The 57,671-nt window shown below is 69.2% G+C and carries 46 protein-coding genes and 3 pseudogenes (2 of these 49 only partly in view); 30 read left to right on the plus strand and 19 right to left on the minus strand.

Going from position 1 to position 57,671, the window contains the following annotated elements:
• The 11 genes and pseudogenes from ACFWDI_RS03800 to ACFWDI_RS03850 form a co-directional block, all read left to right on the plus strand.
• Positions 1–1,146 carry the 3' portion of an MFS transporter gene (locus tag ACFWDI_RS03800; RefSeq protein ID WP_385301119.1) on the plus strand. Its footprint begins 453 nt before the window's first position, so the window shows 1,146 of its 1,599 coding nt (coding positions 454–1,599); its start codon lies beyond the left edge, outside the window; its stop codon occupies positions 1,144–1,146.
• The gene (locus ACFWDI_RS03805) at positions 1,147–1,845 is read left to right on the plus strand and encodes a TetR/AcrR family transcriptional regulator (protein ID WP_385301120.1); all 699 of its coding nucleotides are present in this window, start codon (positions 1,147–1,149) and stop codon (positions 1,843–1,845) included.
• Between the two features lie 112 nt (positions 1,846–1,957).
• A complete protein-coding gene (locus tag ACFWDI_RS03810) occupies positions 1,958–3,175 on the plus strand; it encodes an alpha/beta hydrolase family protein (protein ID WP_385301121.1) in 1,218 nt (405 codons plus the stop codon).
• 264 nt (positions 3,176–3,439) lie between these two features.
• Positions 3,440–4,267 (plus strand): BTAD domain-containing putative transcriptional regulator, encoded by an 828-nt coding sequence (locus ACFWDI_RS03815; RefSeq protein WP_385301123.1) that lies wholly within the window; start codon positions 3,440–3,442, stop codon positions 4,265–4,267.
• 210 nt (positions 4,268–4,477) lie between these two features.
• Positions 4,478–4,912, plus strand: a complete 435-nt coding sequence (locus ACFWDI_RS03820) for a helix-turn-helix transcriptional regulator (RefSeq protein WP_385301124.1) — start codon at positions 4,478–4,480, stop codon at positions 4,910–4,912.
• A 20-nt stretch (positions 4,913–4,932) separates the two neighbouring features.
• The gene (locus tag ACFWDI_RS03825; protein ID WP_385301125.1) at positions 4,933–5,343 is read left to right on the plus strand and encodes a VOC family protein; all 411 of its coding nucleotides are present in this window, start codon (positions 4,933–4,935) and stop codon (positions 5,341–5,343) included.
• A 31-nt stretch (positions 5,344–5,374) separates the two neighbouring features.
• Positions 5,375–5,479, plus strand: a pseudogene (locus ACFWDI_RS03830) (VOC family protein); the annotation flags it as partial.
• Positions 5,480–5,782 (plus strand): hypothetical protein, encoded by a 303-nt coding sequence (locus ACFWDI_RS03835; RefSeq protein ID WP_385301126.1) that lies wholly within the window; start codon positions 5,480–5,482, stop codon positions 5,780–5,782.
• Complete coding sequence (locus ACFWDI_RS03840; protein ID WP_385301127.1) at positions 5,782–8,175, plus strand: ATP-binding cassette domain-containing protein; 2,394 nt, start codon at positions 5,782–5,784, stop codon at positions 8,173–8,175. Before ACFWDI_RS03835 ends, ACFWDI_RS03840 begins: the two co-directional genes overlap by 1 nt.
• Before the next feature lie 389 nt (positions 8,176–8,564).
• Positions 8,565–9,500: an NADP-dependent oxidoreductase gene (locus ACFWDI_RS03845; RefSeq protein ID WP_385301128.1), complete on the plus strand. Its 936-nt coding sequence runs from the start codon at positions 8,565–8,567 to the stop codon at positions 9,498–9,500.
• A 71-nt stretch (positions 9,501–9,571) separates the two neighbouring features.
• Entirely contained in the window at positions 9,572–10,603 is a 1,032-nt protein-coding gene (locus tag ACFWDI_RS03850; RefSeq protein ID WP_385301129.1) for an aldo/keto reductase, read from the plus strand.
• A gap of 116 nt (positions 10,604–10,719) precedes the next feature.
• Here the strand turns inward: ACFWDI_RS03850 and ACFWDI_RS03855 are convergent, their stop codons facing one another.
• Positions 10,720–11,589, minus strand: coding sequence for a UbiA family prenyltransferase (locus ACFWDI_RS03855; RefSeq protein WP_385301130.1), 870 nt, complete (start codon positions 11,587–11,589; stop codon positions 10,720–10,722).
• Positions 11,590–11,709: 120 nt separating this feature from the next.
• Between ACFWDI_RS03855 and ACFWDI_RS03860 the strand changes: the two genes are divergently transcribed.
• The 5 genes from ACFWDI_RS03860 to ACFWDI_RS03880 all read left to right on the plus strand — a co-directional run bounded on the left by ACFWDI_RS03860 (position 11,710) and on the right by ACFWDI_RS03880 (position 17,304).
• Positions 11,710–12,765, plus strand: a complete 1,056-nt coding sequence (locus tag ACFWDI_RS03860; RefSeq protein WP_385301131.1) for a type III polyketide synthase — start codon at positions 11,710–11,712, stop codon at positions 12,763–12,765.
• 12 nt (positions 12,766–12,777) lie between these two features.
• Positions 12,778–13,305 (plus strand): isoprenylcysteine carboxyl methyltransferase family protein, encoded by a 528-nt coding sequence (locus ACFWDI_RS03865; RefSeq protein WP_385301132.1) that lies wholly within the window; start codon positions 12,778–12,780, stop codon positions 13,303–13,305.
• The gene (locus tag ACFWDI_RS03870) at positions 13,302–14,318 is read left to right on the plus strand and encodes an NAD(P)/FAD-dependent oxidoreductase (RefSeq protein ID WP_385301133.1); all 1,017 of its coding nucleotides are present in this window, start codon (positions 13,302–13,304) and stop codon (positions 14,316–14,318) included. Before ACFWDI_RS03865 ends, ACFWDI_RS03870 begins: the two co-directional genes overlap by 4 nt.
• Before the next feature lie 133 nt (positions 14,319–14,451).
• Complete coding sequence (locus tag ACFWDI_RS03875) at positions 14,452–15,216, plus strand: YqjF family protein (protein WP_385301135.1); 765 nt, start codon at positions 14,452–14,454, stop codon at positions 15,214–15,216.
• A gap of 1,098 nt (positions 15,217–16,314) precedes the next feature.
• Entirely contained in the window at positions 16,315–17,304 is a 990-nt protein-coding gene (locus ACFWDI_RS03880; RefSeq protein ID WP_385301137.1) for a copper resistance protein CopC, read from the plus strand.
• A gap of 133 nt (positions 17,305–17,437) precedes the next feature.
• Here ACFWDI_RS03880 and ACFWDI_RS03885 read toward each other — a convergent pair whose 3' ends face one another.
• The 3 genes from ACFWDI_RS03885 to ACFWDI_RS03895 are packed head-to-tail and all read right to left on the minus strand — an operon-like array spanning position 17,438 to position 20,524.
• On the minus strand, positions 17,438–17,857 hold the full coding sequence (locus ACFWDI_RS03885) for a hypothetical protein (protein ID WP_385301139.1): 420 nt from the start codon (positions 17,855–17,857) through the stop codon (positions 17,438–17,440).
• Positions 17,854–19,035: an alpha/beta hydrolase family protein gene (locus tag ACFWDI_RS03890; protein ID WP_385301140.1), complete on the minus strand. Its 1,182-nt coding sequence runs from the start codon at positions 19,033–19,035 to the stop codon at positions 17,854–17,856. The genes ACFWDI_RS03885 and ACFWDI_RS03890 overlap by 4 nt, the downstream gene beginning before the upstream one ends.
• Positions 19,036–19,087: 52 nt before the next feature.
• On the minus strand, positions 19,088–20,524 hold the full coding sequence (locus ACFWDI_RS03895; RefSeq protein ID WP_385301141.1) for an APC family permease: 1,437 nt from the start codon (positions 20,522–20,524) through the stop codon (positions 19,088–19,090).
• Positions 20,525–20,611: 87 nt separating this feature from the next.
• On the opposite strand from ACFWDI_RS03895, the gene ACFWDI_RS03900 reads away from it, so the two are divergent.
• Positions 20,612–21,664, plus strand: coding sequence for a LacI family DNA-binding transcriptional regulator (locus ACFWDI_RS03900; protein ID WP_385301142.1), 1,053 nt, complete (start codon positions 20,612–20,614; stop codon positions 21,662–21,664).
• 279 nt (positions 21,665–21,943) lie between these two features.
• On the opposite strand, the gene ACFWDI_RS03905 is transcribed toward ACFWDI_RS03900, so the two are convergent.
• From ACFWDI_RS03905 to ACFWDI_RS03915, 3 genes are all read right to left on the minus strand, one after another.
• The gene (locus tag ACFWDI_RS03905; RefSeq protein ID WP_385301143.1) at positions 21,944–23,674 is read right to left on the minus strand and encodes a GAF domain-containing protein; all 1,731 of its coding nucleotides are present in this window, start codon (positions 23,672–23,674) and stop codon (positions 21,944–21,946) included.
• Between the two features lie 118 nt (positions 23,675–23,792).
• Entirely contained in the window at positions 23,793–24,521 is a 729-nt protein-coding gene (locus ACFWDI_RS03910) for a response regulator (RefSeq protein WP_385301144.1), read from the minus strand.
• A 94-nt stretch (positions 24,522–24,615) separates the two neighbouring features.
• Positions 24,616–25,083: a cyclic nucleotide-binding domain-containing protein gene (locus ACFWDI_RS03915; RefSeq protein ID WP_385301145.1), complete on the minus strand. Its 468-nt coding sequence runs from the start codon at positions 25,081–25,083 to the stop codon at positions 24,616–24,618.
• Between the two features lie 294 nt (positions 25,084–25,377).
• On the opposite strand from ACFWDI_RS03915, the gene ACFWDI_RS03920 reads away from it, so the two are divergent.
• Positions 25,378–26,445: a zinc-dependent alcohol dehydrogenase family protein gene (locus tag ACFWDI_RS03920; RefSeq protein WP_385301146.1), complete on the plus strand. Its 1,068-nt coding sequence runs from the start codon at positions 25,378–25,380 to the stop codon at positions 26,443–26,445.
• Between the two features lie 54 nt (positions 26,446–26,499).
• Here the strand turns inward: ACFWDI_RS03920 and ACFWDI_RS03925 are convergent, their stop codons facing one another.
• Complete coding sequence (locus ACFWDI_RS03925; RefSeq protein ID WP_385301147.1) at positions 26,500–27,198, minus strand: CBS domain-containing protein; 699 nt, start codon at positions 27,196–27,198, stop codon at positions 26,500–26,502.
• Positions 27,199–27,407: 209 nt separating this feature from the next.
• Here ACFWDI_RS03925 and ACFWDI_RS03930 point away from each other — a divergent pair, with 209 nt between their 5' ends.
• Positions 27,408–29,135 carry a SulP family inorganic anion transporter gene (locus tag ACFWDI_RS03930; protein ID WP_385301149.1) on the plus strand — a complete coding sequence of 576 codons (1,728 nt, stop codon included), beginning with the start codon at positions 27,408–27,410 and terminating at the stop codon, positions 29,133–29,135.
• Between the two features lie 174 nt (positions 29,136–29,309).
• Here ACFWDI_RS03930 and ACFWDI_RS03935 read toward each other — a convergent pair whose 3' ends face one another.
• A complete protein-coding gene (locus tag ACFWDI_RS03935) occupies positions 29,310–29,765 on the minus strand; it encodes a universal stress protein (protein ID WP_385301150.1) in 456 nt (151 codons plus the stop codon).
• Between the two features lie 477 nt (positions 29,766–30,242).
• Here ACFWDI_RS03935 and ACFWDI_RS03940 point away from each other — a divergent pair, with 477 nt between their 5' ends.
• The gene (locus ACFWDI_RS03940) at positions 30,243–31,154 is read left to right on the plus strand and encodes a universal stress protein (RefSeq protein ID WP_385301151.1); all 912 of its coding nucleotides are present in this window, start codon (positions 30,243–30,245) and stop codon (positions 31,152–31,154) included.
• Between the two features lie 39 nt (positions 31,155–31,193).
• On the opposite strand, the gene ACFWDI_RS03945 is transcribed toward ACFWDI_RS03940, so the two are convergent.
• The 4 genes and pseudogenes from ACFWDI_RS03945 to ACFWDI_RS03960 form a co-directional block, all read right to left on the minus strand.
• Entirely contained in the window at positions 31,194–31,388 is a 195-nt protein-coding gene (locus ACFWDI_RS03945; RefSeq protein ID WP_385301235.1) for a glycosyl hydrolase family 65 protein, read from the minus strand.
• Between the two features lie 9 nt (positions 31,389–31,397).
• A pseudogene (locus tag ACFWDI_RS03950) lies at positions 31,398–32,222 on the minus strand (glycoside hydrolase family 65 protein); the annotation flags it as partial.
• A 76-nt stretch (positions 32,223–32,298) separates the two neighbouring features.
• Positions 32,299–32,718: pseudogene (locus tag ACFWDI_RS03955) on the minus strand (HAD family hydrolase); the annotation flags it as partial.
• A gap of 8 nt (positions 32,719–32,726) precedes the next feature.
• Positions 32,727–33,602, minus strand: a complete 876-nt coding sequence (locus ACFWDI_RS03960; protein WP_385301152.1) for a universal stress protein — start codon at positions 33,600–33,602, stop codon at positions 32,727–32,729.
• A gap of 572 nt (positions 33,603–34,174) precedes the next feature.
• Between ACFWDI_RS03960 and ACFWDI_RS03965 the strand changes: the two genes are divergently transcribed.
• The 3 genes from ACFWDI_RS03965 (at position 34,175) to ACFWDI_RS03975 (ending at position 36,725) form a co-directional block, all read left to right on the plus strand.
• Positions 34,175–34,834, plus strand: coding sequence for a helix-turn-helix domain-containing protein (locus tag ACFWDI_RS03965; protein WP_385301236.1), 660 nt, complete (start codon positions 34,175–34,177; stop codon positions 34,832–34,834).
• 151 nt (positions 34,835–34,985) lie between these two features.
• Positions 34,986–35,270, plus strand: a complete 285-nt coding sequence (locus ACFWDI_RS03970) for a hypothetical protein (RefSeq protein WP_385301153.1) — start codon at positions 34,986–34,988, stop codon at positions 35,268–35,270.
• Between the two features lie 267 nt (positions 35,271–35,537).
• Positions 35,538–36,725, plus strand: coding sequence for an aminotransferase class I/II-fold pyridoxal phosphate-dependent enzyme (locus ACFWDI_RS03975; protein ID WP_385301154.1), 1,188 nt, complete (start codon positions 35,538–35,540; stop codon positions 36,723–36,725).
• A gap of 48 nt (positions 36,726–36,773) precedes the next feature.
• Here ACFWDI_RS03975 and ACFWDI_RS03980 read toward each other — a convergent pair whose 3' ends face one another.
• Both ACFWDI_RS03980 and ACFWDI_RS03985 read right to left on the minus strand, forming a co-directional pair.
• Complete coding sequence (locus ACFWDI_RS03980; protein ID WP_385301155.1) at positions 36,774–38,750, minus strand: diguanylate cyclase domain-containing protein; 1,977 nt, start codon at positions 38,748–38,750, stop codon at positions 36,774–36,776.
• A gap of 266 nt (positions 38,751–39,016) precedes the next feature.
• Positions 39,017–40,372, minus strand: a complete 1,356-nt coding sequence (locus tag ACFWDI_RS03985) for a S1 family peptidase (protein ID WP_385301156.1) — start codon at positions 40,370–40,372, stop codon at positions 39,017–39,019.
• 538 nt (positions 40,373–40,910) lie between these two features.
• Here ACFWDI_RS03985 and ACFWDI_RS03990 point away from each other — a divergent pair.
• Positions 40,911–44,288 (plus strand): pyruvate carboxylase, encoded by a 3,378-nt coding sequence (locus tag ACFWDI_RS03990; RefSeq protein WP_385301157.1) that lies wholly within the window; start codon positions 40,911–40,913, stop codon positions 44,286–44,288.
• A 321-nt stretch (positions 44,289–44,609) separates the two neighbouring features.
• Here ACFWDI_RS03990 and ACFWDI_RS03995 read toward each other — a convergent pair whose 3' ends face one another.
• From ACFWDI_RS03995 to ACFWDI_RS04010, 4 genes are all read right to left on the minus strand, one after another.
• Positions 44,610–45,632 (minus strand): NADP-dependent oxidoreductase, encoded by a 1,023-nt coding sequence (locus ACFWDI_RS03995; protein ID WP_385301158.1) that lies wholly within the window; start codon positions 45,630–45,632, stop codon positions 44,610–44,612.
• A 133-nt stretch (positions 45,633–45,765) separates the two neighbouring features.
• Complete coding sequence (locus tag ACFWDI_RS04000) at positions 45,766–48,480, minus strand: SpoIIE family protein phosphatase (protein WP_385301159.1); 2,715 nt, start codon at positions 48,478–48,480, stop codon at positions 45,766–45,768.
• Positions 48,481–49,293: 813 nt separating this feature from the next.
• Complete coding sequence (locus ACFWDI_RS04005; RefSeq protein ID WP_385301237.1) at positions 49,294–50,199, minus strand: DUF3048 domain-containing protein; 906 nt, start codon at positions 50,197–50,199, stop codon at positions 49,294–49,296.
• Between the two features lie 263 nt (positions 50,200–50,462).
• Entirely contained in the window at positions 50,463–52,184 is a 1,722-nt protein-coding gene (locus tag ACFWDI_RS04010) for an IclR family transcriptional regulator C-terminal domain-containing protein (protein ID WP_385301160.1), read from the minus strand.
• Positions 52,185–52,365: 181 nt separating this feature from the next.
• Here ACFWDI_RS04010 and ACFWDI_RS04015 point away from each other — a divergent pair, with 181 nt between their 5' ends.
• The 6 genes in view from ACFWDI_RS04015 to pcaB are tightly spaced (at most 44 nt apart) and all read left to right on the plus strand, a layout consistent with a single transcriptional unit that may run on beyond the window.
• Positions 52,366–53,148 carry a CoA transferase subunit A gene (locus tag ACFWDI_RS04015; RefSeq protein WP_385301162.1) on the plus strand — a complete coding sequence of 261 codons (783 nt, stop codon included), beginning with the start codon at positions 52,366–52,368 and terminating at the stop codon, positions 53,146–53,148.
• Positions 53,148–53,792, plus strand: a complete 645-nt coding sequence (locus ACFWDI_RS04020) for a CoA transferase subunit B (RefSeq protein ID WP_385301164.1) — start codon at positions 53,148–53,150, stop codon at positions 53,790–53,792. Before ACFWDI_RS04015 ends, ACFWDI_RS04020 begins: the two co-directional genes overlap by 1 nt.
• Before the next feature lie 44 nt (positions 53,793–53,836).
• Positions 53,837–55,027 carry a thiolase family protein gene (locus ACFWDI_RS04025; RefSeq protein ID WP_385301165.1) on the plus strand — a complete coding sequence of 397 codons (1,191 nt, stop codon included), beginning with the start codon at positions 53,837–53,839 and terminating at the stop codon, positions 55,025–55,027.
• 3 nt (positions 55,028–55,030) lie between these two features.
• Positions 55,031–55,828 (plus strand): protocatechuate 3,4-dioxygenase subunit beta, encoded by a 798-nt coding sequence (pcaH, locus tag ACFWDI_RS04030; RefSeq protein WP_385301166.1) that lies wholly within the window; start codon positions 55,031–55,033, stop codon positions 55,826–55,828.
• Positions 55,828–56,376, plus strand: coding sequence for a protocatechuate 3,4-dioxygenase subunit alpha (pcaG, locus tag ACFWDI_RS04035; protein ID WP_385301167.1), 549 nt, complete (start codon positions 55,828–55,830; stop codon positions 56,374–56,376). Before pcaH ends, pcaG begins: the two co-directional genes overlap by 1 nt.
• Positions 56,360–57,671 carry the 5' portion of a 3-carboxy-cis,cis-muconate cycloisomerase gene (gene pcaB / locus ACFWDI_RS04040; protein ID WP_385301168.1) on the plus strand. 86 nt of this gene lie beyond the right edge of the window, so only the first 1,312 of its 1,398 coding nucleotides appear in the window; the start codon lies at positions 56,360–56,362; its stop codon lies beyond the right edge, outside the window. Before pcaG ends, pcaB begins: the two co-directional genes overlap by 17 nt.

A 57,671-nucleotide genomic window follows, 5' to 3' on the forward strand; every position in this document is an offset into this window, starting at 1 on the left:
GTCGGCATCTGGGCGGGCGCGGCCGGCCTCGCCGTCGCCATCGGGCCCATCGCCGGCGGTGCACTCCTCGAACACTTCTGGTGGGGCTCGGTCTTCCTGATCAACATCCCGATCGTCGCGGTAGGAACCGTCGCCGCCCTCGTCGTCGTACCCGAGTCCAGGGACCCGGGACGCGGCGGCTTCGACCCGGCCGGCGTCGCCCTGTCCGTCGTCGGCCTGACCCTGCTGGTGTACGGCGTCATCAAAGGCGGTGAATCGGACGACTGGGCGCAGGCCCAGGTGTGGGGGCCCATGGTCGGCGGGCTCGCCGCGCTGGCTGTTTTCGTCGCCTGGGAGCGGCGAACCCGGCGTCCCGCACTGGACATCGCCCTCTTCCGCATCCCGCGTTTCTCGGCTGCCGTATCCGTCATCGGCCTTGTGTTCTTCGCACTGCTCGGTGCGACCTTCTTCCTCGTCTTCTATCTGCAGAGTGTGCGCGGATGGACACCGCTTGAGGCCGGGTACTGCCTGCTGCCCCTGGCCGTGGCCCAGTTGGCGTTCTCCCCGCCGGCCAGTCTCGCGGCCGAGCGGATCGGGATCCGCCCGGTGTGCGTCACCGGCATGCTGCTGACCACACTCGCGTTTCTCACCGTCGCCACCATCGACGAGCACACCGAGCTGTGGCTGCTCGAATCCGTCTTCTTCGTCCTGGGCGTCGGTATCGCGTGCGTGATGCCACCCGCCACGACCGCCGTCATGTCCGCCCTGCCGCGGGAGAGAGCGGGTACCGGCTCGGCCGTCAACACCACGTTCCGCCAGGTCGGCGGCGCTCTCGGGGTCGCCGTGCTGGGCTCGGTGCTGTCCACTGTCTACCGCTCCGAAATGGCTGACCGGCTGGCGGACCTGCCCGCCGCAGTCCGCGACAAGGCCGAGGAGTCCGTCGAAAGCACGTTGACCGTCGCCGATTCGCTCGGCCGGCGCGGGTCCGGGCTTGCGGCCGGGGCCGTCGACTCGTTCGTGTCCGCCATGCATGTCACCGCTCTGGTCGCTGCTGGAGCCACCCTTCTCGGCGCCCTTGTCAGCCTGCTGTTCCTGCCTCCCCGCAGGAGTGCGGACCGCCCGACCGTCCAGGAAGCGGTAAGAACCGACCACACCACGGAGGTCTGAATGGAGGCACACGTTCAGCCGGAGGCCGAGGGCGACATGCCCGACGGCCTCCGGCCCGCATCCGCGTCGGGGGACCGGCGCGGGCCGAATGCCGTTCCGGTGCGCACCGCCCGGGGCGGCCGCCAGCGCGATCCCGCCGCGGACCGGGCGATCCTGAAGAGCACTCTCGGCCTGCTCGGCGAAGGGTGCAGCTTCAGCGCACTGTCCATGGACCTGGTGGCGCAGCGGGCCTCGGTCGCCCGCGCCACCATCTACCGTCGCTGGCGCAACAAGGAGGAATTGGTACTCGCCGCCCTGAGCAGCCTCGACCTTCCCATCCCCCCGCTGGACGGACTCTCGGTGCGGGACCAGCTGGTGAGCCTGGTCGACCAGATCCGGAACCGGGGTCAGGACACCAACCTGCACCGTCTGCTCGCCGGACTGCTCGGCGAGGCGGTGCGCCGCCCGCAGCTGGTGGAGCGGTTCGAGAACTCGGTCGTCGCCGCGCGGCGGGACGCCATGCGCCGGGCGTTGCGCGAAGGCATGGACAGCGGAGAGCTGCGTCCCGGCCTGGACGTGGACCAGGCCATCGAGCTGCTCACCGGACCGATGCTCTCCCGGCTGATCCTCCGGCAGCGGCCGGTGGAGTCCGCCGCGTTCGCCGAGTCGATCGTCGACACCTTCCTCAACGGGACGAGGACTCACCCGGAACCCCGGTAGGCACCCCGCCGCCGACACGAAGGACCAGCGCCACCCCGTACGCACAGATCGGTCACCCCACGCGCCCGATCCAGGGCTTTGGAGCACCACATTCGACCCAGGAGCCGCAGCCATGAAATTCCTCTTCGACGACCCGGCCTTCGATTACGAGGCATTGCGCGCCGCCGGTTACGCCGACCTCGGCGGCGCACAGCTCGGCGAGGTCATCGCCGTCGCCTCGCGCATCCAGGACGGCGACACCGACGCCTGGCGGCGTGAGTGGACCGCCATGGCCGAGCGCGTACACCGGCTGGGCACGGCGGCACTCGGCGAGAAGCGGACCGTCGACGCCCGTGCCGCACTGCTGCGCGCGCACAACTACTACCGGACGGCCGAGTTCTTCCTGCGCGACGACCCCGCCCACGACCCCGAGGCCGGCCGGCTGATGCGGCTCTCCAAGGACACGTTCGCTCAGGCCGCCGAACTGATGGAACGCCCACCACAGTTCGTCCGTATCCCCTACGAGAACGGATCGCTGCCGGGCCACTTCTACCGGGCCGACGACTCCGCCGGGCCACGGCCCACCATCATTCACCACGGCGGGATCGACTCCACACTCGAGGAGGGCTACTTCTTCGTCGCGGCGGCCGCCGTGGCACGCGGCTACCACTGTCTCTGCTTCGAAGGGCCGGGACAGGGGTCGGTGCTGCGCGAACAAGGCCTCACCTTCAGGCCCGACTGGGAGAACGTGGTCGCCCCGGCAGTGGACTTCGCGCTGGCTCAGCCGGGGGTGGATGCCGAACGTCTGGCGCTGATCGGCACCAGCCTCGGTGGACTGCTGGCCGTACGCGCTGCGGCGTTCGAGCACCGGCTGGCAGGCTGCGTGGCCCACGACGCGGTCTGGCAGCTCGGTGATGTCGTGGCGCTGCCCCCGTTCGTACTGGAGTGGGTCGAGCAGGGCTGCGACGACTTCGCCAATCCCGTGATGTACGGGATCGCCATCCAGCAGACGTTCACCCGCTGGCTGCTGCGCCAGGCACTGTGGACGTTCGGCGCCGAAACGCCCGCCGAACTGCTGCGCCGTATGCCCGCTTTCAACCTCTCGGAGGTCGTGGGACAGGTGCGCTGTCCCGTGCTGGTGCTCGACGCCGAGGAGGACATGTTCTTCTCCGGTCTTGAACACGCGAAGAAGGTGCACACGGGGCTGAACAGCGCCAAGACACTGCATGTCTTCACCGCGGACGAGGGCGGTGGCGCCCACTGCCACTCCGGAGCCATGAGTCTCTACCACGACCGGCTGTTCTCCTGGCTGGCCGGGACGCTGGCACCCGACCGGGTACCAGCCGCCTGATCCGACACACATGCAAGGACGAGGGACGAGAGGCGGCCGGCGCAGGGGATTCCCCGAGCCGGCCGCCTCTGCCGCTCCATCAGTGCCGCTTCAACAATTGAATTCCAGCTGTTCAATGGCTGGAAATAGACATTCGGGCCTCATCTCAGCTGTTATCTTCCTTTTAATGACCACGTAACGACGGTCGCGCTAGGGTGTTTATCGGCAAGCGTGTACTCCATGCGACATCAGGGAGTAGACGGGGGATTCCGAACTATCGAATGCGTGGCACGCATTCAGGGGGTTTACGTGTCCCTGCACTCTGCGCAAAACGGCCGGCCGCTGCGCTATGAGGTGCTCGGTCGGCTGAGGGTGACCCGTGGCGATGTCGACCTGACGCCGGCGCCACCGAAGATCGCCAAACTGCTGGCCCTCCTGACCGTCCGGGCGGGGGAGACCGTACCGGGGGACAAGCTGGTCGCGGAGTTGTGGGAGCAGCAGCCGCCGCGCTCTGCGACCGCAAGCCTGCGCGTCTATGTGTCGCAATTACGGAAACTCCTCAGCGAACCCGGAAGGATCTCACCGATTATTACGGTGTCGCCCGGTTACATTCTCAATGTCAGTACGGCGGAGCTCGACGTCCGGCTGTTCGACGAACTCTACGAAATCGGCAGATCCCATTACTTCGCGGCTGATCATCTGGCCGCATCGGAGCATCTCGGACAGGCCCTCGCCATGTGGCGGGGGCCTGTCCTGGACGGTATTGCAGGATCTCTGGAGATCAACTCGTTTGCCGCCGTCGAGGAGGAAAAACGGCTCAATTGCATCGAGTTGAATATCGAATCCGCCCTGGCTCTCGGCCGCCACTACGCCGTGATCGAGGAACTCAAGGGCCTGGTGGTCCAGCATCCGCTGCGGGAGCCCTTCTACCGGCAGCTGATGGTGGCTCTCTACCGAGTGGGCCGGCAGGGCGATGCGCTGGGCGTGTACCGCAGGGTCCGGCAGATCATCAGGGAAGAACTGGGGATCGAGCCGGGCCCGCCGCTGCGCCTGGCACAGGAGGCCATCCTCCGGGCCGACCCCGCTGCGGGTATGACGCCTTCCCTTCGCTGACGGTGCGGTGTTGTGCATGGCGATCCCCGGTGAGCGGATCGTGACCTGCTCACCGGGGACCACTGGGTTGACGCGCCGAAGGCCGAATACCTCAGGGCCTGAAGCAGGTCGAGGGCGTGAGCGGAGCAGACCGGGCCAGAGCGGACGGGGAGTCGGGTGGGACGCCCGTGGCGCTGGGCAACTCCGGTGCGACGTGGCACGATCGAGCAGGTGACCAGCAGACCCGCCGCGGCGCAGCACCTGCGCGACCTCGCGCGGCTGCGCCGCGTCCGTGACCGGATCGACCGGGAGTACGCGCAGCCGCTGAACGTCGAGGCGCTCGCCCGCGGCGTGAACATGTCCGCCGGGCACCTCAGCCGCCAGTTCCGGCTGGCCTACGGCGAGGCGCCGTACGCGTACCTGATGACGCGGCGCATCGAGCGCGCGACGGCGCTGCTGCGTCGTGGCGACCTCAGCGTCACCGAGGTCTGCTTCGCGGTCGGCTGCTCATCGCTGGGCACCTTCAGCACCCGCTTCACCGAGCTGGTCGGCATGCCGCCCAGCGCCTATCAGCGCCGCGCAACGGGCGCTGCGGCGGGGATGCCGCCGTGTGTGGCAAAACAGGTGACAAGACCGATCAGGAATCGAGAAGCGCGGGTCACCTAGTCGCAGCTAGCGTGACGGCCATGGACATCACCATTCATACGAGCTTCCTCCCGCATGACGACCCGGACGCGTCCCTGGCTTTCTATCGAGACACTCTCGGCTTCGAGGTCCGCAGCGATGTCGGACAGGGCAAGATGCGCTGGATCACGGTCGGCCCCGTCGGCCAGCCCGGCACGTCCATCCTCCTGGCGCCGCCGGCCGCCGACCCTGGGGTCACCGAGGACGAGCGCCGCACCATCGCCGAGATGATGGCCAAGGGCACCTACGGCTGGATCCTGCTGGCCACCCGGGACCTCGACGGTACTTTCGAGAAGGTGCAGGCCGGCGACGCCGAGGTCGTCCAGGAGCCGACCGAGCAGCCGTACGGCGTCCGCGACTGCGCCTTCCGCGATCCCGCGGGCAATCTGATCCGCATCCAGGAGCTTCGCTGAGCCGTCCGGCTGTCGCAGCCATGACCTGCACGGACGGCCCGTGACGGAGCCCGCGCACGACGTCGGTGGCGGCCGCCTGGTGGCCACCGTCACCGACCCCGGTGGCAACGTCCTCGGGCTGCTTCAGGACCGATGAGTGCCGACCCCCCGCTCCCGCGCTCAGCGTCGTCGCGACACCGAGCGCAGCCCCACCGGCACGAACCTGGCCACCACCCGAAACGTTCGGCTGGGGCTGGGCCCCACCCGCGACGTGTCCATGATCGAGGGGGAAGTCGAGGTCCTCGAGAGCGACGCGCTGCCGCAGCAGCGGGTGACCGGTTCGCCGCGCGCACCGGCTTCGACCCGCGTGCGCCGGCCACCCCGTACCGCTGGTTGGATCGAGCCAGGCGACGCCGACGGAGACCGCGAAGGCGGCCCCGCCCAACAGATGGAGACATGATGAGCATGGCCGCGAGGACGGACACGCAGTCGCCTGCGCTGCACGCTGCCGACAGCCACGACCTGATCCGCGTGCACGGCGCGCGCGTGAACAACCTCAAGGACGTCAGCATCGAGATCCCGAAGCGCCGGCTGACGGTGTTCACCGGTGTCTCCGGCTCGGGCAAGAGCTCTCTGGTGTTCGGCACCATCGCCGCGGAGTCACAGCGGCTGATCAACGAGACCTACAGCGCCTTCGTGCAGGGCTTCATGCCCACCCTGGCGCGGCCCGAGGTCGACGTACTCGACGGGCTGACGACCGCGATCATCGTCGACCAGCAGCGGATGGGTGCCGACCCCCGCTCCACGGTCGGCACCGCCACCGACGCCAACGCGATGCTGCGCATCCTGTTCAGCCGACTCGGGCGGCCGCACATCGGCTCGCCCCAGGCCTTCTCCTTCAACGTCGCCTCGATCAGTGGAGCGGGTGCGGTCACCCTGGAGCGCGCCGGACGGACCGTGAAGGAGCGTCGCGAGTTCAGCATCACCGGCGGCATGTGTCCGCGCTGCGAAGGCCGGGGCACGGTCTCCGACATCGACCTCACCCAGCTCTTCGACGACTCCAAGTCGATCGCCGAGGGCGCGTTCACCATCCCCGGCTGGAAGTCGGACAGCTTTTGGACCGTGCGGACCTATGCCGAGTCGGGCTTCCTCGACCCCGACAAGCCGATCCGCAAGTACACCAAGAGAGAGATGCAGGACTTCCTCTACCGGGAGCCGACCAAGGTGAAGGTCGAGGGCGTCAACCTCACCTACGAGGGGCTGATCCCCAAGATCCAGAAGTCGTTCCTCTCCAAGGACCGGGAGGCGATGCAGCCGCACATCCGGGCGTTCGTGGACCGGGCGGTCACTTTCACCGCCTGCCCCGAGTGCGGCGGCACCCGGCTCAGCGAGGCCGCCCGGTCGTCGAAGATCAAGAAGATCAGCATCGCCGACGCCTGCGCGATGCAGATCAGCGACCTTGCCGAATGGGTCCGCGGCCTCGACGAGCCCTCGGTGGCGCCGCTGCTCACCGCGCTGCAGCAGACCCTCGACTCGTTCGTGGAGATCGGCCTCGGCTACCTCTCCCTCGACCGGCCCTCGGGCACGCTGTCGGGCGGCGAGGCACAGCGCGTCAAGATGATCCGCCACCTCGGTTCCTCGCTCACCGACGTCACCTACGTCTTCGACGAGCCCACCATCGGCCTGCACCCCCACGACATCCAGCGGATGAACGACCTGCTGCTGCGGCTGCGCGACAAGGGCAACACGGTGCTCGTCGTGGAGCACAAGCCGGAGACGATCGCGATCGCCGACCACATCGTCGACCTCGGCCCCGGCGCCGGCACCGCGGGCGGCACTGTCTGCTTCGAGGGCACCGTCGAGGGACTGCGGGCCGGCGGCACCATCACCGGCCGCCACTTCGACGACCGGGCCACCCTCAAAGAGACGGTGCGCAAGCCCACCGGGGCGCTGGAGATCCGCGGCGCGTCGGCGCACAACCTGCGCGACGTCGATGTGGACATCCCGCTCGGGGTGCTCGCCGTCGTCACCGGCGTCGCCGGGTCCGGCAAGAGCTCGCTCGTGCACGGGTCGATCCCCGCAGGCGAGGGCGTGGTGTCCATCGACCAGGGCGCGATCCGCGGCTCCAGGCGGAGCAACCCGGCGACGTACACCGGACTGCTCGACCCGATCCGTAAGGCGTTCGCGAAGGCCAACGGCGTGAAACCGGCGCTGTTCAGCGCCAACTCCGAGGGTGCCTGCCCCAGCTGCAACGGCGCCGGCGTCATCTACACCGACCTGGCGATGATGGCCGGCGTCGCCACCATCTGCGAGGAGTGCGAGGGGAAGCGGTTCCAGGCATCGGTCCTGGACCACCACCTCGGCGGTCGCGACATCAGCGAGGTGCTCGCGATGTCGGTGACCGAGGCCGAGGAGTTCTTCGGCGCCGGCGAGGCGCACACGCCGGCCGCACACAAGATCCTCGACCGGCTCGCCGACGTCGGGCTCGGCTACCTCAGCCTCGGCCAGCCGCTCACCACGCTGTCCGGTGGCGAGCGCCAGCGGCTCAAGCTGGCCACCCATATGTCCGAGAAGGGCGGCGTCTACGTCCTCGACGAGCCGACCGCCGGCCTGCACCTCGCCGACGTCGAGCAGTTGCTCGGCCTGCTCGACCGGCTCGTCGACTCCGGCAAGTCGGTCATCGTCGTCGAACACCACCAGGCGGTCATGGCGCACGCCGACTGGATCATCGACCTCGGCCCCGGCGCCGGCCACGACGGCGGCCGGATCGTCTTCGAGGGCACACCCGCCGACCTCGTCGCCGCCCGCTCCACCCTCACCGGCGAGCACCTCGCGGCCTACGTCGGCAACTGACCGAGGCCCTCGCGGACACCGTGAGACGAACAGCCCAACACGTCTTCCGCCTCTGGGCCTCGGCCTTGCTGATGAGGCTGGTGTCAGCGGCGGGACAGGGGGACGACGTACTTGGCGTCGTCCCCTGCTCCTGGTCCGGGACCGGAGCGGGGAACGTACGGCTGAACGCGCTCAGCTCACGGCGGAGCCGCTGGAGTTCGTCGTCCTTGGCTGCCAGGGCTGACAGGGCCGGCTGCTGACGCTCGGCGACGCCTCGTCCGGCGGCGCGTACGGTCGGGCTCCTCGCTTGGGCGGGTCCGACCGAGTAGAAGAGAGAAGGGTGCTCACGTCCGGTGCCCCAGCCGCCGGCCGCCGTGGGGCGGTGGCTTGCTCACCTCAGGGAGTCGCCCGTGAAAGCCCTCGTCGCCACCGACTACATGCCGCTGGACCAGATCACGATCACCGAGCTCCCCACACCCACCCCGGGACCCGGCCAGGTGCTGATCAAGGTCGAGGCCGCGGCACTCAACCCGCTCGATCTGAAGCTGATCACCGGCGGGGCGAAGGACCTCTTCCCGGTCGAGCACCCGCTGGTGATCGGAATGGACGCGGCGGGCACCGTTGCCGAAGTGGGGGCGGGCGTTTCCGGATACGCGCCGGGTGATCCGGTGCTCGCCTTCACCGGGCAAGCGGGCGCCGTTGCCGAGTACACGGTGGCGTCGCCCGGTCCCCTGCTCGCCCGGCGGCCTGCGGGCCTGGACAGCCCGCACGGCGCCGCCATCCCCGAATCGGGGCTCACCGCGGTCTGCCTGGTGCGCGCCGTCCGGCTCACGGAGGGCGAGAGCGTGCTGGTGGTCGGGGCGACCGGCGGCATCGGAATGTACGCCGTGCAGCTGGCCCACGCACTTGGGGCCCGTGTGATCGCCACGGCCATCACGGACGACGAGGAGTATGTGCGCGGCCTCGGCGCCACCGACACCGTCGACTACAAGAACGCTGATGTGGTGGAGCAGACCCTGCGCCTGGTGCCCGGCGGCGTCGATGCCGTCGTCGACCTGGTCAACTCGGGTGAAGGACTCACGGACACCGCGCGCGCGGTCCGACCGGGCGGCCGGCTGGTGTCGCCGCTCTTCGGGCCCGACGACCTGGGCCGCGACGTTTCGCCGGTCTACATCGGCTCCTTCCAGGCGGAGCCGGGCGATCTCGACGATCTGGCGGCCCGGGCGGCTGACGGGCGGCTGAAGGTGGAAATCGGCGCACGCTACGGGTTCGCGGACGCTGCACAGGCCGTTGCCGACTTCGCCGGTAAGCACATCCGGGGCAAGGTTGTCATCACCACCTCATGAAATGACGGTCTCTGAGCGGAACCGGCGTCGGGGCAGCTCACCGCAGCCGACCTACGAAAGGCGTGGCTCTCATGAAGCGCAGGATCCTCGGTGGTACGGGTATCTCGGTGAGCGAATACGCGCTGGGCACCATGATGTTCGGCGCCTGGGGCAGTGGCGACCAGAACGAGGCCGTCCGTATGATCCACCGGGCGCTGGACGCGGACATCAACTTTGTGGACACCGCAGACGTCTACAGCCTGGGCGAATCGGAGGAGATCGTCGGCAAGGCGCTCAAGGGACGCCGGGACGATGTCGTACTCGCCACCAAAGGCAGCAGTTCGATGGGCGACGATCCCAACCACGGCGGAAACTCACGGCGCTGGCTCACCCGGGCCGTGGAGAACAGCCTCCGCCGCCTGGGCACCGACTACATCGACCTGTACCAGGTGCACCGACCCGACGCGGACACCGACATCGACGAGACGCTTTCCGTCCTGTCCGATCTCGTACGCGCGGGCAAGGTACGCGCGATCGGCCACTCCACATTCCCCGCGGAACAGATCGTCGAGGCCCAGTGGACGGCCGAGCGGCGCGGCCACATCCGTTTCCGCACCGAGCAGCCGCCGTACTCGATCCTGGCCCGGGGCGTTGAGGCCGCAGTGCTGCCCACCGCCCAGCGCTATGGTATGGGTGTGCTGACCTGGGGCCCGCTCAGCGCGGGCTGGCTCTCCGGGAAGTACGCCAGGCCGACGGACATCAACCTCACGGCGGGCAGCGGCCGGGCGGCCCTTGAGCGGCACAAGTTCGACCCGTCGGTGCCGGGCAACGCCCGCAAGCTGGAAGCCCTCGGCGAGCTGACGACGCTGGCCGACGAGGCGGGCCTGAAGCTCGCGCACCTGGCGATCGCCTTCGTACGCGCCCACCCGGCCGTCACCTCGGTGATCATCGGCCCGCGCACGAGCGAGCACCTGGAGGACCTACTGGCGGGTGTGGACGTCGGGTTGAGCGCGGACATCCTGGACCGGATCGACGACATCGTGCCTCCGGGCACGGACCTGAACCGGGACGATTTCTACTACACACCGCCGGCATTGTCCGACGCGTCCCTGCGGCGCCGCTGACGCCGGGGACGGCCCGTGCTGCCGGGGCACGTCGGAGGTCTCCTGGAGGGGGTCGGGGGCGGCCCCGCTGCCGTGACTCGGGGCATCGCCCTGTCCGATGCAGTGTGACACCGGAGTCAGGCAAGGGCGGTGCCCCGCACCAGGAGCAGCGCCACATCTGCCGCCGCCACGGCGACCGTTCCGGCGAACGCCGCCTTGCGCCAGTACCGGCCAAGTGCGAGCCCCGCGACCGCTGTCGGCGGCGCCGCCAACAGTGCCGCCGCTCCCCACACGCCCGGGGGTCCCGCGGGTCCCAGCACCAGTACCGCCGTTGCCGCCACCAGGGGGACCGGCAACAGCAGCCGGGTGCGGCCGACGCCCAGCCGCTGCGGCAGCCCGCGCATCCCGGTCCCCAGATCATCGCCGATGTCCGGGAGCACGTCGCCCAGATGGGCCGCGATGCCGAGCAGCGCTCCGGCCGTCACGGCCCACCACTGGGGCCAGGGGTGGCCGGGTCTGCTCAGGGTGACGACAGCCGGCAGGGTACCGAATCCGATCACATACGGCAGCCAGGACAGCACCGTCGCCTTGAGCTTGAGGTTGTACATCCATGCCGCCGCCACCGCGGTCAGGTGCACCGTACCGGCGAAGAGACCACAGGCCAGCGACAGAGGCACACACAGCAGGAGGGCGGCGAACGCCGCCGCCCACACCGCGCTCAGGCCCACCGCGCCATCGGCCACCGGTTTGCCGCGGCGGCCGACCGCGGCGTCGCGCCGGGCGTCGAAGGCGTCGTTGCACCAGCCCACCGAGAGCTGGCCGGCCAGCACCGCCGCGCCGATCAGCGCGCAACGCGCCGCGCTCAGGTCGGCGCTGACGGCCAGTGCGGTAGCCAGGACGGTCACAGCGACCACAGGCCCCGGATGACAGGACAGGGCCAGCCCCACCGCACGGCGGAGCGGCCACGCGGTCGTGCCGCATACCTGTGACTGATCCGTAGTGCCCATCGGGCGATGGTAGGCATTCCGGGACGGACGGGTGTGACAGCCGCACGGGCTACTTGAGGTGTCTTCCGCCTTTCTGCGGGCAAGGAATGGGGCCATGATGCCTCCGAAGCGGGAAGCGGGATGACCCGGATCGCGGCTGTTCACGGCTCCCTGGCACCGCACCGCCACACCCAGAGCGAGATCACCGACATGGTGGCCCGCACCTGCCTGCCACCGGGCGCCGATCGCCGTGCCCTCGATCGCCTTCACGAGAACGCGCAGGTGCGCACACGGCACATGGTGCTGCCGTTGGAGCGCTATTGCGAGCTGGATGGCCTCGGCGCGGCAAACGACGTCTTCATCGGCGCGGCTGCCGATCTGGGTGCCGAGGCCGTCCGCGGTGCGCTGCGCACGGCGGGGCTGCGGCCCACTGATGTGGACCTGCTGATGTTCACATCCGTCACCGGAGTGGCCGCGCCCTCCATCGATGCCCGGCTCGTCGGGCGTCTCGGCCTGCGACCCGATGTGAAACGGCTGCCCATCTTCGGCCTGGGCTGCGTCGCCGGGGCCGCCGGTGTGGCTCGGCTGCACGACTACCTGCTCGGCTGGCCCGACCATGTGGCTGTGCTGCTCTCGGTCGAACTCTGCTCCCTCACCTTCCAGCGCAATGACGCGAGGCCCGCCAACCTGGTGGCGACCGGGCTGTTCGGCGACGGGGCGGCCGCTGTGGTCGCCGTCGGCGACCGCCGGTCGTCGACGGCCGGCCCCGAGGTGGTGGCCACCCGCAGCCGTATGTACCCGGACACCGAACGGGTGATGGGCTGGGACATCCGAAGCTCCGGCTTCAGGGTGGTGCTGGACGTGGCCGTCCCGGACGTCGTCCGCCGGTATCTCGCCGACGACGTCCACGGATTCCTGGAGGAGCACGGGCTCAAGCCGAAGGACGTGGCCCACTGGGTGTGCCACCCCGGCGGCCCCAAGGTCCTGGAAGCCGTCTCCGAGGTTCTCTCCTTGCCCGAGGGCGCCCTCGACGTCACCTGGCGCTCGCTGGCCGAGGTGGGGAACCTGTCGTCGTCCTCGGTCCTGTATGTCCTTCGGGACACGCTGGAGCAGAGGCGGCCCGAACCGGGAACGCCCGGTCTGCTGATGGCCATGGGCCCCGGATTCTGTTGCGAACTGGTACTGCTGCGCTGGTAGGTCGGAGGACGCATGATCTGGTACACCGCTCTGGTGCTGGCCGTCGCGGTCGAGCGCTGCGTCGAACTCGCCGTGGCGCTGCGCAACACCCGTTGGAGCCGGGCCCGCGGCGGCATCGAAGCCGGCAGCGGGCACTACCCGGCCATGGTCGCCCTGCACACCGCCCTGCTGGGGGGCTGTCTCGCCGAAGTCTGGCTGGCCGGCCGCCCGTTCCTCCCGCTGTTCGGCTGGACCATGGTGGTCGTGGTCTTCGCCGCTCAGACGTTGCGCTGGTGGTGCATCCGTACGCTCGGACATCAGTGGAACACCCGCGTCATCGTCGTCCCGGGCCTGCCCCTGGTGACCGACGGACCCTACCGATGGCTGCGCCACCCCAACTACGTCGCGGTCGCCGCCGAGGGGCTGGCGCTGCCGCTGGTCCACAGTGCGTGGGTGACTGCCGTCGGCTTCACCGTGCTCAACGCGGTGCTCATGGCCGTCCGCATCCGGTGCGAGGACGGGGCGCTGGCCTCCGCGGCGGCAGCGGACGTACGGTCGTGATCGACCTCCTGGTGGCGGGCGGAGGCCCGGCCGGCCTGGCGGCGGCGATCCACGCCGCTCGGGTGGGTATGCAAGCCGTCGTGGTCGAGCCCCGCGCCGCTCCCGTCGACAAGGCCTGCGGCGAGGGAATCATGCCCAGCGGTGTGGCGGCGCTGCGTTCGCTGGGTGTCGAGGTGTCCGGCCACGACCTGCGCGGGATCCGCTACCTTGCGGGCGCCCGTCGCGCCGAGGCAACGTTCCACGGCAGCCCCGGACTCGGCGTACGGCGGACCGAACTGCACGCCGCCCTGTATCAGCGGGCCGTGGAACTCGGGGTGCGGATCGTTCCGGGCAAGGTGGGGGAGATCCGCCAGGCCCACGACCGTGTCAGCGCGGCGGGGCTGACGGCGCGGTGGCTGATCGCCGCCGACGGCCTGCATTCTCCGCTGCGCCGGGAGCTCGGCCTGGACCGTCCCGGGGGTGCATATCCGCGGCGATACGGCATGCGCCGCCACTACCGCATCGCCCCGTGGACCGACTTCGTGGAGGTCCACTGGTCCCGCCACGGCGAGGCGTATGTGACGCCGGTCGGGGACAACCTGGTGGGCGTCGCCGTGCTCAGCCGCGACCGTTGTTCCTACGACGAGCACCTGATGGCGTTTCCCGCTCTCGCCGCTGTGCTCGGGGGCCGCGGGGCGAATTCGGTGCGCGGCGCCGGGCCGTTGCGGCAGCGGGCGCGCAGTCAGCGGGCCGGACGTGCCCTGTTGGTCGGTGACGCGGCGGGCTATGTCGACGCCCTGACCGGCGAAGGCATCGCACTGGCCATGGCGACGGCCGCGGCGGCGGTCAGCTGCCTGGCCGCCGCTCGGCCTCAGGCGTATCCCGCGCAGTGGGCGCGGCTGACGAGACGTCACCGGCTGTTGACCGAGGGCCTGCTGAGAGCAGCTCGGTACCCCGCCACAGCACGTCTGATCGTCCCTGCCGCTCACCGCGCGCCGGCGGCCTTCAGAGCGGCGGTACACGCATTGCAGTAAGTACGGCAGAGGAATCCTGCCGTGCCATCCTGCCGTGCCATCTTGCCGTCCTCGGCGTACTCGCCCCGCGTCCCGTACTCGGTGCGAGGTCCCCTCCGCATGGCCGCAGAGCGGACTCTGCGATGCTGAAAGGGTGCCGCCCACGCCCCGTGCTCCCCAATCCATAACGGCCGACTCACCCCACCCCGGGGTAAGCCCCCTGCTGACCCAGTCCTGGCTGGACCTGGCATTCCTGCACTGGGCCGCCGATCCGGCAGACGTGGCACCGCTCCTGCCGGCCCAGACCGTTCCCGACACGCTCCATGGGGTCACCTACATCGGACTCGTCGCCTTCCGGATGCACCGGGTCGGCTGGTTCCGCCTCCCCGGCGTCCCTTATCTGGGGACCTTTCCCGAGACGAATGTCCGTCTCTACTCGAGGGATGCCCATGGGCGCCGAGGGGTGGTCTTCCGATCGCTCGATGCCTCCCGGCTGATCCCGGTGGCGGTCGCGCGCACGGTGTTCCAGCTGCCGTACCTGTGGTCCCGGATGGCGATCCGGCGCGACGGCGACACACTCACCTACACCAGCACGCGGCGCTGGCCAGGGCCGCGAGGCGCGCACAGCCGTATTGCTCTGCGGATCGGCGAGCGCGTCGAGACCCCCAGCGAGCTCGAACACTTCCTGACCGCACGCTGGGGCATGCACAACACGTTCTTCGGACGGTCGGTGTACCTGCCGAACACGCATCCGCGCTGGCCCCTGCACCGTGCCGATCTGATCGAGTGCGACCAGGACCTGGTGGCGGCCGCAGGGCTGCCCGAACCGGCGGGGGAGCCGGTGAGCGTGCTGTATTCGCCCGGCGTCCCGGTACGCTTCGGCCTCCCGGCCCGCCCCGGCGGAATCCCTACCCCGTGAAGCGGCCGACCGTGCGCTTGGACCCGGCCGCTGCATGCGGGGCCCTGTCCGCCGGATCATGAGTCTCATCGGTTCTCCGGGACACGGCGGCTGACGTCGGGGGTGCAGGTGGGCACGATGGCGCGAGCACGGGGCAACGGGTTGCTCGCCGCGCTCGTTTCCCCTCATCGCTCAACCCGACAGCCGCCTTGTCGGCCTCACTATGTCGCCCCCATGGGGGCCGATGCTGACCCCCAAATATACGCGGCATATGCATAGTTGGTGATTTTGAAAAGGAAATCCCGAAGTGCGTTCGAATTCACGCTTTCTTCACCGGTGTTAATGCGGGGCGTTCGGTGGAGCTGCCCGTTCTCACAACGGAGGCAAGTGTCGAGAGAGGCGTAATGCACCCTCGATTAACTGACCCGTAGTGCCGGGGAATCGTCGCGCCGGTCCACTCCTTCGCATCGCTACTCATGTGACCACGACAGGAGTGCCCATGCCCCTCATCCCCAGGGCGTCTTGGCCGGCGGATCACCGCGACGAGGTCGTCGCGGGTGTGCTTGTCGCGGCGGTGGTCGTTGTCCTTGGATACGCCTCCGGGATCGGCGCGCCGGGGGCCGGTGCCGTGAACAGTGCCTCACCGCCGGCTACTTACCCGTCGGCGCCGCCGTCCGCCTCGCTGCCATCCGCAGGCGCCCCCGGGGCGGATGCCCCTGAGACAGATGTGCCCGGCCTTGGTGGTGGGTGGCAGGACGGCGGCGCAGGTGCGATGTTGCCGGTGACGGATGCGCCCGGCGGGCGATCCGACCACGATCACAGTTCTCAACCTGGAGGCCACTCAGGCCGTTCGACCGGCCCCGGCCCCGGCACGCCGTCGTCGCCCAGTCCCTCGCCGTCCGAGTCGCCGGCGTGCAATGACGGCGAGGTTCACCTCGTACAGCCCCTGCTCAACGGTGTCGCCGCGCCCGTGAAGGGGCTGCTGGACAGCCTCCTCGTGTCCGCCCCCTCGCCCCCGCCCTCGCCCCCGGCGGCGGCCTCGGCTCCGCCCCTCTGCACCGGCCTCATGTCCGGCGTCGTGTCCGCTGTCGTGCCGAGCGCCGGTGTGGAGGCGACGCCGTGACCATCCGCCGAGCGAGCGTCGTCCTGCTCGCGCTCATCGCAGTGCTGCTGTGCGCGCCCGCGGCCTCCGCTCACACCGAACTCACCTCCTCCACGCCCAAGGACGGCACCCGGCTTGACCACACCCCGAGCACCGTGCAGTTCACGTTCAATGAACCGGTTGATCCAGCGGAAGTTCGAGTGACGGCAGGCGGCAAGAAGCTGGCAGTCACCCAGCCCGATGCCCGGCACCCCCAAGGCGTCGCAGTCGCCGTTCCCAAGTCCCTGGGTGCCGCGGGCGAGCGGCTGACCCTGGTGTGGCGAGTGACCGACGAACACGACGGCCACGCCACCGCAGGAATGCTCTCCTTCCAGGTAGGCGCCACCGACGCGAGCGGGGGCGGCGAGGATGCTCTCCCGGCGCCCTCCTCCACGCTGCGGGACTCCGTCACCGTCGCACGCTGGGTCGAATACCTTGCCCTCGTGCTGTTCGTCGGCGGCCTCGGATTCCTCACGCTGCTGTGGCCGCAGGGCAGTGAGGACCGCCGTGCCCGCAGTGTCCTCACGCTTGCCTGGCTGTGTGGGCTCGTCGCAACGATGGCCGGCACTGGGCTGCAGGGGGCGTACGCCGCCATGGGATCGCTCGGCGATGCCCTCGACGCGGCGACGTACGCCGATGCGCTGGCAGGCGAGGCCGGGCTCGCGCGTGCCGCGCGGGCTCTGCTTTGGCTGCTGGCCACCGTCGTACTGGCCGCCGTGCTGCAGGGCGGGGAGCGGACCGCACGCTCGCCGGGCTGGCGGGTGGGCGCGGCCGTGGTCTGCCTCGGGCTGTTGCGCACGGTCGGTATGTCCGGGCACGGCACCGAGGGCACCCACCCCGGCTGGGGTGCGGTCGCCGATCTGGTGCACCTGCTGGGTATTTCGCTGTGGATCGGCGGTCTCGTGCTGCTGCTGACCGGCGTACTGCCGCGGCGTCGACCCGCTCGGCCGCCGCACGCCGGACGGTAAGGAGCGGCGACATGTGAGCCACGAGCAGCTGACCGCCGCGCTGACCGCGATCTCAGATACGCATCGTGCTCTCCCGAGGCGACGCCCGGTCCGTTGGGCGCCGCCCCATTCGCTCACGTATCGCTCACGGAGATCAGGGTCGTCTCGGCCGGGACTTGGGCTGCATGTCGCTGAGGACGCTGATGATGCTCCAGGCGCTACCGACGCGTGCGCAGGAGAATACGTCGATGGCCTCGGTGGCGGAGGAGTTCGTGAAGTTCATGGTGAACTCCTGGCGTACCAGGGCGACGTCGCCCGTGATCTCGACGCTGCGGCTGCCGGGCGCTTCGGAGTAGCCCTCTTCTCGCAGGCCGTTGCGCATCTGTGCCTCTGCATAGGCGGCCAGATCCAGCACCGAAACCTCGCGGTCCTGGGGGAAGATGCGCAGGGCTAGCACGGCGGCGGGGTGGAACACGGCATTGAACTGCTCCCAGTCGGGCTGTTCGCCCGGCTCGAAGGCGAGGGCGGCGTAGGCGCGCTCGACGAGGGCTCCGAGTTCCTGTTCGTCGGTCATCGCGCGCGGTGGGTGGATACGGCGGACGCGGGGGAACCGAACTCGATCGTGTAGGTGTCGATGCCCCGTGCGGCGAGCACGGCGTCGGGGTCGGCGGAGACGAACGCCCTGGCGCCTGGATCGTCGCAGAGATGGGCGTCGAAGTGGGCCGTGACCAGGCCCTGCCAGGCCAGCTTGGCCTTGTCCCCCGAAACGAGACGTTCTATGGGCTCGACGGACCGGGCAACCCGGGGCCAGTCTCCGGGGCCGTCGGGAAAGAGAGCGGCGAGCTGTTCCGCGAACTCCTTGAGCCACGCCTGGCCGGTATCGATGTCGTCGACGAAGTGGTTGTGGTCGGCGCGGGCGAGGACGACCATGCGCTTGAGCGTGGCCGGCAGGGAGCGGAAGAGGGCGAGCTGGCCGTACAGGGGCAGTAGTGAGTCGCGGTCGGCTGCCAGCACAAGGGCGGGGGCGTCGTTGTGCCAGTCGAGTGCGAGTTCCGTGACGAAGCCGTTGTCGGGGGCGTCCACCGGGGAGTCGCCCCCGGCCGGGCACATCGGGACGACGGCGGTGACGCGGTCGTCCACGGCGGGGGCAACGATGGAGGACCAGCCGCCAAAACTGGCACCTGTGACGCCGACCCCGTGCGGGCGTACCGGAAGGGTTGTCGTCGCGGTGTCGATCAGGAAGGGGATGTCCTTCTTGCGGTTCCGGGCGATGGTGCGCAGATGGTCGTTGTCGTCGTCAGGTTCGCCGTTGTGTTCCGCCGGCGAGGTGAGGGAGGGTTCCTCGGTGGTGAGGAAGGCGTTCACGTCCAGGAAGGTGCTGCCGACGACGTCGGGTGAGACGACGACGTAGCCGTGGCTGGCGAGGTGGGTGCCGAGGAAGGTGGCTTCGCGGCGGAAGCCCGCATAGCCGTGGATCAGCAGGATCAGCGGGTGCTTGCTAGACGGGTCGGCCCAATCGGCGTCGCGGACTGCGGTCTGGTGGACGACGTCGGCCGGGTCGGCCTGGCCTTCGACGACCCATCCGGGGCTGAAGGTGTCCCAGTGCTCCGGGTCGAGGTCGTGGCCCCGGTGGCGGTCGTGGGCGGGGTACCAGATCTCGACGGGCAGGGTCCGCTGCCGTTCGGTGTCGGTCCACAGGTCGCTGCGGACTCCGACGGGGTGGGCACCGCGGGTGAACGGGTCGTAGGTCATGGGTCTCTCCTTGTGGTGCGCCGACCGCTCGGGGCGGCGGGTCGTGGATGGGTCAGAGGAGCGGATCGGTCCGCCCGATCGCTCCGTAGACGGCGGGCCGTCGCCACCGCAGCCATGCGCCGCGGGCGCATCCTGCGGCCAGCGTCGCGAGAACGAGCAGGGGCAGCAGGACATTGCTGCTGTCGCTGCGTCCGGTGAGCTGTTGGGTGTCGGCGATGATCAGCCAGTTCGTGGCCAGCAGGGCGAGCCCGGCCACGAGTGGGCAGAGCAGGACCTGCCAGGCGGGCAGACCGTGCCGGTTACGGAGGAAGTAGGCGAAGATCGCGAAGGCGGCCAGGACGTTCATGAGGGGCAGCCCTATGACGGCGGGTGCGCTGCCCAGCAGGAAGAGGACCTCGTAGGGGTCGCTCCTGGTCATGGCGCACGCCAGCACCACGGCGAGAGTGAGCAGAGAGTGGCCGGCGCTGGCGATCCAGGGCGATCCCAGCCGCGGGTGGACCGCTGCGGCCGCTTTCGGCAGGACGCCGTCGCGGCCGAGGGCGAGCACATAGCGCGTGGCGGCGTTGTGGAACGCCAGGATCGAGGCGAGCCAGCTGGTGACGACCAGTACCTGCATGGCCTTGGCCACCCAGACGCCGGCGAACTCCCGTGCGGCGATGAACAACATGGCCGTGGGCTCGTTGCTCCCCACGGTTACCGCGCCGTTGTCGCCGAACGCCTGGATGCCGGACCAGCTGATGAACGCATAGAAGAGGGCGAGTACGGCGATGGCGGCGAACGTCGCGCGGCCGATGGTGCGGGCCGGGTCGCGGACCTCTTCGGAGAACAGGACCGTCGACTCGAAACCCGCGAAGGCCGCGATGGCGGCCGCGAGCATCACCCCTGTGTGGGATCCGAACACCTGCTCCGGCGCGAAGGCAGCTCCTGACAGTCCTTCGGCACCGCCGCGTGCCGTGATGGCGAGCGCGACGACGAACAGCACCGCGAGCTCACCAATGATCACGATGCCGAGGACGCGCGCGTTGAGCTCGACCCGTAGCAGCCCGAGCACGGCCATGGCGACCGTGGCGATCAGGGCCCAGAGCAGCCATGGGGTCGAGACGCGGAAGAGGTCGTGGACCATGTCCCGCGCAAGGACCGCGAAGAGGCCGATCGCGCCTGTGGCGGCTGCCGCGTAGGACAGCACGGCTACGAAGGCGACGCCCAGGCCGAGTGGACGGCCGAGGCCCTCGGCCACATACAGGTACAGGCCACCGACGCGGCGGACGTGGCGGGCCATCGCCACATAGCCGACAGCGAAGATCGCGAACATCGCACCGCATACCAGGAACATCCCGGCAGTGCCGATGCCGCCGCGTCCTATCGCGAGGGGCAGAGCGCCGACCGAAAACCCGAGCGGGGCGGCAGCCGCGACAACGAAGAACACGACGTGCCGGGCGCGGAGGGCCCCTGCGTGCAGGGCAGGTTCCGCTTTGGTGTCGGTGGTCATGCGGGCTCCTGTCCCTGTTCTGCCGGGGTGCGGCACTCACGGTGCCAAAGCGCTTTGGCAAAGTCAACAGAGACCTATGATGCGATCATGGCGGAACAGCGGAAGGCCCAGTCGGGGCAGCGGTCCCCGAGCGCCAGGATTACGATCCAGGACGTCGCCACCGAGGCGGGAGTGTCCCTGACCACGGTGTCGCACGTGCTGAACGCCAAGGGGCGCGTCGACGCCCGCACCCGGGACCATGTACGGACCGTCGCGGACCGGCTCGGATACGTACCCAGCCGCACCGCCCGCGGACTGGCCTCAGGCCGCAGTTACACCATCGGCCTGTCGCTGCCACAGCTCGCCGGACTCGCCCCCGGCGAGCTCCTCGATTCCGAGTGGTACGGGCGGGTGGTGGTGGCCTCCTCGCAACGAGCCCTCGATCGCCAGTACGCGGTCGCCGTACTGCCCGGCTTCACAGCGACCAAGGACCTCAATCGCTACTCCGTCGACGGCGTGGTGATCCTCGATCCCGTCCATGACGACCCCCGGTTCGCGCTGCTGGAACGCGCACGCATTCCCCATGTCTCGGTCGGCAGGGACCCCTCGCATCCGGACGTACCGGCGGTCCGCCCGGACGCACTCGGCGGCGCCACCGCACTCCTCACACACCTTGCGGAGCGCGGAGCGCGCCGGATACTCATGCTGTCCGCGCCGGTGGAATGGCAGTACGTCCAGGACACCGTGACACACGCACGGCTCTGGTCGGCTCACCGTGGCGTGACGGTGCATCACGGCATCGCAGGCGACAAACAGTTCACCCGCGAGAGCCTGTACGCGAACGTGCGCAGGGCGACGGTCACCGCCTTGAGGGGCGCCGCGCCGCCGGACGCGATCGTGGGTATGTTCGAGGGGTTCGGGGCAGCCATCGCGGCAGCAGCCGCCGCCACAAGCTGTTCCGTGCCGGTGGATGTGCGCGTCGCACAAGACACGGACGACCGCTCCACCCTCGCCGCCTCGCCCACCATCACGGCCCTCGACCAGCACCCCGACCAGCAGGCGCGAGCCGCTGTCGACCTGTTGTTGGACCTCATCGCCGAGCGCACTCCGGTCGGCGACGTCGTAACGCCGGTAACACTGCGCGTCCGCGCATCCACCTGAAGTGCGCCGGTGCAGGGCGTCGCTCGATGCCCGTGCCAGGGGCGTGATCCAGGTCGGCCGTGAGGTGAAAGTGAACAGCGGTCACTGACGTCGCCTCCTCGCACTTGGCATCCAGGCGGCGGTCATCGTCTCGCCAACTGGACCGCCCGACGGGCTGAGGAAAGGGTCGGACACCCGGTCAGAACCCAACGGCCCTCCGATGGAGCGCACGCCCGGCGCCAGGCTCGGGCTCTTCCGGAGGTGGCCCATTGGGCCCTGGGCCTTTCCGGCTGACACCGGTCAGGGCGCAGCTTTCACGCCGCGCAACGGGACACACCAGATCAGCCGCGTACCTCCGCCCGGTGGTACCTCCTGCACAAAGGAACCGCCCAGGGCCGCAGCCCGTTCTTCGATGTTCTTCAGCCCGCTGCGAGGCACGCCGTCCGGAATGCCGACGCCGTCATCCGTCACGGTCAGAGTCAGTTCGCCGCCTGCCGCGACGAGATGAAGGTCGACGGATCCCGCCTCCGCGTGCCTGGCCGCATTGCTTAGCGCCTCGGCAACGACAGCGATCGCGTGGTCGGCGATCGGCCCGGGAACATTGGTGTCGACCAGTCCCTCCAGTCGCACCGAAGGTGTGAACCCGAGCGACAGGGCAGCTGCCGCCACTTCCGCGGCAAGACGTCGGCGCACCCCTCGTCCACCGGGCGCCGCGTCATGGGTCCTGAGCCCGAAGATCGTCGACCGGATGATCTTGATGGTGTCGTCCAGGTCCCCCACCGCACGCCCAAGGCGTTCGACGGCCTCCGGATGCTCGACGAATCTCTGGGCGCTCTGAAGCGTCATACCCGTTGCGAACAGCCGTTGGATGGCCAGGTCGTGGAGGTCACGTGCGATCCGGTCGCGGTCCTCCAGGAGGGCGACCTGCTCGGCGTCGCTGCGCCGTTCTGCAAGCTCCATCGCCAGCGCCGCCTGGCTGGCGAATCCGAGCAGGAGCGCCGACTCCTCCCTGCCGAACGCCGTACTGCCGGAAGCGCGGGCCAGCAGCAGCACGCCACGTTCCCCTCCCCGAGTGCCCATGGGCACCGCCACGGCAGGACCAAGCCCAGCCCACCGGGGCCCGTCCTCGCCGCTGCGCGGATCGAGCTCGATGTCGCTGCTCAGGACTGGCTCGCCCCCACTGAACGCCTCTCCGACGAAGCCGTCTCGTGCGGGAAGGAGCGAGCCGTCGAGGGCCTGTGTCCCGTTGCCCGCGACCACGGCCGTACGGAGTCCGTCCGCGCCCTCCGCCGGCACCGCCATCAGGCCCAGGTCCGCGGACACGATCTGCCGCGCCCGCTCGACGATCAGCTCAAGGGCCTCCGCCCTGGACGCCCCGGAAAGGAGGCGGCTCGTCACTTCCGCGCTCGCCGCCAGCCACTGCTCCCGGCGCCGCGCCTCCTCGTACAGCCGGGCATTCTCGATCGCCACTCCAGCAGCGACAGCCAGGGTGGAGAGCACCGCCTCGTCCTCGGCGTCGAACTCCTTCGCACTGCGCTTCTCGGTGAGATACAGATTCCCGAAGACCTCGTCCCGCACCCTGATCGGCACCCCCAGGAACGAATGCATCGGCGGGTGATTCGCCGGAAAGCCGTAGGAGGACGGGTGGTGGGACAGCTCCGCCAGACGCAGAGGCTCGGGGTGCCGGATCAACTCGCCGAGGATGCCATGACCACTCGGCAGATCACCGATCCGAGCCCTCAGCTCGTCATCGATGCCTTCCGTCAGGAATTCCGACAGTTTCCGATCGTGTCCGATCACCCCCAGCGCGCCGTACTCGGCGTCCACCAGGACCACCGCAGCTTCCACAATCCTCCGCAATACCTGCGGGAGATCGAGTTCGCGTCCGACCGACAGTACGGCTTCCAGCAGGCCATGGACACGGTCGCGCGTGCCGCGTATCGCGTTGATGCGTACGTGCAGCTCCTGCAGCAGCTCGTCCAGCCGAAGCCGCGGAAGGTTTTCGGTCCTCAGGTCGTGCTCTCGCTCCACAGAGCCTCCGCCACAGTCGAGCCGACCGACGAGTCACAGCCCGCATCCACCACGATAGGACGTGCCCCCGGTCATGCCCATAGGACCACGGTGCGGCGGAGGGCGAGGCGGGGCGCAGTCACGGGTATTCGTCCGGCCCTCGGTCGTGGTGCCCGTGTGTCTCCCGTTCCGGGTTCCCATGCATCTGAGTGGCCATGACGGCCGCCTGAATGCGCCGCTCGACGCCGAGCTTGGACAGCAGCCGCGAGATGTGGTTCTTCACCGTCTTCTCGGAGAGGAAGAGTTGCGAGCCGATCTGGCGGTTGGTCATTCCTTCGCCGATCAGGTCCAGGATCTGGTGTTCGCGCGGGGAGAGCGCGGACAGCGCCGAATTCTCGGGCTCCCGAGCGGTCTCGTCGTGGCGCAGGGACTGCATGAGCCTCGTGGTGGTGGCCGGATCGAGCATGGACTGCCCGGCTGCGACGGTGCGGACAGCTGCGACGAGGTCCGAGCCCTGGATCTGTTTCAGGACGTACCCCGCGGCGCCTGCCATGATCGCGTCCAGCAGCGCGTCGTCGTCGTCGAACGACGTCAGCATGAGACAGGCCAGCTCGGGCATGCGTGAGCGCAGTTCCCTGCACACTGTGATGCCGTCGCCGTCCGGCAGGCGTACGTCGAGAATGGCCACATCGGGCCGCAGGGCAGGCCCTCGGGCGAGGGCGTGGTCGACGGTGGCGGCTTCTCCGACCACGGTGATGTCCGGCTCTCCGTCAAGGAGATCGTGCAGGCCACGTCTTACGACTTCATGGTCGTCCAGAAGGAACACCCTGATCGGTGTCTCGTTCGAGAACGTTCGTGACTCGGCCATTGTCTGATCCTTGCCGCGTTGTCCCCCCCATGGATCCTGACTCACACGGGCCCCCTGTACCACTGCTGAACGAGCCGGCCGGGCGCGTGTGGCCTCAGCGCGCGAGGCGCATGGGTGCGCCCCCGGCGGGCCCGTACAGGTCGAGCAAGCGACCGCGCGCAGACTGGAGCCGGTTGGCGATCACCTCGGCGATGCGGAGCGTGAGCGCTTGGCCGAGCTCCCGGTCCTCATCGCACAGGGCACGCACCTTCACAGCGTCGAATTCCAGTGCTCGGACGGGGCTGTCCGCCGCAGCACCGAGATGCCAGCTGCGTGGGGGAAAGAGCCAGGACCAGCCCAGCAGATCTCCGGGGCCAAGGTGGTCGACGACGGCGGCGCGGCGTCCCGGAACGTGCAGGTCGAGGGCGACAGTTCCATTGAGAATGATCCAGAAGCGGTCCGCGCGGGCGCCCTCCTCGAAGATGCGGGCGCCGGCCGGGAAGGTTGTCTCCTGGGCGAGCTGCATCAGCCTGCCGCGGGCTTCGGGCGCCAGGACGTTCAGCAGTGGGGGCACCGTGGTCATTGCTGTCTCCGTCCCTCGGGGCCGTGTGCACGGTCCGGAGTTCGTTCCTTGTCCACAGCGTGTACGGGAAGCGGGCCCGGGCGGCAGAGGCCTGGCGGCCCTGCACCTGGGCCGGACGGCCCCTGTTTCAGCACACCAAGACGCGTTCTCCGGAGCGAGGCGCGACCTTGTGCCGATCGGGCCAGTGAACCCCCACCGAGGGACCGATCGGCCCCTGTGCGTCTGTTGTCTCTCCACCACAGGCTGGGTGGAGAGACAACAGACACACAGCGGACAGTTGAGGAGAGGAACGACATGAAGGCACTCGTTTTCCACGGCCCCGGCCAGGCCTCTTGGGACAAGGTGGCAGATCCGGGCATCCAAGAGCCCACGGACATCGTCGTCCGCATCGACACCACGACCATCTGCGGAACAGACCTGCACATCCTCAAGGGAGACGTGCCCGAAGTGACCCCGGGGACCGTCCTCGGGCACGAGGCCGTCGGCGAGGTCGTCGAGGCGGGAAGCGATGTTGGCACGGTCCGCCCCGGCGACCGGGTTCTCGTCTCCTGCATCTCCCCCTGCGGCCGCTGCCGCTACTGCCGCGAGCAGATGTACGGGCAGTGCCGGGGCAACGGGGGATGGGTGCTCGGTCACCTGATCAACGGCACGCAGGCCGAGTACGTACGCGTTCCCTTCGCCGATTTCTCCGTCCATCCGCTTCCCGCAGCAGTGAGCAGCAGCGACGCCGTGTTGCTGTCCGACATTTTCCCCACTGCGTACGAGGTGGGCGTCCTCAACGGAGGAGTCCGGCCCGGCGACACCGTCGTGGTCGTGGGAGCCGGCCCCATCGGGCTCGCCACCATCGCCACGGCACGGCTGTTCTCGCCCGGCAGGATCATCGCGGTGGACCTGGCCACGTCGCGGCTGGACGCCGCCCGCGAACTCGGAGCGGACGCCGTCGTCAACGCGGCGGAAGACCCTGAGCAGCTGGTCTCGGATCTGACCGAGGGGCTCGGGGCCGATGTGGCCATCGAGGCCGTCGGAGTACCGGAAAGCTTTGAACTCTGCACGCGTGTGGTACGGCCGGGAGGCCATGTGGCCAACGTGGGCGTACACGGCAAACCCGCCACGCTCCACCTGGAAGACCTCTGGATCAAGAACGTGACGATCAGGACCGGCCTGGTGGACACCTACTCCACACCGGTTCTGCTGGGCATGCTGGCTGCCGGTCGACTGCCCGCGGCTGCGATCGCGACCCATCGCTTCGAACTGGGACAGATCGAGGAGGCGTACGACGTGTTCTCACGCGCGGCCGACACGGGTGCGCTCAAGGTCGTGCTCGGTGGCCCGGAGCACAAGGACGTGGAGCGCACGAGCTGACGCCCTGCTGAGCCGGGCGCCTCGGTCGATGGTCCGTCACATCGGCATAGCGGATCAGTCGTCCGTCCCCGATGTTTTGTTCGCTATCACTGGTTTGTCCGCTGTCGCCGAGGCGTCGCCGCCCAGAGCCCACTCGACATCCACGACGCCCGCAACTGCCCTGACCAGGCGCGACGCCAGCGGAACCAGCCGGGTGTCGGTCAGGGTGCCGCTGAGTGTGACGACGCCGTTGTCGACTCGAACGTGCACAGCCTCGGCGCCGGGGAACAGTCGCCGGACGACTTCTCGTCGGATCTCGACGGCGAGATCCTCGTCCGGCCTCAGAAAGACCTTCAGCAGGTCGGACCGGCTGACAACGCCCTGAAGCCTTCCTTCTGCATCCACCACCGGCAGACGCTTGACATGGTCGACGGCCATTTTCCGTGCGGCCTGTACCAGAGGTGCCTCTCCGTGGATGGTGACCGCGGGACTCGACATGAGCTGTGCAGCGGTCGTGGCACCTGCCTTGGCAAGGTCTGCCAAGCGGTGCACCTGCTCCACGCGAGACGGGTTGTTCCCCCGGAACTCCTCCTTCGGCAGCAGATCCGCTGCGGAGACGACGCCCACCACAATGCGCTCGGCGTCGAGAACCGGCAGGGCACTGACCTTCCACGTGGCCAGGGTCTCGACGATCTCTTTGAACGGCGCGCTTCGGTCGACGGCGACCACGGGGGAGGACATCACGTCACTCACGAAGTACGGGGTGCGGTTCATCGGACTCCTCACTTCGCTGCCTCATGGCGCGTCGATGCACCGGCTTCCACCATCGCCCCTCGGCGTGCTCGCCCGATTGGGCCAGTGAACCCCTTCTGGGGGCCGACAGGCCCCATATGTACCGATGCCCTCCGGCTCCTTCGTCCGGTTGACTTGCCCCGAGGACGACGAGGGTTTGAGATGTGTCCAGCCCTCGCAGGAAGGCGCCCATGAACACGTCGCATGGCACGGCCCCCTTGCTGCATCGGCTGATGCCGGGGCTGGCCCTTCTGGCCGGCTACCGGCGCTCCGATCTCCGGGGTGATCTGATCGCCGGGGTGACCGTGGCGGCCTATCTGATTCCGCAGGTCATGGCGTACGCGTCGCTGGCTGGCCTGCCTCCGATCAGCGGGCTGTGGGCGGCTCTGCCGTGTCTGGCGGTCTACGCGCTGCTGGGTTCGTCGCGGCAGCTCTCGGTGGGACCGGAATCAACCACGGCGCTGATGACCGCTGTCGTGGTCGGTCCGTTGGCCGCGGGTGACGCCGGCCGGTACGCCACGCTGGCATCCGCCCTCGCTGTCGTGGTCGGACTGCTCTGCCTCGCCGCGTTCGCGGCCCGCCTCGGCTTCGTCGCCGACCTGCTGTCCCGGCCGATTCTTGTCGGCTACATGGCGGGTGTGGGCCTTATCATGATTGTCGATCAGCTGCCGAAGCTCGCCGGGGTCCCGGCCGGCGGAACCTCGTTCGCAGAACAGCTCGGCTCCTTCGTCACCGGGCTGTCGCAGGTCCATACGGCAACGCTCACGCTCTCCGCAGTGGCTCTGGGACTTCTTCTGCTCATGCAATGGCGGGTTCCAAATGTCCCTGCTTCGTTGGTTGTTGTCGTGCTCGCCACTGCTGCTGTGAGCGCCTTCGACCTGGAGCAATTCGGAATCCGGGTGATCGGTGACGTTCCCGCCGGACTCCCGAGCCCCGAACTGCCCGATCTCGGTGACCTCTCCGACCTCGCGCTTCCCGCCGTCGGCGTCCTGCTCGTGGGCTATACCGACGTCATTCTCACCGCGCGGGCGTTCGCCTCACGCAAGGGCGAGAGCATCGACACCAATCAGGAACTCCTCGCCCTCGGGGCTTCGAACATCGGCGCCGGTGTCCTGCATGGGTTCCCGGTAAGCAGCAGCGCGAGCCGTACAGCACTCGCCGACGCGGCAGGCGGCCGGACCCAGATCTACTCGCTCACGGCCCTGGCCGGACTGCTCGCGGTTCTCCTCTTCCTCAGCCCGGTCCTCGCGAACTTCCCGGTAGCCGTCCTGGCAGCCATCGTCGTCTACGCCGCGCTTCGCCTCATTGATCTGCGTGCATTCCAGCGGCTCGCCTCGTTCCGTCGCAGCGAACTCCTGCTGGCTGTCAGCTCGCTTGCCGGGGTGCTCGCCTTCGACATCCTCTACGGCGTCCTGCTCGCGGTAGGGCTGTCCGTCGCCGAAATGCTTGCCCGAGTTGCCCGCCCGCACGACGCCGTCCAAGGGCTCGTCGCTGGCCTCGCCGGTATGCACGACGTCGACGACTATCCGCAGGCCCACACGATTCCCGGCTTGGTCGTCTACCGGTACGACTCCCCGTTGTTCTTCGCCAACGCCCAGGACTTCCAACGCCGGGCGCTGGCAGCCGTGGACGACCATCAAGGTCCGGTCGCCTGGTTCGTCCTCAACACCGAGGCGAATGTCGAAGTCGACATCACGGCCATGGACTCCTTGGAGGAACTACGCCGCCGACTGGTCGCCCAAGGGATCGTCTTCGCACTCGCCCGGGTCAAGCAGGACCTGCGCAACGATCTTGACGCGTACGGGTTCACTGATTCCATCGGCGCGGATCTGATGTTCCCTACGCTGCCCACGGCACTCGAGGCCTACCATGACTGGCTCCGCCACAATGCTCCGCCGACAGGGCCCGAAATGGCTTGAACCTTGGTGCCGAACGCCCCCTGCCAAGGCTGGTTCGCCCCTAGCTTTCCGTCGTTCTCGGTGGAACCGTCCGCGGCAGAACATCACACCCTCCACGGGCCGCCTGACGCACTCCTCCCTGCCACCCGAGGCTGGAAATTGCCGAGCTTCGGACATCAAGGGCCGCGGTGGTGACTAGCTCTGTCCCGCCTTGCTGTCCGGACGGACGATGATCACCGGACAGGTGGCATGCAGTGCGCACTGCTGACTCACCGAGCCGAGGAGCAGGCTGGCGAAGCCGCCCCGGCCACGGTTGCCCACGACCAACGCCGCTGCCCCGTCCGCCGCAGCGATCAGTACCTCGGCCGGGTTGCCGCGCGTGAGGTGCTCCCGTACGTCGACGGGGCGAACCTCGCCGAGCACCTCTTGGATCTCGTCGGTGAATCGTTGTCGGGCAGACTCCCTGTCGAAGTCGGTGTCCACCGCGGGTGCCGACCAAGCTTGTATCCCTGGCAGATCCCACGCGCAGACCGCGTCCACGACGCCTCCGACGAGGCTTGCGTGCCGTACCGCCCATTGAAGCGCCGCGTGCGACGACGGCGACCCGTCGACGCCGACCACAACTCGGGGTGCCGAATCACTGTTGCCCATGCCTGCCACCTCTCCCTTGGCGCGCCCCCGTATTCCACGCTGCGCTTCTCACGGGCAGTCCGCCAGGCGGGGCCATGGACTCGCGGAGGCCGCAGCCCCTGCGGCCTCAGGGCCGACCGGCCCAACCGGCGACGAGCCTGCGGACCTCGCGCCGGGACCTGTCTCGCGCCCACAGTGGAATCAGGCCCCCACTGCCCACGCAGGTTTGATGACTGACACGTACCCGCCCATCCGGCTGGACGTGGGCGGCTCCGAGTCGGCTGCCCGGCAACGACCGCGGTACTGACGCTGTGGTTCCACCCTGGCGTACTCCGCGACGCCGCGGTCGCGCAGCGGTATCTCAGGTCCCAGCGCTGACTCGAGCGTTCTTGGGGTCGTTCGGCCCGGTCCGGGGCCCCCTGGCCTCTCGTGTCAGGGCAGACGGCCAGTGACCCTGGAAGCGCGGCCATAGGGGTACCGCGCGGAGACACATCCCGCATGGCGGATATCCAACCGGAAGAGGTTCTCATCATGACGCCCAATGTCGCCGTCGGTCTGGACGGCACACCGGAAAGCCTCGCCGCCGCCGAGTGGGCTGCGCGAGAGGCGCTGCTGCGCAGGGTGCCGCTGCACCTCGTTCACGTAGAGGAAGGGCCTTCGGCACTGACCCGACCTGCCATCACCCCTGAGATGCGGCGCACCTGGGCCGAGGAGATGCTGGAGAAGGCAGCCGCCGATGTGCGGCAACGCCATCCGCAGCTGGAGGTCACCACTCGGCACTTCGCGGGGCAGCAGCCACCAGCCGGTCTGGCGACCGCCGTCGGCGAAGCAGATCTGCTCGTACTCGGTTCCCGAGGGCTGGGCAGCGTCGTGGGCTTCCTCCTCGGTTCGGTCGGTCTGGCCACGGTGAGCGCCACCGAGCAGCCGGTCGTACTCATACGGGCGGCAAAGGGGCGAGCAGGCGCGCCCTCGGTCTCCGCACAGGCCGAAGCGTCGGGCGAGTACCGTGACGTCGTCCTCGGGGTCGGCATCCGCCAGGACTGCGACGCGGTCATAGCATTCGCCTTCGATGCGGCAGCCAGGCGGACGGCCAATCTCCGAGTGGTACATGGCTGGACGATGCCGCCGGTCTGCACCCACTACGCAGCTGTCGACGCCGGAGAGGAGATCGCACAGGCGCTGAGCGACATGCTGATGCCATGGCGACAGAAGTTCCCATCCGTGAACGTCGTGGAGCAAGCACTGTTCGGCGGGGCCTCTCGGCAGCTGGTGTACGAGTCGGCAGACGCCGAGCTCGTGGTCATCGGTCGGCATATCCAAGACGCGCCGTTCGCAGCGCATATCGGCCCGGTCACCCACGCCGTCCTGCATCACTCGGCCGCGCCCGTCGCTGTCATCGCGCACCGGTGAGCAGCAGGGTGGCGCCCAAGCCCGGGGTCGGCCAGGGGATCAGTGATCCCGCAGTGTCAGCCGGCAGGATTCGCCGGGTACGAGGGAGACCGCGCGGTCCGGGAGCTCTGTGGCGATCGGCAACCGGTCGGACGGCGGCACGCCGACTTCGAGCTGTCCGGGCCGCATGCGGAGCCGGATGCCCCAGTGGCCCCGATAGCGCAGGGCGAAGCCGTATTCGCTGAGTTCGGGCATGGGTACGGGCGCCTCGCCCTGCAGCCTCCGGGCCGGGACGCCGACGTCCAGGTCCGCCGTGTGCGGGGAGAGGGCCTGCAGCACATGGAACAGTTGGAGCCGCAGAATGTACGGCCCTGCACCAGCGGGAGTTGCAGGAGTTGCGCGGCACGCAACTGGGTGTGGTGCTCAGTGGTGCGAGTGGCTGCTCCTTCGACAGTGGTGCGGGCCGCCATGCCTGTACGGATGTCTGAGGTGCTCGTGCGGCAGCGCAACCAGACGGTGTCCGCGGCGGCGCTGCCCGTGTGGACATGGGTCAGGTGGTCGCCGTTCAGCTGCCGGTAGCCGTCCACTCCGGCGTTGGTCACCGAGCCGTCGAGTGCGGCCTCGACCTCGATGTCGCCGGACCAGTTCTCGGCCGTGAGCTCGGTACGCAGAGCCGCCGGATGAGGGTGTGCCGCGCGAGCGTCCTGCGCCCCTCGGCGTCCTCGTACCGCACCTTCCGCTCCAGGGTGCCGGAGCGCAGGTCCAGGGAAGGCGGTGGTCGAGGAGCGTCGCGGTCTCCGGGGCGAGCCACGGTGCCGGGTCGCCGCCCGTCTCTGTCCGGAAGCGCAGCGGCAGCCAGTTGGGCAGGTCGACCATTTCCTCGTTCTCGACCAGACGTCCTGCCACCTCGGATGTGAGGCGGTTGTAGCAGCCCGCCACGTATGTCCCGGGGTAATGCACGGAGTCCGCCGCGCATTCGGGGGCCGCCCCGCGGGTGGCGAAGTAGCCGTTACCCAGGGTGCACAAAGACTCCCTGAGCTGCTCGGCTTCGGGGTCGTAGCCCTCGTCATCCCAGGTCCAGTCCGGCATCGTCAGTCCTTCGCGTCGTCTGCGCCGCCATCGAGCAGGGCGCCCAGGTCCCGGACGACCAGGTCCGCGCCGTGCTGGCGCCCGCGAGGAGTTCACCGGCGTGCCGGGACGCGGAGGCGGCGGCGAGAGGGATCCCTGCGCGGAGGGCGTGGAGCAGCCGTGCCGTCCTTGGGCAGGCGTCGATGCCGCCCTTGCGTAGCCGCTCTCTGAAGAGCCGCTCCTTGGACGCGGCGAACGCCTGCACGGTGTCGTCGGGCAGCCGCAGCCCGCGTGAGGCAGGGAACGAGGCGGCACCGTCCATCCGCGACTTGCCGTGCACGTACCGCAGACAATCCTTACCGGTGTCGAACGGGCGCCTCCGCTCCGGGTCGGCCGGCGGGTGGTCCCGCAGACAGGTGTCGAAGGCGGTCTTCCACGCCGCAGCGTGCAGCCGTGCGGAGTCGGCGGTCACTCCGGCGGTGTCGAAGACCACCCCTTCCACGGTCCGCAGCGGCAATCACGGCCTCACACACGCTGCGGTACGACGGCAACGGGGCAGGCGGCGTGGTGGAGCGCTGTGTGGGCCAGTCGGCCGAGCTGGAGGCCGAAGTGTCCCGGACGGCGTTCGGCTCCGACGATCAGAAGGTCCGCTGTGGCCGAACGTTCGAGCAGCACTTTTCTGGCCGGACCCTCCACGGTGGCGCGGCGCACCTGGACCGCGGGGTGATCGCCCGCAGCCCTGCCCAGCGCCTCGTCGAGCAAGGTGGCGGCCCGCATCTCGTGGAATTTCGCGGCGTCGCCGGTGAGCAAGGTGTGGTCGGTCGTCTCGTGCGCAGGGCGGCGCCATGCGCGTAAGGCATCGAGGGTGCAGCCACGGGCCTCGGCCTCGCGGAACGCGAAGCGCACGGCGCCGGAGCCTGCGGCGAGGTCACCGACACCCAGGAGGATCCGCTCGTGGGTGCCCGACAGGCCGGCCATGTCGCCGCGCACGACGATCACCGGGCAATCGGCACGTGCCGCCACCGCCAGGCTCACCGAGCCGAGCAACAGACCTGTGAGGTCGCCGCGACCGCGTGATCCGGTGACGATCGCGAAGGCGTTGTGCCCCTCCCGCAGGAGTGCGGTCACCGCCTCCTCGGGCACCACCTCGATGGACAGCTTCACATCCGGATTGCGTTGATGGGCACGCTCCGCGGCGGTGCCGACGATTTCGTCCGCGAGCACCTGCTCCGCGGGGCGGTCAACGCTGTACGAAGGCACCTCCCCTTCGTAACGCTCCCAGAGGGACGCGTACACCAACCGAAGGGGAATTCCATGGCGAGCAGCCTCCTCCACCGCCCAGTCCACAGCCCCCAGGCTGGACTCCGATCCGTCCACACCCACGACAAGGGGCAGTTCCATCGTCCCCACCACCTTTCATCCGGCTGATCGGAGGGGTTGCTGATGTCACCGTCCCACCGTGCGCGGGGGCGGTGAGGAGGGGCGCTTCGGCCCTCATCCGGGACGTTCGGTCCAAACGCCCTTCACGCGTCCCGCAGGCGGTGACCCCCCAGTCGTGCGGGACAACAGCTACAGGGCATCGGCTTCTCCCGCCATGGTTGGGGCACCATGGCCAGCTTTCGGCGTCGCCTGCGACACGGACTGAACTCTGCCGTCCATGGGACCGTCATGGCGGCAGGCCACGCCGCAGGGCCTCCCGGGCTGCCAAGTGCGCTGCGGCGACACACTCTCGTGGGCGCCGTCCCCCTGAACCGGGCACAGGGCCCCGGTCCGCCCATGGGGCCGATGAACCCCACTTGGGGAACCAACCGACCGGCCCATGCGGCAGGCCCCCATTGGGGCAGAGGCTGGATGTGGAAGAGGCGCCGCTGCGCGGCGAAGCGTCATGGATTGCCGAGGGAAGTGTTGAGCATGTCGGAGAACGAGCCGGGGCCAGCAGCCCAAGCCGGCCGGGGGGCGACATCGGCCGACGCCTGGCACAGCGCCGTGAGGAGCTCGGGCTCAGCCGTGAGGACGTAGCTCTGCGCGCAGGATCGGCACCCGGCTACCTCCAGTACGTGGAGGAACGTGCGGTCGCACCAGGCATCGGCTTCCTGCTGCGACTGGCTGACGCCCTGGAAACCACAGTGGGTGACCTGACCGGCGACGGCATGGATCTGCCACCGGGAATCGGCAGGGCGGGTTACCACTCGGAGCTGCTGGAACTCACCGCCGACGAGTGCCGTGAACTGCTGTCGACGCACGGCGTGGGCAGGGTGGCGGTAACCACTGCGGACGGACCCGCCGTCATTCCCGTCAACTACCTCGTCGTGGACGATGTCGTGGCGTACCGAACATTGCCCGATTCCGTTCCATCTGCCGCGGCAAATTTGGAGGTCGCCTTCGAGGTGGATCACATCGACGATGCGTTGAGCCAGGGCTGGAGCGTTCTCGCTGTCGGCCCCGCACGTGCCGTCACCGACCCCGAAGCCGTGCGCCGGCTGGAGGAACAGGCGTACACCACTCCCTGGGCCGGCGGTGACCGTGGACTGTGGCTGGCCATCACTCCTTCCCGCCTCACCGGACGCCGGATCCACGTCAGACAGACCCACCTGCCACCCTCCGGCGGACACCCCGCGGCTCCTGCGTCCTGACACCGCGCTGGGGTGCGCCGCCACCCCGGGCTGTGAGTCTGGACCAAGCAACTTTCGGGCAGCCCGGCCTCGCTCCGGACGCGCAGGTGTGCTGCCTTCGCAGCGGTCCGGCAACCGGGACCACTCGGCCCCCGCACCGAGCTTGTGCGGGATGATCGAAGCGCCACCTCCCGCGGTATATGAAGCAACGCGCGAGCTGGACCTGCGCACCATTCACTCGCCGCTGTTCGACCTGGTCATGTGGGCGCAGGATTCCGGACAGGCTCCGCCACAGCCCCTGTCGACGCCTCCGACGATGCGGGTGGCCGATCTGTCCGACCTCGCGGACAAGCATGAAGCGGACCAGCCCTGGGTGGCGCTCGGTGAGACCCCAGGACGGGAACTCACCTTCGGAGCCGTCGGCAAGGCATGGAAGCCCACCATCGCTGTGGGCTAGCCGTGCTCACCCGTCGCACACAAGCGCGCCAGAGCTCACGCCGTGTTCACCCACCAGTCCAGCCGTCAGCAGCCCATCATCACCAATGGAGTCCCGGTCCTGGGTCAAGATTGTCCGGGGTGATCGATTTTGACCGGGTAGAGGTTTCTTTTTATACCCCCGTGTGTCGATTCGGAAAATGTTCATTCGACTAAGGGGCTGGGAGGGTTGCCGCACGGGATGAGTCGATACGCTCGCTCAACGCCGGAAGCCCGGGGGAGGGCATTGATGAGCGTCATTGAAAAGTGCAGGGTGTACAGCCGATCCCGCGAACTCAAGAGAAGCGGGCTATACCCTTATTACCTCAACTTCAGCGAGCGGGACCGGGGCGTGGCTCGGCTTCCGGACGGCCGCGAGGTCGTCATGTGCGGTTCCAACGACTACCTGGGACTGAGCACCGACCCACGCGTATGTGGAGCCGCCGCTGAAGCGTCGCGCCGATATGGCGCAGGCTGCACGGGTTCTCGTCTCCTGAACGGCAACCTCGACCTCCATGACCACTTGGAGAAGGAGCTCGCCGAGTTCTTCGGCAAGCCCGCTGCCCTGCTGCTGACCACGGGCTATCAGACCAACCTGGCTGCTGTCACCGGTCTCTGCGGTCCGGGCGATCATGTTCTCATCGACAAGCGGGCGCACGCCTCCCTCGTCGACGCCGCTCGGCTCAGTCGGGCCAGAGTCCAGTGGTTCGCGCACAATGACACACAGGACCTGACCCGCAAGCTCGATCAGCTTCCCGAGAACGCCGGTCGGATGGTTGTGGTGGATGGCGTCTACAGCATGGAGGGCGACCTTTGCCCACTGCCTGAATTAGTGCGGGTGTGCCGGGAGTACGAAGCCACTCTCCTTGTCGACGACGCGCACGGCGCCGGTGTGTTGGCCGAGGGCAGGGGAACGTGCGCCCACTACGGGCTCATGGCGGAAGTGCCACTCGTCACGCTCGCTTTCTCCAAGGCTTTCGGATCAACTGGCGGAGCCATCCTCGGTGATGAGGACGTAATCGAGTACCTCCGCCACAACGCACGCAGCCTGTTGTTCTCCGCGAGCTTGAGTCCGGCCAACACGGCAGCCGCATCCGAGTCGCTGCGCATTCTTCAGGAGGAGCCGTGGCGCTCCGAAGCGGTGATCTCCAAGGCGGATTTCATGCGAAGGGAACTCGCGTCGCTCGGTTATTCAATCGGCGCCGGCCGAGCGCCTATAGTCCCCATCGACACGGTGGACGAAAAGCACACGCTCATGGCGTGGGATCTCCTGATCGAGCAAGGAGTGTATGTCAACGCGGTGCTCCCTCCCGCAGCGTCGCCCCGCCTGAGAAGCAGCTACATCTCGGTGCACACCGATGAGCATCTCGCGCGAGCACTCGAGGGCTTCGCCGCAGTCCGCGACCAAGTACTCAACGACTTTTTCAACTCGAACTGACCCGGAGTCAACAGCGCCACCGGCACTCTGTGCACCATCGCGCCTTTCTCACCCCGGTGAGATACAGGAATCCTCTCGGAGAATTGAAGAACTTGGGCGCTCATTGTTGTGCGTCTGCGGCCGATATGCCTGAATGCGTCCCTTGCCCGCGGCCTTGGCGCCGTACATCGCCAGGTCGGCGTTGCGCATCAATTCGGCGGGGGTGATTCCCGGGGTTGCCACCGCGAGCCCGATCGAAGCCGCGACCACGGCCTCGGTACCGGCGAGGCGGTACGGCATTGTCAAGGCGGACAGCAGCCGCTCCGCCACCTCCCGCGTGCGGGACTCGCACGCTCCGGCGTGCCCCTCCAACAGTGCGGCGAACTCATCCCCACCGAGGCGGGCAACGGTGTCCTCCGCTCGTACCGCGGCCCGCAGCCGCCGCGCTGCCTGGATGAGCAGTTCATCACCCGCTGCATGCCCGGCCGAATCGTTCACTTTCTTGAAGCCGTCCAGGTCGAGGAAGAGCAGTGCGGGTGGGGCACTGTCGGCCGACCGTTTGGCCAGAGCGTGCTTGATCCGGTCAGCGAACAGAGCACGATTGGGCAGGCCGGTCAGCGCATCGTGGAACGCCAAATGCTCCAGCCGTGCATGCAGCGCAACCCGCTCGCTCGTATCCCGGCTGTTGACGATCAACCCGTTGGCGTGACGGCTGATCGTCGACTCGACGTGGCGCCACTGTCCGTCGGCCGACCGCATCCGGCAGGACACACGACGCCCAGGGCTGTGACTGCTGAGCTCGTATTCCTCCCGCAACTGACCGACGGCCTTTGTCAGCGGCGGCAAGTCGTCGGGGTGGATGAGCAGCGGGAGGGGGGTGCCAAGCAGATCCTCGGGCCGGTATCCGAATACCTGTTGCACTGCTGGACTGATGTAGAGGAGGACGCAGTCTTCTCCAGCGACAGCGATCACGTCACTCGAACCCTGGACGAGCGTACGGAAGTGGTCCTCGCGGGTGGCCACCTCTCTCGCGAGGCAGAGACTCTCGGCATGCACCACGCCTTGACGCGCGCTCAGCGCGAGCAGCACGGTGCCTCCGACGACCGGCGTGACCACATCAAGGCGGTCGCCGGACAAGGTGTGCAGCACCACGGCCACCGCGCAAACGACTACGGGGAGGAAGGCTGCCACCACCCCCGCCACGGGCAACTCCCGCCGGTCCACGCCCAGGACACTGTCGCCGCCGGGCAGCCACGGCGCTGCGGCGATGAGGAACATACCGGTCATCGAGCATGTCTCGGTGACCGGCAAGGTCGTTGGGACGACAGGATCTGCCGAGAAGATGCGGAGCGTGTCGCTCACCGCGAAGATCGCCAGACCGACTGCCGCCACGCTGACGGACGCGCGTTGCCCGCGTCGCATGGCGAAGCGCAGGACCAGCAGCAGTCCCAGAACGAGGATGTCCGCGACCACTCGGCCGAGATCGGACAGCGCTGCCAGGACGTCACCGCCCAGATCTGCCCGATGCAAGAGGAGTACCCAGCCAAGGGTGAACAATGATCCAGCGATCATCCACCCGTCCAAGAGCCGTCGCAACCACGTGAGCACCGTGCCGCCGTCGCCGGTCGCGACCACCATCCCGGCCACGCCCAGACCGAGCGCGAGGGCGATGCCGGCCACTGCCAGCAGCTCGATCGCCGCATAGAGCATCCCGGTGGACCCCCGCAGTGCGGTTAACTGGCGCAGCACAAGCTCATGCACGCCGGCCGCGCCCGTCGATACGCCGAGCAGCAACAGGCGCAGTCGTACTCGCCCCGTGGCCGATCGTGCACGCGCGAGGATGGAGAGGACGGCCACACCGTGCGCAGTGGGCACCCCGATGTCTGCAACCAGCAGGCCCAACTGGGCGAACCGTCCGCCCACGGTCGCGGCAACCGCGGAGCCGATGCACACGGCCTGACCGACTCCGGCCACGTACAGCCAGCGGTTGCGCAGCTCGACCTGAGGCGGCCCGCCACCGTCACCGCGCTCAAGCAGCCTGTGCAACACGAACTCCCCGATTGTGCCCAGCTCAGAACCCTCGCCCCGGAATCTCCACGTTGGATGGAAATAGGGACGGTAGAAACGTAGAAGATCCCCTTCTCTAATCGGCACGTATGATAGGGAGTTCACCTGAAATAATGACGGATATCTGTACTTCCGCGACTTTGGGTGGTAGTAGGCCTCGGTGACCGCGACATCGCCGATTGCTTCTGTACGACGCCACCGGACAAACGTTTCACCGGAGAGATGGTCCGGGCCGCGCTCGAGGGTCAGCTCCAGCTTTGGGAGTACCGCATGCGGTAGCGGCGGCGATCCTGAGCAGACCAGATCGAGCGGGTGGCAATCAGTCCGACAAGACTCACCGCGATGACCACCAGTCCCGGTGCGAGGGCCCGGGGGCTGACGATTCCGCTCACCGTCGCCGGACCGTTCGCCTGTCCCGGCACGAGTGGCGAATCGGCCCCGTCGGCAGCCGACGGCTCAGCGGCAGGGTTGAGGGGAGCCTGGCCCGCGCGGTTGCCGTCTGCGGGAGCGGCGGTTCCGGTCAGGCTCACCCCGAGGGCCGCCATCGCCTTGGTCACCGGCTGGAAGTACGTGGTCCCCCCGCTGGTGCAGTCGCCGTTGCCGCCCGAGGTCACCCCGAGCGCCAGCCCCTGCGCGAACAGCGGGCCTCCGCTGTCCCCGGGCTCGGCGCAGACCGTTGTCTCGACCAGTCCGGTGACGGTGCCCTCGGGGTAGTTCACCGTAGCGTTCAACCCGGTCACCCGGCCGGAGCGCAGCCCGGTGGTGCTGCCGCTGCGGAAGACCTGCTGCCCGACGAAGGGATCGGCGGCCGCAGTGATCTGCACACCCTGGCCATCACCGACGTTCACGATGTTGGTTCCGTCGGCGGCCTGGCCGCTCTGGTACTGGATGAGGGCGAAGTCAGTACCGGGGAAGCGGCTCTCAGTGGTGGCGCCGACTTGCTGGGCGCCCCGTGTGCCTGTGAACCAGGAGGTGCCGACGGGACCGCAGTGGCCGGCCGTCAGTATGAAGTTGTCCCGGCCGTTGGTCACGTTGAAGCCTGCGGAGCATCGGCCGTCGCCGGAGAGAATCGGCTCGGCGGCGTTGACCCTGGTGGTGAATGAGCCTGTGGTCCGTTGCATCTGTACGAAGCCGCCGATCCCCTTGGCGACGTCGGACATCCGCGACCAGTCGGTGGCTGAGACGGTGCTGTCGGCCTGGACGACGACCTTGTTGGACGCGTAGTCCATGGCCCACGCGGTACCGGGCACGCGGGGTGCTTCGCTGAGCGTCTCGGTCGCCGTACGGAGTTGGCGCATGCTGTACCGGACAACCTTGGCGCGCGCCCCCGTCCGCTTGACCTCGGCCGCCGCGTCCGCGTCGGTCACCGCGACGACCTGGCGCCCGTCGGAGCCGATCCAACTGCCGGCGGTGCGTGATACGCCGAGCTCTGAAACGAGACGTGCGCCCACGTCGTTGTTGCCAGAGGTGCTGCCTGCGTCCGCTCGCGGGGCGGAGGGCTCACTCGCCACGGCGTCCGTGATCATCAGCCCGCCGCAGAGCAGTCCGCCGACGGCCGCCAGCCGCGCGATTCGCTGCAGCCTGCGTCGTGCGTGCGTCATCTCTGGCCCCTAAGTCGCTTCGAGGCGGCGCTACGAACGCCGGGGGCCCGGAATTCACGAGCCCTCCTTCCATACGTGGCGTGTTGCCATGTGGTTCAGCGCCTACCGGACAAGCCGTTGGGGATGGAACTCGCCACCTGTCCGGCCACCCCGGCGAATTCACCATCAGGTCGCCAACCTCATGGCCCTGGACCAGTCCCCCCGCCGGTCGCACAGTTGGGCCTGCTGAGCTAGCTCTGGGAGTCGACGCGTGCTGCCAGGGGGTGCGTACGGCGGTGATCACAAGCCGTCGGGTACGGTGGCCACGCCCCGGGCTCCGGAGGGCCGAGGCCGACAGCGTCGTCGGCCTTCACCGGAACGAGGCATTCATGCCCTATCAATGAGGAATGCACCCTTGCCGACCGGGATCGGCCGATGCGGTGCCCAGCCAACAGACTCATCGACATCTTCCACGAGGCAGCCGTATGCCCTTCACGGCGCCGGTGACGACATCGCCGGTCCTCTGGCCGCCCCGTCCGCGACGCAACAGGGGAGTTTGATGTTCGGCAAGGTATTGGTCGCCAACCGTGGTGAGATCGCGATCCGCGCGTTCCGCGCAGCATTCGAGCTCGGCATCTCCACGGTGGCGGTGTTCCCCTATGAGGACCGCAACTCATTGCACCGGGCCAAGGCGGATGAGGCGTACCAGATCGGTGAACCCGGCCATCCCGTGCGGGCGTATCTGTCGGTCGATGAGGTGATCAAGGCCGCGCGCAGGGCCGGGGCCGAGGCGATCTATCCCGGCTACGGGTTCCTGTCGGAGAACCCGGACCTGGCCGCGGCCTGCGCGGATGCGGGGATCACCTTTGTCGGACCGCCCGCTTCGGTACTGAATCTGACGGGGAACAAGGCTCGTGCGGTCGCGGCGGCGCGGGAGGCCGGCGTCCCGGTACTCAAGTCGTCGGAGCCGTCCGCGGACGTGGACGCGCTCCTTGCGGCGGCCGACGACATCGGCTTCCCGCTGTTCGTCAAAGCCGTCGCCGGTGGCGGCGGGCGGGGCATGCGGCGGGTCGCCGAGCCCGGCGAGCTGCGGGAGGCGATCGACGCGGCGATGCGCGAGGCGCAGTCCTCGTTCGGCGACGCGACGGTTTTCCTCGAGCAGGCGGTGGTGAACCCGCGCCACATCGAAGTACAGATCCTCGCCGACGCCGACGGCAACGTCGTGCACCTGTACGAGCGGGACTGCTCGCTGCAGCGGCGCCACCAGAAGGTCGTCGAGATCGCGCCCGCACCGAACCTCGACCCGGTCCTGCGCGAGCGGATCTGCGCAGACGCCGTCGCTTTCGCACGCCACATCGGCTATGTCAACGCCGGCACGGTCGAGTTCCTGGTCGATGAACGCGGCAATCACGTCTTCATCGAGATGAACCCGCGTATCCAGGTGGAGCACACGGTGACCGAACAGGTCACCGGCCGGGACCTGGTGATCTGCCAACTGCGCATCGCCGCGGGCATGACGCTGCCCGAACTGCACCTGACCCAGGACGACATCGTTCTGAACGGTTCGGCTCTGCAGTGCCGGATCACCACCGAGGACCCCGCCAACGGCTTCCGGCCCGACACGGGCACCATCTCCGCCTACCGCTCGCCGGGCGGACCCGGCGTACGGCTCGACGGCGGCACCGTGCACACCGGTGCCGAGGTGTCGGCGCACTTCGACTCGATGCTGGTCAAGCTCACCTGCCACGGGCACGACTTCGCCAATGCCGCCCGCCGCGCGCGCCGGGCCATCGCCGAGTTCCGTATCCGCGGAGTGGCCACCAACCTGCCCTTCCTCGGCGCGGTGCTCGACCACCCCGAGTTCCGCGCGGGCCGCATCACGACGAGCTTCATCGACGAGCACCCCGAGCTGGTCCGGGCCCGCCCGTCGGCCGACCGCGGCAGCCGCATGCTCACCTACCTCGCCGAGACGACGGTCAACCGGCCTCACGGGCCCCGCCCGGTCGTCATCGACCCCGTCGACAAGCTGCCGGCCACCTCCTTCACCGCGCCGCCGGCCGAGGGCTCCCGGCAGCGCCTCGCCGCGCTGGGGCCGGAGGCCTTCGCCGCCGAACTGCGCCGTCAGAAGGCGGTCGCAGTCACGGACACCACCTTCCGCGACGCACATCAGTCCCTGCTGGCCACCCGGGTGCGCACCCGCGATCTGCTCGCGGTCGCCCCGCACGTCGCGCACACCACACCGGAGCTGCTGAGCCTGGAGTGCTGGGGCGGCGCGACGTACGACGTGGCGCTCCGCTTCCTCGCCGAGGACCCGTGGGAGCGCCTGGCGGGAATCCGTGAGGCGGTGCCCAACATCTGCACCCAGATGCTGCTGCGCGGGCGCAACACCGTGGGCTACACCCCTTATCCGACCGAGGTGACGGAGGCGTTCGTCGCCGAGGCCGCCGCCACCGGCATGGACATCTTCCGCATCTTCGACGCGCTCAACGACGTCTCGCAGATGCGTCCCGCCATCGATGCGGTGCGGGCGACGGGAACGGCACTCGCGGAGGTCGCACTCTGCTACACCGCCGACCTCTCGGACCCGGGTGAGTCGCTCTACACCCTCGACTACTACCTCCGCCTCGCCGAGCAGATCGTGGACGCGGGCGCCCATGTGCTCGCCATCAAGGACATGGCCGGGCTGCTGCGCCCGCCCGCCGCCCGCACGCTGGTGACGGCCCTGCGGGAGCGGTTCGACCTGCCGGTGCATCTGCACACCCACGACACGGCGGGCGGCCAGCTCGCCACGCTCATCGCCGCGATCGACGCGGGCGTCGACGCTGTGGACGCCGCTGTGGCCTCGATGGCCGGCACCACGAGCCAGCCGCCATTGTCGGCCCTGGTCGCCGCTACCGACCACAGCGAGCGGGAGACCGGCCTGTCGCTGCAGGCAGTTGGTGATCTGGAGCCGTACTGGGAGGCGACCCGGAAGGTCTACGCGCCCTTCGAGTCCGGTCTCGCCTCACCCACCGGCCGGATCTACCACCACGAGATTCCCGGAGGCCAGCTGTCGAACCTGCGCCAGCAGGCGATCGCGCTGGGCCTCGGTGACCGCTTCGAGCTGATCGAGGACTGCTACGCGGCGGCGGACCGGATGCTGGGCCGTCTGGTGAAGGTGACTCCCTCGTCGAAGGTCGTCGGCGACCTGGCGCTGCATCTCGTCGGAGCCGGGGTCGAGGCCGCGGACTTCGAATCGGACCCGGGCAAGTTCGACGTACCCGACTCGGTAATCGGATTCCTCCGCGGTGAACTGGGCGACCCGCCCGGCGGCTGGCCGGAGCCATTCCGCACCCGCGCTCTGCACGGCCGTCCGGAGAAGGCCGAGACGCCGACGCTGTCCGACGAGGACCGGCAGGGCCTTCGGGAATCGCGCCGGGCGACGCTCAACCGGCTGCTCTTCCCCGGCCCGACCAAGGAGTTCGACGCCCACCGAGAGGCATACGGCGACACCTCCGTCCTGCCCACCCGGGACTTCCTCTACGGCCTGGAGCCTGAGACCGAGCACACCGTCACGCTCGAACCCGGAGTCACCCTGCTGATCGAACTGGAAGCCATCTCCGAAGCCGACGAGCGGGGCTTCCGCACGGTGATGGCCACGCTCAACGGACAACTGCGGCCGGTCCCGGTCCGGGACAAGTCCATCGCCACGGAGGTCAAGGCGGCGGAGAAGGCCGAGCGTGGCAACGAGCGCCATGTCGCGGCCCCCTTCGCCGGAGTGGTCACCCTTCAGGTGGAGGAGGGCGCCTCGGTGTCCGCCGGCCAGACCGTCGCCACCATCGAGGCAATGAAGATGGAGGCTTCCATCACCGCCCAGACCGCCGGCACGGTGAGCCGGCTCGCGATCGGCAAGATCCAGCAGGTCGAGGCGGGCGACCTGCTCATCGAGATCAACTGACGCTCGTGGTGAAGGGGTGGCCTGGTGAAGGGATCTCCGGGCCACCCGTAGGGGCCTGACCATGAGACATCGTGGCCTGGCAGTCGCGCTGCTGGACTCGTACGTTCCGACGGGTGCGGGCAGCGGGGAAGCTCCCGACGAGCCCGGCGCTCCGACGCACTGCAGACGGGCGGCGGGCGCGCGCCGCTCCGCGTCGCCGGGCAGGGTCACGCCGGTATGCGGGCCCTGCGGTGCCCCTCCGCTGCGCGGGGGCGGCCCGGGGCCCGGCCGGAGGGAGCGCGCCCCCTGCGTCGGCCGGGCCCCGGGCCGCTCAGGTGTCTCTCATGCGTCCTGCTGGTCCGCCACTTCCAGGACGAGCTTGCCGTGGTTCTCGCCGCGGAAGAGCCGCAGCAGGGTGTCGTGGAACGCCTCGATCCCGCCCTGTACGACGTCCTCCCGCGTCTGCAGTTTCCCCTCCGCCAGCCACCCGGCCAGCTCGGCAGCGCCCTCGGCGTACCGGTCGGCGTAGTCGAACACCACCATGCCGGTCATGGTGGCGCGGTTCACCAGCAGGGACAGGTAGTTGGCGGGGCCCTTGACCGGCTCCACACTGTTGTACTGGGAGATCGCGCCGCAGATGACGATGCGGGCGCCGCGCGCGAGCCGGGTCAGCACCGCGTCGAGGATGTCGCCGCCGACATTGTCGAAGTAGACGTCCACACCGTCGGGGGCCAGCTCGCGCAGCGACTTCTTCACATCGTCGGTCTGATAGTCGATGGCGGCGTCGAAGCCGAACTCCTCCACCAGCATCCGGCACTTGCGCTCGCCGCCGGCGATGCCGATGACCCGGCATCCCCTGATCTTGGCGATCTGGCCCACCACGCTGCCCACGGCTCCGGCTGCGCCGGATACGACGACCGTCTGGCCGGTCTCCGGGCGGCCGATGTCGAGCAGTCCGAAGTAGGCCGTCATACCCGTCATGCCCAGGGTGCCGAGGTATACCGGCAGCGGCGCCAACTTCGGGTCGATGCGTATGACGCCCCTGCCGTCCGAGACGCAGTACTCCTGGACGCCGAAACCGCCCGACACATAGTCGCCCTCGGCGAAGCCGGGGTGCCGGGAGGCGATGACCCGCCCGACCGCACCCGCGCGCATCACCTCGCCGAGCTTCACTGGCGGAATGTACGACTTGCCCTCATTCATCCAGCCGCGCATCGCCGGGTCGAGCGAGAGCTGCAGCACCCGCACCAGCAGCTCGCCCTCACCCGGCTCGCCGACCGGCTCCTCGGTCCGTTCCCAGTCGGTGGGCCGGGGCAGCCCCACCGGGCGAGCGGCCAGACGGACTTGGTGGTTCATGCGGCTCATACGGGCTACTCCTCGACGTGGTGACCGACTGGTCGGTATGTCACGCACGAATCTAGCTCCCACCACCCCGCCCGGCAACGCCCCCTGGCCCCGGATACCGGGGCACGCTCACCGACGGCCACGCTCCCGCCGATCAGGGCAGCGACAACTCCGCCCAGATGACCTTCCCCTGGGGGGTGTAGCGGGTGCCCCAGCGTTCGGCCATCTGCGCCACGAGGAACAGGCCGCGGCCTCCTTCATCCATCGTGGCCGCGTACCGCAGATGGGGCGAGGTGCTGCTGCCGTCGGAGACCTCGCAGGTCAGGGTCCGGTCGCGCAGCAGTCGCACGGTGACCGGTGCGGAGCCGTAGCGGAGAGCGTTGGTGATCAGCTCGCTGAGCACCAGCTCCATGGCGAACGCGAGCTCGGACAGACCCCAGTCGTCCAGCGTCTCTGCCACGGCGGCGCGCATCCCTGCCACGGCGGCGGGATCGAACGGCACGTCCCAGTTGGCGACGTGGTCGGGCGGGATCGCCCGTGTACGGGCGATGAGCAGCGCCACGTCGTCCTTCGGCCGGCCGGGCAGGAGCTCGTCGAGCACCGCCTGACAGCTCTCCTCCGGCGGCCGGTCGGGATGGGACGCCAGGGCCTGACGCAGCAGCTCGATCCCCACGTCGATGTCCCGGGTGCGGTCCTCGATGAGCCCGTCGGTGTAGAGGACGAGTTGTGTGCCTTCTGCCAGTTCCAGTTCGGCGGTCTCGAACGGCATACCGCCCAGGCCGAGGGGCGGCCCGGCCGGCAGATCGGGGAACGACACAGTGCCGTCGGGGTGGACCAGCGCGGGCACGGGGTGCCCGGCCCGCGCCATGGCGCAGTGGCGGGAGACAGGATCGTAGATCGCGTACAGACAGGTGGCGCCCGTGACCCCCGCACCGGCGGCCGCCTCCACCTCCTCCTGGTCGATGCGCCCGACCAGGTCGTCGAGATGGCTGAGGATCTCGTCGGGCGGCAGGTCGAGCGTGGAGAAGTTGTGCACCGCCGTGCGCAGCCGTCCCATCGTGGCCGCCGCGTGCAGGCCGTGGCCGACGACATCCCCGACGACCAGCGCCACGCGACTGCCCGGAAGCGGGATCACATCGAACCAGTCGCCGCTCACCCCGGACAGCGCGGGCAGGTAGCGGTGGGCGACCTCGAGGGCGCTCTGCTCGGGCAGGGCCCGCGGCAGCAGGCTGCGCTGCAGAGCCACGGCCAGGGTGTGCTCACGGGTGTAGCGGCGGGCGTTGTCGATGCTGACCGCGGCCCGGGCGACCAGCTCTTCGGCCAGGGACAGGTCGTCCTCCTCGAACGGCTGGGGCTTCTCCGAGCGCCAGAAGTTGGCCACGCCCAGGATGACCCCCCGCGCCTGGAGGGGCACGGTGATGAGCGAATGGATGCCGTACTCGACGATCATCTGTGTCCGCTCCGGGTCCTGGGCACGCCAGCCGGGCGTGGCGGACAGGTCGGGCACCAGCTCCGGCCGGCCGCTCCCGAAACCCCGTGCCTGCGGTGTGGAGGGGAGGAAGTCGATCAGGCGGTCGAGTTCGTAGAGGGGATGGTCGTCCCGGATGCCGTGGACGGCGGTGCGGCGCATGTCCGTGGCCGTACCGGCCGGCTCCTCTCCGCGCAGCACAGGGTCGGCCAAATCGACGGTGACGAAGTCGGCGAATCGGGGGACGGCGACCTTCGCCAGTTCCTCGGTCGTACGCACCACGTCGAGGGTGGTCCCAATGCCCAGACCGGCGTCGTACAGCAGTCTCAGCCGCTCGCGGGCGATCTCCGCCCTGCCGTACAGCGCCCGCAGCTCCGTGGAGTCACGCAAGGTCGCGACCGTCCCCTTGGGTCCACCGTGACGATCCGTGGGCCGCTGGTTCACCGCAAGCAGCCGCTCCCCGGCCAGGTGCACCTCGTCCGTGGCCACGCGGCCCGAGGTCAGCAGCTCCACCGTGGGGGGATCAAGACTGGGCAGCTCCGAGATGTGCCGTCCCTCGGCATCGGACGGCAGTTCCAGCAGCCGCCTGGCCTCGTCGTTCGCCAGCAGCAGCTGACCTTCGGTGCCGACGATGAGCACACCTTCGCGGACGGAGTGCAGCACGGCGTCGTGATGCTCGTACATGCGGGTCATCTCGGCCGGGCCCAAACGGTGGGTCTGCCGCCGCAGCCGCCTGGCCACCAGTGCCGTCCCGCCCGTGGCCAGGGCGAGCGCGGCCGCTCCGGCACCGAAGATGATCGGCAGCTGCCGGTTCACCACGCTGGTCACGTTCTTGACCTTCAAACCGGCGGACACCAAGGCCACGACTTTGCTGTTGTTGTCGAAGATGGGGACGGTCGCCTGTACCTCGTGGCCGAGCGGGCCGTGGACGCTCTCTGTGTACACGTGGCCGGCCAGCGAGGGCTCGATGGTGCCGACGAATCTCTTCCCGATCCGGTCCGGCTTCGGATGCGTGTAGCGGATCCCCTTCGTGTCCATGACCACGATGAAGTCGACGCCGGCCGCCTTCCGCCCCGCCTCGGTGAGCGGCTGGAGCACCTTGGAGGGATCAGGGGTCTTCAGGGCGGCCAGAACCCCCGGAGAGTGCGCGAAGGTCTCCGCGACGGCAATGGAACGGTTCTTCGCCTCCCTGCTGCTGTCGAGTCGGGACTGCAGCACAAGCGCGAGCACCGCGGTCGCCACGAGCAGCACCACCACAGCCACCTGCAGGGCGAAGACCTGCCCGGCGACGCTCCGGGGATGCTTGTCGGTCAGTGACCGAACCGGTGAGCTCCGGAATCGGCCGAAAAGTTTGACCACGCTGACCTTTCTAGCACCGCATGGTGCTCTGCGGCCAAACATTGATGGTCTGCAGACGGGTCGAGGGCTGGCTCTTCACGGGGCACCGAAATCATTGCAAGGCGGTGGGGTCGGGGGCTGATCACATCAAGGTGCGTTCAGTGCCGGACGCCCCCTTCTGCAATTCCACCCGACAACCCCTCCGCCGCCCACGCAAGTCAGGCAGGCCGACCACACTCGGGCAGTCCCGAATCTCAAGCACGGTTGCAGTACGGGTACTCCAGCAGCGCTTCGCCATTCCTGCTGGTCAAGGTCCTGATTTTGAGTGTAGGTCGTTCCTGGTGCCGCAGCCGTGATGGCCCAGCGCCCTGGTACGGGCAAAGCGCCGGCATTCTGGAGCGGCAGGACTGTACTCACGACGCAGTGGGGCGCCATGGAGCCCTCCGAAGGGCTCGGCCTGCTCGCCGCCGCCCCTGCGGAACCGCAGGCCCGGCCCGTACCAGCAGCAGGCGGCCATCGTGGCCCCTCGGCCGATCCGACGGACGGCGGAGATCACGGACTGATCCCGGACCACTCCCGGAGCCCGGCCAGGCCTCTTCGGGAGTTCCCGGGCCCTGCTTCAGCGTTCCCCGTCGCTGGAGACCGTGGTCGACATCCGTTGCGGCGCGGTCGTCGACGGATGGAAGGCGCTGAAAGTGCCCGGTTCCGGCTGAGCGTAGAAACGCGGCCCCGGGTCGGGGCCGACGCCGGTGCGATCTGCGTCAACAGGGTCGGATATCTCAAGGTTTGACCGTCATGGAGATGCGGTCGGCGTGCGCCCCAGCAGTTCAGAAGCGAGACAGCTTCCAGCCAAGGCCCTCTGGTCCCTATGCGGAGTCAGCGAGCCTCGTACACGATCCAGATCTGTCCTGGGGCGAACGGCATGCGCCCGCCGTCCGGCGTCGTGAACGCGGTGCCGGACTCAGCTGTGTCCCGCCTCCAGTCGGCCTCGTACGCTGTGCCGTTGCGCAGGACCAGCGCGGCGCCGGAGCCCACGGTCTCGGTATACGGAGAGTTGTTGCCCCACCGGTCGTGGAAGCTCGACGGTCGCACCGTCACGTACTGCAAGATGACCGTGGCCGCACCCAATTGCTCCCCTGACGCTGTCCGGAAAGGCGTGCCATCCATGGTCAGCAGCCACTGCTGCCGGCCTGCCGACCAGGTGAAGCCGAAGCGTGCGGCCGGATAGCGGACGGTGTAGGCGGCGGTCGGTTTCCCGCCCGGGGGCGGGGGGCCGAAGCTGAGCCCGGCGTATCCGGCGGCGTTTGCGCCGGGGGTGTCGTGCAGGGCCCGCTCGGGCCGCAGATACAGATTGTGCGGGGCGGCTCGATCCCGGCTGCGGAAGTACGCGGCCGGTGCCTCGTCGGGCGGAAGTGCGTTCAGGGGAGCTGCCTTGATGACCGGGAGGAGCTTGGTCTGTGCCCCGGAGAAGGCGAGGGTCGGCCGGTCGAACTGCCGGAGCAGTTCCAGGTCGGTTTCACGAGCGCTGCGCACCGGACCGACGACGGGCGGCACGTGGGAGGAGTAGAGGGCGAGTATCCGGCTGAGCCCGGACTCAACCTGCTCGACGTAGACGATGTCCGCCTTGTCGAGGCCGGTCTGGGGGCGGGCCGGGCCGACGTTGTCGATCTTCACCGCGAGTACGTGTGAGCCTGGCACGGGCGTGGCACGACCGCCCGGCGGCTTCGTGCCCGCGCCGCCCTGGCAGCCCGACACCGCGAGGGCGAGCGTGGCCACCAGCATCGCGAGCGTGGCCACTGCTGATTTCCTCCGCGTCGCACGCCCGGCGCGCTTTCGGGCGGTCGTGGACTGACCACAGCACGATCTGTTCCGCATGTCTCCATTCTCGGACGACCGAGAGCGGGGAGGTTGGGCCGAACGTCTCAGATCGAGGCCGAACCACAACCCCACCACCTTCGGTGAACGGCCGCGTGACGACACATCGGCTGTCACTCACAGCGTGGACCCCACGCAAGCCCTGGAGCACTCTGTCTGCGACCCGCGGTTCAGGCCGTCGGGATCCTCGTGAAGTGCCCGGCGATGTGCAGGTCGGCCTCGATCCGGGCGGCTGTCGCCTGCAGTTCGGGCAGGACCTCGGTCAGACACTGTTCCACCGTGCGACGGCTGCTGTGCATGGCGACGTTCACGGCCGCGACCGCTCGTCCGTCGAGGTCGCGCACCGGTACGGCGAGTGAGCGCAGGCCCTCCTCGAGCTCCTCGTCGACCAGCGCGTACCCGTCTTCCGCCACGTGCTCGAAGACCGTGTCGAGCTCCGGCAGGCCGGTGATGGTCCGGGGTGTCAGCGCCCGCAGTTCGGTGCGCTCCAGCCGGGCGGCGCGATCCCGCGGCGGCAGGTCGGCCAGCAGGACGCGGCCCATGGACGCCGCGTAGGCCGGAAACCTGGTGCCGATCTGGATGTTGACGCTCATGATGCGGCCGGTGGCGACACGGGCCGTGTACTGGATCGCGTCGCCGTCGAGCACCGCCAGGGACGCCGAATCGTGCACCTGCTGGACGAGTGTGACCAGATGGGGCGAGGCGATCTCGGAGAGCGTGGTGCGTGACATCGGCGGATAGCCGAGCGCGAGCACTCTCGGGGTGAGGCGGAAGCTCCGCTCCCGCGCCTCCACATGGCCGAGGTGCTCGAGCGTGATGAGAGCGCGGCGGGCCGTGGCGCGGGCGAGACCGGTGGCTTCGGCGATGGCGGTGAGAGTGAGCTCCGCCCTGCCGTCTCCGAAGGCAGTGAGGACGGTGAGGCCGCGCGCAAGGGATTCCACGAACTCCGCGCCGAGTTCCTGCTTGGAGGCGTTGGTCCAGTCGGCGAGTCCACCGGCCTGCTCCTCTGCTGCCTGCTCCTTCGCGGCCCGCTCTTCCCCGGCCTGTTCCTCCCCGGCCTGTTTCTCCTGTGCCGGCCGGCTCTCGCGCAGGCGCTCCTCCATGGCGGCCACGGCATCGCGCGCCCGCGGCAGCAGCGACTCCCGCAGTGACTCGGCGCTGTGGCGACTGGTGTGGCTCACCACGCTCACCGCGCAGACCACTTCTCCGTCGGGGGCCCGGACCGGCAGCGCGAGGGCGATCAGGCCCGGTTCGATCAGCTGGTCGTCCACGGCCCAGCCCTGCCGACGGGCCGCGGCCGCGCGCTCTTCGAAGGTGAGACCGTCCTCGGCCGCGTGAGGAGGTGGCAGGGCGGGCAGGAAAGCGTGGCCGTCCGGGTCGGCGGCACGCCGCGCGCGCCAGTGCGCCCACTCCTCCTCGCTCCAGTACCCGGCAAACACCGTTCCCTGCGCGGTGCGTTCGGCGGGCAGCAGATCCCCGATGCGGAACGTGAGGGACATGGCACGCCGCCGGGTGGTCTGGTGGACGAAGCGAATGCCGTCGCGGTCGGGCACGGCCAGCGACACGGACTCGTCAAGTTCCTCGGCGAGCTTCTCGGCGAGCGGGCCGAGCGGTCCCGGCAGGCGGATGGCGGCCAGATAGGCGTTGCCCAGTTCCATCAGGCGGGGCGCGAGGACGGCGGTGTGCCCGTCGAGCCGCAGGTAGCCCATGCGCGCCAGGGTGGCGGCGATCCGGTCGACGGTGGAGCGGGCGAGTCCGGTGGAGCGTACGAGCTCGCTGACGGTCATCCGGCCGCCGGCCTCGCTGATGTCACGCAGCACGGAGACGCCGCGCATCAGCGGTCCCACGGCTTCGGCGGGCGCTGTGTCGTGGGGCGGTGTCGTGACGGCCATCGGCCCTCCGTGCGGTTCTGGAGCGGGGCACTTCTGTGTCTTCGAGCATCGGCGTCCCCTGCAGCCGTTGACATTGCGTGGCCGGTAAACGCACACTCGTCGCGTACAAATGAACTGTAGTTCATCTGGCGAACGGCTGCATCCCTGCAGGTTCTGTCAGCTCATGACAAGGAACCCCTCCATGGACAAAGTCAAGCAGAGCGCCGCCGAGGCGGTCGGCGACATCGGGGACGACGCCTCCCTCGCCGTCGGCGGCTTCGGCCTGAGCGGTGTGCCGAACACGCTGATCGCCGCGCTCTTGGCTCGTGGTGTCCGCGGACTGCAGGTGGTCTCCAACAACTGCGGGGTGGACGGCGCCGGGCTCGGCACACTGCTCGCAGCGGGCCGCATCGCCCGCGTCACCGGCTCGTACATCGGCGAGAACAAGGAATTCGCCCGCCAGTACCTCGGCGGCGAGCTCGAGGTTGAGCTCGTGCCCCAGGGCACACTCGCCGAGCGACTGCGGGCAGGCGGCTGCGGCATCCCCGCCTTCTTCACCCCCGCCGGTGTCGGCACGCAGGTCGCCGACGGCGGCCTGCCCCGCCGGTACGCGGCCGGGAGTACCTCCCGGCCGGAGGCGGGGGGAGGCCAGGCGGCCGTGCTGAGCCCCGCCAAGGAAGTCCGTGTCTTCGGCGGACTCGAGCATGTCCTCGAGTACGGCATCACCACCGACTTCGCGCTCGTACGGGCCGCAAAGGGCGACCGCTACGGCAATCTCGTCTTCAACAAGGCATCCCGCAACTTCAACCCCCTTGCCGCGATGGCGGGCCGGGTGACCATCGCCGAGGTCGAGGAACTCGTCGAACCCGGCGAGCTGGACCCCGATGCCGTTCATCTGCCCGGGGTGTTCGTCCAGCGCGTGGTGGCGCTCACCCCCGAGCAGGCCGCCGACAAGCAGATCGAGAAGAGGACGGTACGAGCCTGATGGCCTGGACACGAGACGAGATGGCTGCCCGCGCGGCCGCCGAGCTGACCGACGGCTCGTACGTCAACCTCGGCATCGGACTGCCCACGCTCGTCCCCAACTTCCTTCCCGAAGGCGTGGATGTGGTGCTCCACTCGGAGAACGGGGTCCTCGGCGTCGGGCCCTACCCGACGAACGACGAGATCGACCCGGACCTCATCAACGCGGGCAAGGAGACCGTCACGGTCCGGCCCGGAGCAGCCTTCTTCGACTCCGCGCTCTCCTTCGGCATGATCCGCGGCGGCCACATCGATGCCGCCATCCTGGGCGGCATGCAGGTCTCTGCCACCGGTGACCTCGCCAACTGGTCGATCCCCGGCAAGATGATCAAGGGCATGGGGGGCGCCATGGACCTGGTCCACGGAGCCCGTCGCGTCATTGTCCTGACCGATCACACGGCCAGGGACGGCTCCCCGAAGATCGTCCAGGAGTGCACGCTCCCGCTCACCGGCACAGCCTGCGTGCACCGCATCATCACCGACCTCGGCGTCCTCGACGTCACCGAGGACGGACTGCTTCTCGTCGAGACCGCTCCCGGAGTCACCCTCGACGAGGTGCAGGACAGGACCGCCGCGCCCGTCCGCGTCCCGGCCCCCACCCGCTGACACCTCTTCTTGGGCCTCTCCCTCCGTCCGTACCAGGAGCTGATATGACCGACCGCCTCCGTGATGTCTATGTCGTCGACGCCGTCCGCACTCCGATAGGCAAGTACGGCGGCGCGCTCGCCGGTATACGGCCCGACGACCTCGCAGCCGGTGTGCTCGGCGCCCTCGTCTCCCGTACACCCCACCTCGACCCGGCGCGTATCGACGATGTCTTCTTCGGCAACGCCAACGGGGCGGGGGAGGAGAACCGCGACGTCGCACGCATGGCCGTGCTGCTGGCCGGGCTCCCCGTCACCGTGCCCGGCGCTACGGTCAACCGGCTCTGCGGCTCCGGCATGGAAGCGGTCATCCAGGCCGCCCGGGCCATCGCCGTCGGGGACGCGTCCATCGCGGTCGCGGGCGGAGTCGAGTCGATGAGCCGCGCGCCCTGGGTGGTGCCCAAGCCCGAACGCGCCTTCCCCGCGGGTCATCAGGAGATGTTCTCGACCACCCTCGGCTGGCGGATGGTCAACCCGCGTATGCCCAAGGAGTGGACGGTCTCCCTCGGTGAAGGCGCCGAGCTGATCGCCGACCGGTACGGCATCGACCGCGAGGCGCAGGACGCCTTCGCCCTCGAAAGCCACCAGAAGGCCGCCCGTGCCTGGGAGGCAGGTCTGTACGACTCCGAGGTCGTCCCCTTCGACGGCGTCGATCTGGCCCGGGACGAAAGCATCCGTGACAACACCTCGACCGAGGCCCTCGCCAAGCTCAAGCCCGTCTTCCGCCAGGGCGGCACCGTCACGGCGGGCAACTCCTCACCGCTCAACGACGGCGCCGCGGCCCTGCTGCTCACCGACGAGGACGGCCTGCGCGCCACCGGACGCGAGCCGCTGGCCAGGATCGGAGCCACTGCCGTGACCGGCATCGAGCCGCAGTACTTCGGAGCCGGGCCCGTCGAAGCGGTCCACCGTGCACTCAAGAGGGCCGGCCGCGACCTCGGAGACCTCAGCACCCTTGAACTCAACGAGGCGTTCGCGGCCCAGGCACTCGCCTGCGTCGGTCAGTGGCCCGGACTGGACCCGGCCGTGGTCAACCCGCGTGGCGGCGCCATCTCCCTCGGCCATCCGCTCGGCGCGTCGGGCGCCCGTATCACCGGAGCCGTCGCCCACCAGCTTGCCGCAGCGGGTTCCGGCACCGGCATCGCCGCCCTGTGTATCGGCGTGGGGCAGGGCCTGGCACTCGTACTGGAGAAGTGACCCATGACCGCCGGCCGGCCGGCGATCCCCAACCAGCTGACCCAGCAGCAGATCAGCGCGGAGATCACCGATGCCCACGAAGCCGTCCGGAAGGCCGTGGCGGGCGGCAGCGCCCCACCGCACCACCCGGGCCGCGACTTCGCTCCCTACCGCAGCAGCCTGCTGCGCCATCCCCACCGGCCCCTGGTCGCCGTCCGTGACGATCCCGAGGCCGCCGAAGTGTCCGGACCGGTCTTCGGCGTCACCGATGTCACCGAACTCGACGCGGATCTGACCCGGCAGCACGCGGGCGAACCGCTCGGCGAACGGATCGTCGTCACCGGCCGGGTGCTCGACCGGGCGGGCCGGCCGGTGCGCCGGCAGCTCGTCGAGGTGTGGCAGGCGAACGCCTCGGGCCGATACGCCCACCAGCGCGACCAGCACCCGGCGCCCCTCGACCCGAACTTCACCGGCGTGGGCCGCTGTCTGACCGACGACCACGGGCAGTACCGGTTCACCACGATCAAGCCGGGCGCGTACCCCTGGCGCAATCACGTCAACGCCTGGCGGCCGGCACACATCCACTTCTCGCTCTTCGGTACCCGGTTCACCCAGCGCCTGGTGACCCAGATGTACTTCCCCGGCGATCCGCTCTTCCCGTACGACCCGATCCTTCAGTCCGTCACCGACGCCGACGCCCGCGCCCGGCTGGTCGCCGAATACCGCCACGAGCTGTCCACCCCCGAATGGGCACTCGGCTACCGCTGGGACATCGTCCTCGAGGGGCCCGCCGCCACGCTCCCGGACCCGGAGGACCATTGATGCACCCCACCCCCTCCCAGACCGTCGGCCCGTTCTACGGATATGCCCTGCCGTTCCCCGGCGGCGGCGACATCGCTCCCGCCGGTCATCCCGAAACACTGACCGTTCACGGGTATGTGCGCGACGGGAACGGCGACCCGGTGCCCGACGCGCTGCTGGAGACCTGGCAGAGCGGGCCGGACGGCACCGGGCGGCCCGGTTCACTGCGGCGCGACCCGGTGACGGGCGGCTTCCTCGATCGCAACGGGGTGGACTTCACCGGCTTCGGCCGTGTGGCCACCGACGCGGACGGCCACTGGGCGGTGCGCACCCTCGCGCCGCCCGCCACCGCGCCGTATCTGGCGGTGTGTGTCTTCGCCCGCGGGCTCATGCACCACCTGTTCACCCGCGCCTACTTCGCACAGCCGGCCTCGGACCCGCTGCTGTCCGCCCTGCCTCAGGAGCGCAGGGACACCCTGATCGCACACGAGGAGCGGGAGCGGACCTACCGCTTCGACATTCATCTGCAGGGGGAGAAGGAGACGGTCTTCCTTGACTTCCACCGATGAGACGGCCGGCTGCCCGGAGTGGGACACCGGGTTGCTCGCACCCGTCAGGGCAGGCAGCCCCGCCGAGGCGGCCACCGGCGACCGGGCGGTCCTGCAGGCTCTGCTCGACGCCGAAGCCGCCCTGACCCGGGCGCAGTCCGCCGTCGGACTGGCACCGGCAGCGGCGGGCCACTCCGTCACCGAGGCCGCCCACGCGGACCGGTTCGACGCCCGCTCCCTGGCGCTGCGCGCCCGAGGCGGCGGCAACCCGGTCCTCCCGCTCGTCGCCGACCTCACACACAAGGTGGCCCAACGTGCCCCGGAACACGCCGAGTTCGTCCACCGCGGAGCCACGAGCCAGGACATCGTCGACACCGCGCTCATGCTGGTCGCCGCCAGGACGCTGGATCTGACCACCGCCGAACTGGTGCGTATCGGCGAAGAGCTGGCCCTGCTGGCGGACGCGCACCGCGGCACGCCGATGCCCGCGCGCACACTCACGCAGCACGCCGTTCCCACCACCTTCGGTCTCAAGGCCGCCGGATGGCGCTCCCTCGTCCTGGACGCCCACGACCGTCTCGCCCGCGTTCGGCTCTCGCTGCCCGCCCAACTCGGTGGCGCGGCAGGCACACTGGCCGCCTTCCACGCGTACGCGAACCATGGCGACAACGAGGAAGACGTGGGCCTGGCGCTGATCGCCGCGTACGCCGCCGAACTCGGCCTCGCCGCCCCCGACATGCCGTGGCACACGCTCCGTACGCCGGTCGCCGACCTCGGGAGCGCACTCGCGTTCACCGCCGGCGCACTGGGCAAGATCGCCGCCGATGTCCTGGTGCTCTCCCGTACCGAGATCGGGGAGGTCGCCGAGTCGGCCGGCGGTGACTCCTCCGCCATGCCCCACAAGAGCAACCCGGTCAGGGCGACCCTGATCGCCTCCGCCGCCCGCCAGGTACCGTCGCTGTCGGCCGTTCTCCACGGTTCGCTGGCCGCGGAGGACGAACGGCCCGCAGGAGCCTGGCACGCGGAGTGGCAGCCCCTGCGCGACGCCCTGCGCCTGACCGGCGGGGCCGCCCACAACGCGGCCGAACTCTGCGCCGATCTGCTGATCCTGCCGGAAAGGATGCGCATGAACCTCGATCTGACCGGCGGTCTGATTCTCAGTGAACGGCTGAGCGCCGAGCTCGCCCCGGTCATCGGCCGCGGCGCCGCGAAGGAACTGCTCGCGAAGGCCTCGCGGCGCGCCGCCGAGCACGGCACCGGACTGGTCGAGGCCCTGCGACAGGAATCGGGCGGGCTCCCCGAGGCGCTGCTGCACA

This window comes from Streptomyces sp. NPDC060064 (genome assembly GCF_042736455.1).
Classification (GTDB): Bacteria; Actinomycetota; Actinomycetes; order Streptomycetales; family Streptomycetaceae; genus Streptomyces.

What these genes read in the sequence shown, in the direction of transcription:
- ACFWDI_RS03805 (WP_385301120.1), top strand. Translation starts at nt 1,147, where the DNA reads ATGGAGGCACACGTTCAGCCGGAGGCCGAGGGCGACATGCCCGACGGC.
- ACFWDI_RS03810 (WP_385301121.1), top strand. Translation starts at nt 1,958, where the DNA reads ATGAAATTCCTCTTCGACGACCCGGCCTTCGATTACGAGGCATTGCGC.
- ACFWDI_RS03825 (WP_385301125.1), top strand. Translation starts at nt 4,933, where the DNA reads ATGGACATCACCATTCATACGAGCTTCCTCCCGCATGACGACCCGGAC.
- ACFWDI_RS03840 (WP_385301127.1), top strand. Translation starts at nt 5,782, where the DNA reads ATGAGCATGGCCGCGAGGACGGACACGCAGTCGCCTGCGCTGCACGCT.
- ACFWDI_RS03850 (WP_385301129.1), top strand. Translation starts at nt 9,572, where the DNA reads ATGAAGCGCAGGATCCTCGGTGGTACGGGTATCTCGGTGAGCGAATAC.
- ACFWDI_RS03855 (WP_385301130.1), bottom strand. Translation starts at nt 11,589, where the DNA reads ATGGGCACTACGGATCAGTCACAGGTATGCGGCACGACCGCGTGGCCG.
- ACFWDI_RS03860 (WP_385301131.1), top strand. Translation starts at nt 11,710, where the DNA reads ATGACCCGGATCGCGGCTGTTCACGGCTCCCTGGCACCGCACCGCCAC.
- ACFWDI_RS03865 (WP_385301132.1), top strand. Translation starts at nt 12,778, where the DNA reads ATGATCTGGTACACCGCTCTGGTGCTGGCCGTCGCGGTCGAGCGCTGC.
- ACFWDI_RS03885 (WP_385301139.1), bottom strand. Translation starts at nt 17,857, where the DNA reads ATGACCGACGAACAGGAACTCGGAGCCCTCGTCGAGCGCGCCTACGCC.
- ACFWDI_RS03890 (WP_385301140.1), bottom strand. Translation starts at nt 19,035, where the DNA reads ATGACCTACGACCCGTTCACCCGCGGTGCCCACCCCGTCGGAGTCCGC.
- ACFWDI_RS03895 (WP_385301141.1), bottom strand. Translation starts at nt 20,524, where the DNA reads ATGACCACCGACACCAAAGCGGAACCTGCCCTGCACGCAGGGGCCCTC.
- ACFWDI_RS03900 (WP_385301142.1), top strand. Translation starts at nt 20,612, where the DNA reads ATGGCGGAACAGCGGAAGGCCCAGTCGGGGCAGCGGTCCCCGAGCGCC.
- ACFWDI_RS03910 (WP_385301144.1), bottom strand. Translation starts at nt 24,521, where the DNA reads ATGGCCGAGTCACGAACGTTCTCGAACGAGACACCGATCAGGGTGTTC.
- ACFWDI_RS03915 (WP_385301145.1), bottom strand. Translation starts at nt 25,083, where the DNA reads ATGACCACGGTGCCCCCACTGCTGAACGTCCTGGCGCCCGAAGCCCGC.
- ACFWDI_RS03920 (WP_385301146.1), top strand. Translation starts at nt 25,378, where the DNA reads ATGAAGGCACTCGTTTTCCACGGCCCCGGCCAGGCCTCTTGGGACAAG.
- ACFWDI_RS03925 (WP_385301147.1), bottom strand. Translation starts at nt 27,198, where the DNA reads ATGAACCGCACCCCGTACTTCGTGAGTGACGTGATGTCCTCCCCCGTG.
- ACFWDI_RS03930 (WP_385301149.1), top strand. Translation starts at nt 27,408, where the DNA reads ATGAACACGTCGCATGGCACGGCCCCCTTGCTGCATCGGCTGATGCCG.
- ACFWDI_RS03935 (WP_385301150.1), bottom strand. Translation starts at nt 29,765, where the DNA reads ATGGGCAACAGTGATTCGGCACCCCGAGTTGTGGTCGGCGTCGACGGG.
- ACFWDI_RS03940 (WP_385301151.1), top strand. Translation starts at nt 30,243, where the DNA reads ATGGCGGATATCCAACCGGAAGAGGTTCTCATCATGACGCCCAATGTC.
- ACFWDI_RS03945 (WP_385301235.1), bottom strand. Translation starts at nt 31,388, where the DNA reads ATGCCCGAACTCAGCGAATACGGCTTCGCCCTGCGCTATCGGGGCCAC.
- ACFWDI_RS03960 (WP_385301152.1), bottom strand. Translation starts at nt 33,602, where the DNA reads ATGGAACTGCCCCTTGTCGTGGGTGTGGACGGATCGGAGTCCAGCCTG.
- ACFWDI_RS03970 (WP_385301153.1), top strand. Translation starts at nt 34,986, where the DNA reads ATGATCGAAGCGCCACCTCCCGCGGTATATGAAGCAACGCGCGAGCTG.
- ACFWDI_RS03975 (WP_385301154.1), top strand. Translation starts at nt 35,538, where the DNA reads ATGAGCGTCATTGAAAAGTGCAGGGTGTACAGCCGATCCCGCGAACTC.
- ACFWDI_RS03985 (WP_385301156.1), bottom strand. Translation starts at nt 40,372, where the DNA reads ATGACGCACGCACGACGCAGGCTGCAGCGAATCGCGCGGCTGGCGGCC.
- ACFWDI_RS03990 (WP_385301157.1), top strand. Translation starts at nt 40,911, where the DNA reads ATGTTCGGCAAGGTATTGGTCGCCAACCGTGGTGAGATCGCGATCCGC.
- ACFWDI_RS03995 (WP_385301158.1), bottom strand. Translation starts at nt 45,632, where the DNA reads ATGAGCCGCATGAACCACCAAGTCCGTCTGGCCGCTCGCCCGGTGGGG.
- ACFWDI_RS04000 (WP_385301159.1), bottom strand. Translation starts at nt 48,480, where the DNA reads ATGTTTGGCCGCAGAGCACCATGCGGTGCTAGAAAGGTCAGCGTGGTC.
- ACFWDI_RS04005 (WP_385301237.1), bottom strand. Translation starts at nt 50,199, where the DNA reads ATGCTGGTGGCCACGCTCGCCCTCGCGGTGTCGGGCTGCCAGGGCGGC.
- ACFWDI_RS04010 (WP_385301160.1), bottom strand. Translation starts at nt 52,184, where the DNA reads ATGGCCGTCACGACACCGCCCCACGACACAGCGCCCGCCGAAGCCGTG.
- ACFWDI_RS04015 (WP_385301162.1), top strand. Translation starts at nt 52,366, where the DNA reads ATGGACAAAGTCAAGCAGAGCGCCGCCGAGGCGGTCGGCGACATCGGG.
- ACFWDI_RS04020 (WP_385301164.1), top strand. Translation starts at nt 53,148, where the DNA reads ATGGCCTGGACACGAGACGAGATGGCTGCCCGCGCGGCCGCCGAGCTG.
- ACFWDI_RS04025 (WP_385301165.1), top strand. Translation starts at nt 53,837, where the DNA reads ATGACCGACCGCCTCCGTGATGTCTATGTCGTCGACGCCGTCCGCACT.
- pcaH (WP_385301166.1), top strand. Translation starts at nt 55,031, where the DNA reads ATGACCGCCGGCCGGCCGGCGATCCCCAACCAGCTGACCCAGCAGCAG.
- pcaG (WP_385301167.1), top strand. Translation starts at nt 55,828, where the DNA reads ATGCACCCCACCCCCTCCCAGACCGTCGGCCCGTTCTACGGATATGCC.